This is a genomic window from Streptococcus caballi DSM 19004 (genome assembly GCF_000379985.1).
Lineage (GTDB): Bacteria > Bacillota > Bacilli > Lactobacillales > Streptococcaceae > Streptococcus > Streptococcus caballi.
On the sequence record NZ_KB904069.1, the window covers coordinates 1 to 43,519 of the forward strand.

Sequence of the window (43,519 nt, forward strand, 5' to 3'; positions counted from 1 at the left end):
ACCCAGGTAATGGTCTCATTGACAGTTGCCACACCTACACCAAAATCAAATGCCAACAAGCGTTGAGTGGGGTAATAGCGCAAGTAACGCAAGGTCATGATGANCTGGTCTTCCATACTTAGACGGCGTGGGCGTCCACCTTTTTGGTGTTGCTCTTGATAAGCGTCAGTGAGACAATCAAGCATCAGTTGAAACGTTGCTTTTTTAACACCCATCAACAATTTGAAATTCTCTGAGTTTAATTTAAGGCTTTTTCGTATGCTGTTTCCATAGCTTTAGTATACCACCTCTGAGTTATCGAACAAGTCTAGTGTTAAAGAATATGAAGATCCATTTTCAGATGGCAGTTTTAGAACAAGATAAAAGCCCGTTTTTACGGGCATTAGTCACGTAATCATAGCACTAACCTGAACGAAGTTCAGCGAACGTCTTTAGACGTCGCTGGAGAGAAACGGCTTATAGCCGGTGTACAAGCCACCCGTTTTCACGGGTAGTTATGACTTTTTGTTGAGGTGCCTATCGGAAACAATGTGATAATTTTCAACCAAATGTTGATATGATATTTTAGTGACCTGATGGAAAATCAAATACCAGACTTCGTGGCGGCGCCAAATGCTGGTATGTCTTTCTCCGTTTAATTCGTAGGTTAGGAGCTTGGTTTTCTGGCTGATAGAGTGAATTTTGAAATATTTAAAATTGCAAGGAGAATAGCTTGCTTTTTTGAGGAATTCAGTAGCATTTTGGAAATGACCATCCTTATCAATCATGAGAAAGGATTTTGAAATGTAGTCCTCGTAATCAGGAATTTTAGAAAGAATGATTTTCTCGTTTTTATAAAGTTTTTTTGAAACATTGTCTAGCACTTCGTCCTCGGGGATGCTGGCAGGTTCAACATGAATATCAATGTCATAGACAGAGAATTTTTTACTAAGTAGCTTTTCAACTTCTTCGGTAATAGCGTGACTTTCATAGACAGACAGGTCTGGGTTCATTTCTAGGACAATGTCTAGATAGACGTTACTACCATAAGTCCTACCGCGTTGAGACTTGACTGCTGAAATTTTAGGAATCTGGAGAATGGCTGCTTCGTACTCCTTGAGTTGCTTCTGGTCAAAACCATCAGACAAGCTAAAGGCGCTCTGCATAAAAATATCGTAAGCGGTCTTAAGGATAAAGTAAGTGATGACAATGGCTGCTAGGTGGTCGATAATAGGAAGATGCAGTGAAGCCGCGATGATGGCTACAGACGTTCCTAGTGACGTCAGAGCATCTGACAGATTATCCTTAGAAGCAGCAACCAGGGCACTGGATTTGACCTTCTGTGAGAGAGTCTTATTAAAGAGGTAGACACCAAACATAACCAGAGCTGAAATAATGCCAACGATAGCCCCTAGAGGATCAATTTCAGCCATGTGAGGGGATAAGATTTTCTTGATAGTTTGAATCAGCACTTGGAAACCAACGATAAACATGATAAAGGAAGTAATTAAGCTAGATAGATCTTCTATTTTCCAGTGACCAAAACGATGATCTTCATCGGCGGGGCGGCTGGCCAAATGTAGACCGATGAGAAGGGCGAGGTTGCCTAGAATATCAGATAGGTTATTAAATCCATCGGCTACAAGTGAGGATGAATTTAAAATGTAACCTGTGACGAGCTTGGCTAAGGTAAGGGAAATATAAGCTGTAATGCTCACAATAGGTCCTCGTTTAGCTAATTTTAGATTGTCAGCTGGTGTAGCCATAGAATCCTCCAATACTTCAACTTCATTTCAATTCTTATATTATACCACAAAAGAACCCATCAAACTTTGAAGTTGATGGGTTTTCCTTTATTTAGAAAAATAACGGCGTGTTTCTTTGATAATAACTGGGGATAAAGCCAGCAGGGCAACAAGGTTTGGAATGGCCATGAGTCCGTTTACGATATCGGCAATGACCCAAATGACTTCCAACTTGAGAAAGCCACCTAAGGCAACCATAGCTACGAAGATAAGGCGGTAAATCGTGATAGCTGGTGTTCCAAAGAGAAATTCAAAGCAACGTTCACCATAATAGCCCCAACCAAGGATAGTTGTGAAGGCAAAGAGGATAAGACTGACTGTGAGTGCATAAGTGCCAAACTGTCCAAAGACTGTAGCAAATGCAGATTGGGTCAGTGTTGCTCCGTTAAGGTTGCTTGACCAACTACCTGTCACGATGATGGTCAGTCCTGTTAAGCTACAGATGATAATGGTGTCAATAAAGGTTCCTGTCATAGATACCAAACCTTGTTCGACAGGCTCTTCTGTTTTAGCAGCGGCAGCAGCAATTGGTGCAGAACCCAGTCCAGATTCATTCGAGAAGACACCGCGGGCAATACCAGCCTGAATGGCCACCATGGTAGTTGCTCCCAGAAATCCTCCTGTAGCAGCTTGCCCACTGAAGGCTGATTTAATAATCAAAAGAATACTTGGAATGATAAACTTCCAATTGAAGGCAAGGATGATCAAGGCAGCTAGAATGTAAATAGTAGCCATAAAAGGAACAATCTTTTCAGACACTTTCGAAATGGATTGAATCCCACCAAAAATAATGATGGCAACAATAATGGCTAAAATAGGGCTGATGACTTTGGGTGATAATCCTACGGCGTTATTCAACGATTCAGTGATAGAATTGACCTGTGTGAAGGTACCAGAACCAAAAAGAGCAACCATGACACCAAAGATTGAGAAGGCAACAGCTAGTGGTCTCCAACGTTTGCCCATACCATTAAGGATATAATACATGGGTCCACCAGCGATTTCGCCATTGGCATCCTTAGTACGATATTTAATAGCTAAGACACCTTCGGCATATTTGGTAGCCATTCCAAAGAAGGCTGCCACCCACATCCAAAAAAGAGCTCCTGGTCCACCTAGCTTAATAGCAGTGGCTACTCCAACGATATTACCTGTGCCGACTGTTGCGGCTAGAGCAGTTGCCAAGGCCGCAAAGCTAGAAATGTCACCTTGCCCTTTGTTATCAGCCTTAAAGATGAGTTTGATGGCTTTAGGCAATTTTAAAATTTGCAGCAGTCCCAAACGCACGGACAAATAGATTCCCGTTCCAACTAATAAGACAAGGAGGGGCGGTCCCCAGACGAAACTATCTAACTGAGATAAGATTTTATACATAAAAGTCTCCTATTGAAAATGACGTTACAATGAAAAATTAACTTTAACTTTATTATTATAGATACTGTCGCTAGGTTTGTCAATTCAGCCTTTTTAATAAGAATGGTTGAAAGAGTTTGCTAGCCCATTTTTCACTTGTCAAAGAGGGGCTGGAGATATTTTCTAGATGAAAAATGTCAAACTAAATAGAATCGTCTAAGCGCACAAGTGAAATGATCTCAAATCGAGTTTATTGACTCCATTTCATCGATGCAATAAGCTCCTGTCAAATATTTTATGTAACCTGATTATAAGGACGTTTCTGAATTTAATTAAACCGCTCTCAAGCGTGTTTTGACAGTGATTAACCCCTGTTGTTCGTCGTTCACGTTCTGAAGTGTTGTGCTGCTCAAACTAATTACCTGTGTTACTAAAAATATCAAAATGATGTCTTTTCTGATACGTTTACATTTCTAACCCTCTAGAGTTTTGAACTTGTCTGTGCTAGAATGGTAGATAAGTTCTCGCAAGTGTCTGAGAGCAAAAAATGAGGAGGAAAAGATGGACGCTTTAAAGTATATTAAACCAAAATTTTTCACGACCCTAAAGGGTTACACGAGGGCACAGTTCATAAAGGACTTGGTAGCGGGTATCATCGTTGCCATTATCGCTCTACCATTGTCAATAGCTTTGGCTATCGCTTCTGGAGTCAATCCAGAACAAGGACTTTATACCGCTGTTGTAGCTGGTTTTTTTATTTCCTTTTTAGGAGGTAGTCGCGTTCAAATTGGTGGTCCGACTGCAGCCTTCGTTGTTATCATCTATGGCATCATTGCCCAATACGGTATGTCTGGCCTGACCGTTGCCACATTTATGGCTGGAATTATGATGATTATCATGGGGTTTTTACGCTTCGGTGATTTGATTAAATTCATTCCCAAAACTATTACGGTTGGTTTCACGCTAGGGATTGCTGTTGGAATTGTCGCTGGACAAATCAAGGATTTCTTTGGTTTGAGTATGGGTTCAGTCCCCGCTGAATTTGTCGAAAAGATTGCTGCTTACGCTAAGAATATGCACACTCTCAACTGGCCAACGCTTTTGATTGGTCTTTTAGCCCTACTGATTCAGATTTTCTGGCCAATGGTTTCTCAGAAAATTCCTGGCTCACTGGTTGCGATTTTGGTCACAACAGCTATTGTGGGTCTAGGTCATGAGACATCTGTTAAGACCATTGGTGATCTCTACACTATTAAAGCTGGTTTGCCAACTTTCACTGTGCCACATTTGTCATTTTCCTTGGTTCGTCAATTGATGTCTCCGGCCTTCACTATCGCTATCTTGGCCTCTATTGAGTCACTCTTGTCAGCTGTTGTTTCTGATGGGATGATTGGTGGCAATCACCGCTCTAACGCGGAGTTGGTCGGTCAAGGTGTTGGAAATCTGATGTCAGCTCTCTTTGGTGGGATTCCTGCCACGGGTGCCATTGCGCGTACCGCAGCTAACGTCAAAAATGGCGGTCGTACACCGGTAGCGGGTATGGTTCACGCTCTCACCCTTCTTTTGATCCTGCTATTTTTGATGCCTTACGCCTCATTGATTCCTATGAGTTGTTTGGCAGCTATCCTCATCATGGTCGGTTATAATATGAGTGGATGGCGGACTTTTGGGCGTATGCTACGTACAGCACCTAAGAGTGATATTGCTGTCTTGGTCATTACCTTTGTTCTCACAGTCTTCTTTGACCTTGTTGTTGCCATTGAATTTGGTATGGTTCTGGCAGCCTTCCTTTTCTTGAAACGAATGTCAGATATTGCTGAAGTACGTCAATGGGTGGACAAGGAAAGCCTTGATGATCCAATGCTTTCAGAAGAAGCAGATCTCAAAGACGTGCCTAAAAACGCAGTTGTCTATGAAGTCTTTGGTGCTCTTTTCTTCGGTGCTGCTAATGATTTCCTCAATGTTGACCAAGAAACAGGCAAAAATGTCCTCATCATCCGCATGCGTAACGTACCTGCTATGGATATTTCAGGTATGGAAGCCTTGGAAGAAACACTTGAGATTGCTCAGAAACGTGGCATGACTCTTATTCTGTCTCATGTCAACGACCAGCCTTACTATGTTATGGAAAAAGCAGGTTTCATTGATAAAGTTGGTGCAGAAAATATTTGCGAAAACATTGATGCAGCCCTAGTTCGTGCTGCTAGTTTGGCACCTACTAAGTAAGATTGTGCTATAAATAAAATTCGGTAGCTAAATAGCTATTGAATTTTTTCTATCCTAAGACAGCTTACTGGGATTTTGAAAAGTAGGAGTGCTTGGCTGATAGGTAGAAGCTCACTTAGATTCTGCTGCTAAAAAAGTGCTATAATAATTGAGCAATAGTTTTTGGAGGAAGATGATGGAAAACGAATATTTGCACGAGATACGTGTTTTTGAGAATTTTGATATGATATCTTTTGAAGAAGGGCATGTGGTGGTGACAACTGAGGTTGTGCATAAGTCACTCAATTATTATGGCTTTGCACATGGCGGCTACCTTTTTACTCTTTGTGACCAGATTTCTGGCTTGGTCGCTATCTCGACAGGTTTTGAGGCGGTAACCTTACAATCCAGTATCAATTATCTCAAGCCTGGGAAGTTAAGTGACCAACTGATGATTGAGGGTAAATGCATTCATAATGGGAGTACAACTAAGGTAGTGGACGTCAGCATCACCAACCAAGCTAAAGAAGATGTGGCCAAGGCCACCTTCACTATGTTTGTGACGGGGCCAGTTGATAAGTAAAAAATTAAAAGGGGTTGGAAAGTTTTTTCAGCTTTTTTTGATAAATTGCAAAGCTCCAATAAATGATTTTTGGGTTTTTGTTTGGCGAACTAGAGCCTATAAACTTATATTTTAGGTATCACTTGGTGAACAGTAGCTCAATAAATCATTTGTTGGGCCATTACAAAAAGTAGAACTTTAACCATAAGCTTTTTAGGCTCGTGTTTGTGAAATAGAGCCTAAATCAGAAATTTTTTTGAGCTTTTACAGAAAATATTGAGCTTGATAGCTTTGCTTTGGATAAAGAGAAGGGGGCAAGCTTAGGAAAGTAGAGTTGGCACTGGTGTTACTAAACGTCTTGCTCCTTTTTGTGCTATAATGGCAGTGGAATATACAAAGAGTATCAGTCAATAAACAAAGGAGCTTTACTATGTCTGGACATAATAAATGGAGTAAGATTAAGAATAAGAAGGGTGATGCGGATGCTAAGCGTGGAGCCATTTTCAATAAGCTGTCTCGGGAGATTTTTGTGGCAGCTAAGAATGGTGGCGCTGATCCTAGCATGAATGCAGCCCTTCGTTTGGTTTTGGACAAGGCACGTGCAGCTAATATGCCCAAGGACAACATCAATCGTGCCATTAAGAAGGCGACAGACGTTGGAGATACGACCAACTATAATGAGATTAGTTATGAGGGCTATGGTCCTGGTGGTGTTGCCATTCTGGTGCATACGCTTACGGATAATAAAAACCGTACAGATGCTCATATTCATACTATTTTTAGTCGAAACGGTGGCAATATGGGGTCTTCTGGTTCGGTGGCTTACCTTTTTGACCGCAAAGGGTATATCGTGATTGAGCGTGAGGGGCTTGATTTGGATGAAGATGCCATGTTTGAGTTGGTTTTGGAGGCTGGAGCAGAAGACTTGAAGACCTCTGATGATATTTTTGAAATCATCACATTACCCAAGGATTTTCCAGCTGTCAAAGAAGCCTTGGCAGCGCAGCTATTGACCTTCGCTCAGGCCCAGCTAAGCATGATTCCGCAGACCGAAGTCATCCTGACTCCAGAGCAGCTGGAAAAATTAGATAATTTGGTTGATAAATTAGAAGAAGATGATGATGTACAGGATGTTTACACCAATGCAGCTAACTGACACACTTTTTTCTTTCAATTTTTCTCATAGTCTTGAAATTTTTTAAAATTCTTATAAAATAGAATGGTCAGGAGATTTTTAAGTGAACAGAAAACGAAAGAGTTTAATTGGTGGCAGTGCAGCAGTAGTGATACTTGCCATTATGATTGTATTAATTTTTGCTATTATGTTTGAACAGGTCAGCAGTCAGCCCAGGCCAGAAGCTAGTTCTAGCAGCCAACTTGAGACTTCTCATCAGTCAACTTCATCATCTATCCCATCTTCTGAACCTCAAGTAACGGTCAAGTCAGAAGAAGCCAAACGTGCGGTTATGGATGCAGATTATGCAGAGATGGTTTCTTATAGCCTTTATTATGATTACGCACACATGAGCTTAGTTGATACGGTCAAAGCCTACATGAGCGAAGCTAGTATTGCTCCCGATGCGGTAGCTTTTTCTTATAAAAATACCAAGACGGGGGAGACCTTCTCTATGAATGACACCCAGCCCATGACAGCGGGTTCAACCTATAAGTTGCCACTTAATATGCTGGTGGTGGACAAGGTAGTAGAAGGGAAATACACGCTGGATCAGCGTTTCGACATTACCAATACTAACTATGAGCTTCTATCTGAGCACAATGCCTACGTCGCTCAGTTTGATGGTGCTATGTCTATCCCAGACATGCAAGAGTATTCCTTGGTATATTCGGAAAATACGCCAGCCTATGCTTTAGCTGAACGCTTGGGAGGCATGGATAAGGCCTATACCATGTTTGGTAAATATGGCAAGTCCAAGGCTGATATCAAGACCATCCAGCAAGAAGGTAATAAGACGACGACAGATTACTATATCCAAGTCCTAGATTACCTGTGGAACCATCAAGACAAATACGCTGACATTATTCATTACATGGAAGTTTCGTTCCCAGATGAATATTATAAGCGCTATTGGCCTAATTTACGCATCGTTCAAAAGCCAGGCTACGTCCGAGAAGCGCTCAATGTTGATGCCGTGGTCTTTGAAGATACGCCTTACCTAATTGCCCTCTACACGGCAGGACTAGGTGGTTCAACCGAAGATTCTTCAGAAATCAACGGCTACGGTTATAGTCAGCTTACCCAATTGACCTATGTTATTAATGAATGGCACCGTGTTAATATGAATTAAAAAACTGCAGTGATCAAAGCACTGCAGTTTTGTTTGTACTCTTTAAAAATCAAAACTTTAGATCGTCATCTTCAGATTGAGCTTGCCCTATTTTGGAAATACGAAAGGTCTCTCAGACCTTTTGAGCTCCTTGCACTTTGCTTTCTCGACTATTATTTTTGATTTTCTTTGAGGACAATCCCCAATGCGCTCTGGTAGGAGCGGATGAGTTGTTGGAATTTTTGTGCGGCTTCCTTGGTCAGCTGTTTAGAAGATTTTCCTTTGCGGGCAAAGATCTTGTTGCGTTTGTCTTTTTGTTGTTTTTTGCTGGGTTCGATAAAAAAATGATTGCCATCAGTCATGGCTAAGAGAGCAAAAGCAGGTTCATGACTGCTGATGGGATCGATATCCAGCCTGCGGTGCATGCCGTCATTCTGATTAGCATAATTAAAGCTGGCACTGTTAACAATACTATTGCGGCTGCGCTTTTCAATGTCAATTTCGTTGAGGAAGTGACCTGATTCAGATAAGATAAATTCAGAATGAAAATGCACTAGCACCTTGAAATTACTTTGCTGCACATTGTCACTGTATTTGGGCACCTTTTTCCCTTGAGCATCCACCTCAATCGCCACCTTGTTATGATAGCGTGAAGACTCAGTCAGACTATAGTCCTGCTCGCTTAGTTTTGTCAGATACTTGGCCAGTGCGTCAGCATCGCTATCTTTTGGCGCACGAAAATGCTGGCGCACCCAATTGGCTTGTTGGGCTGAAATCACATAGCGGAGCTGATGAATTTTATTGGCCAGAGGATCAGTCTGGGCAAAGCTGTCATCAGGATAGGCCGTCTGAACTAGCAGCGCCAACTGATTCCAGAAGTCATCTGTCGGAGATAAATTAGGATCGAACTTAGCCAGAAGCCGCTTGGTTTCCTGATTAGTTCCTTTTAGTTCGACAGGCATGTGCAGATAGTTGGTCAAAAAAGTCAACGAGTTTTGAGCCTCCTGTGCAGAACTCAATTTGACTTGCTTTTGCCACATTTTCTTAAAGAGAGGGCTAGCAATATACTGACTGTCTTGAAAATGCTCTTTGTAAGTCCGCAAATCAGGCCTGCCATCTGCAGTTAGAAAGGTTAAAGTTGGTAAATAGGCTTCCTTGATAACTTTATCAGTCCAATTTTCTTTTTGCAGGGTTTTAATCTGCCTAAGCAGCAGTCTTCGCACTTGCAACTTATCTAGAATATTTAAGGAGTGATAATCCTTATTCTGTTTTTCCACCTCTTTAAAGAGAGGCTGGGCAGTGTTGTAGGTTCGCTCAAATTGAGCTACCTTTATTTCGTGTTTATAGCCAGCGTAAGCCAGAAAGAACAAAATGAACAGACACAAGATTCTTTTGATGATTGTCATTTTCAGCCCTTTCATAGATTTCCAATATGATTTTTCTTTATTTTATCATAAAAAACAGCAAATCTGAAACAACGACCATGGACCATAAAGAAAATCAGGTTTGTCTGCTATCTCCTATGATGGAAGTGAATCTTTTTATCTAGTTGAATCTTCTCACAACGTGGGAGAGCCGTTTTTGTTCTATCGAGCAGTGGGAGTAGTTTAATTTGCTTTTGGGGGCATAAAAAATTCCCCCTCACAGGTTTTGTGGTGGAGAGAGGCTTGGAAACGACTTAATAGCATAGTATTGTTTGTATATTCATGGTAAGTGTGGTAAAATAGTAGGGTTGAATTCTAGTTAAGGAAAGATTTGAATGTATGCGCAAAATTATTATTAATGGTGGCAAGCTTTTGAAGGGTGAAGTTGCTGTTTCTGGAGCGAAAAATTCGGTTGTTGCTCTTATTCCAGCTATTATTTTGGCTGATGATGTGGTCACTTTGGATGGTGTTCCAGCTATTTCTGATGTCGATAGTCTAATTGACATCATTGAATTGATGGGCGGTTCGGTCAAACGTGATGGCGAAACTCTAGAAATTGATCCACGTGGCGTCAAAGATATGCCAATGCCATTTGGTAAGATTAATAGCTTACGTGCTTCCTATTATTTTTATGGCAGTCTGCTAGGTCGTTATGGCCGAGCTATCGTTGGTCTTCCAGGTGGTTGTGATTTGGGACCGCGTCCTATTGATCTTCATTTGAAAGCTTTTGAAGCCATGGGTGCAAGTATTTCTTACGAAACAGATGCTATGCGCTTGGCGACTGACGGTCAGCCTTTGCATGGAGCTCACATTTATATGGATACGGTTAGTGTCGGAGCTACTATTAACACCATGATTGCAGCAGCAAAGGCTAAAGGGCGTACGATTATTGAAAATGCTGCGCGTGAACCAGAAATCATTGACGTTGCGACACTCTTAAATAACATGGGTGCCCATATTCGTGGAGCAGGGACTGATATTATCACGATTGATGGTGTAGAAAAGCTTCACGGCACTCGTCATCAGGTTATTCCAGATCGTATTGAAGCAGGAACTTACATTGCTATGGCGGCAGCTATTGGTCAAGGAATTCGTGTCACTAATGTTTTGTATGAACATTTAGAGAGCTTTATTGCTAAGCTTGAAGAAATGGGCGTGCGCATGACAGTTGAAGAAGATGCTATTTTTGTTGAAAAGCAAGACAATCTCAAGGCAGTCACGGTTAGAACCTCACCTTATCCCGGTTTGGCAACTGATTTGCAACAACCTATCACACCGCTTTTGTTAAAAGCTGAGGGTCGCGGTTCAATCATTGATACGATTTACGAAAAACGTGTAAATCATGTACCAGAACTAGCTCGAATGGGTGCTGATATTTCAGTGCTTGGCGGACAAATTGTCTATCAAGGCCCCAATAAGCTAGTAGGTGCTCCTGTTAAGGCAACGGATTTACGAGCTGGGGCAGCGCTGGTCATTGCTGGCTTGATGGCTCAAGGGCAAACTGAAATCACTAGTATTGAATACATCTTGCGGGGTTATTCAAACATCATTGAAAAATTGACGGCCTTAGGAGCAGATATCCAATTACTTGAAGCCTAATGAGAGCCTATGTGCTCTCTTCTTTATTGCCAAAATTATCAAAAAGTTCAGTCTTATGCTATAATGGGAACATGGATATTTGGACAGAATTGGGGCGTTTTTCAATCATAGAGACCGACAGGCTCTTGCTGCGTCCATTTTTATATACGGATGGCGATGATTTCTGGGAAATCAGTTCAAATCCTGACAATCTGAACTTTATTTTTCCTAATCAAGTCAATCGATCAGAGAGCGAATTTTTAATGGTGCATTATTTTATGAAAGAACCCTTGGGTGTCTGGGCCATTGAAGATAAGTATACTAGGAAAATGATTGGTGTCATTCGTTTTGAACATTTTGATTTAGCAGAAGCTTCGGTTGAGATAGGCTATTTCTTGAATAAACAATATTGGGGACAGGGCTTGATGACGGAATGTTTAAAAACCCTAAGCTTTTTGTCATTTGAACATTTCGGACTTAAGACTTTGTCCATTGTTGCCCATCTTGACAATAAAGCCAGCCAGCGTGTGGCGCAAAAATCAGGATTTGTCCTCAAAAGACAATTCAAAGGGAGTGATCGCTACACGCGAAAGGTACGTGATTACGTTGTATACCAGTTAAAAAGAGGGGACTACCGCTATGAGTAAGCATCAAGATATTTTAGATTACCTTGAGAAGCTGCCAGTTGGCAAGCGGGTCAGTGTGCGCAGTATTTCTAATCATTTAAAAGTTAGTGATGGTACTGCTTATCGCGCTATCAAGGAAGCAGAAAATCGTGGTATTGTTGAAACACGACCTCGTAGTGGGACGGTTCGTATTGAAAAAAAAGCTGCGGTCAGAATTGAGAAATTGACTTACTCAGAGATTGCTCGTATCAGTGATTCAGAGGTTCTGGCTGGTAAGGCTGGATTAGGACATGAATTTAGCAAGTTTTCTATTGGTGCCATGACGATTAAGAACATAGGTCGTTATCTGGTTAAGGGAGGACTTCTTATTGTTGGTGACCGTGAAAATATTCAGCTCCTAGCGCTTGAAAATCACAATGCTATCTTAGTGACAGGCGGTTTTTCTGTTTCTGACAAGGTTATTGGGGTAGCGGACAGTCTGGGTATTCCTGTCATGGTGACCCATTACGATACCTTTACTGTGGCAACAATGATTAACCATGCCCTGTCAAATGTTAGAATTAAAACGGATTTGACAACGGTCGGTCAAGTTTATCAATCAAGATTGGACTATGGTTTTTTAAAAAGCAAGGATACAGTTGAAACTTTGAACAAGTTGATTGAGGATACGAGAAATGTTCGCTTTCCTGTCATCAACAGTCAGGATAAAGTTGTTGGTGTTGTCAGCATGCGAGATGTTGTTGGCAAGGATCCGCAGATTTTATTAGACAAGGTGATGACTAGAAATCCTATACTGGCCAAACCGCAAACCAGTTTAGCTAATATCAGTCAAAAAATGATTTTTGAAGATTTAAATATGTTGCCTGTGGTTGCCGATGATGGAGCTTTGCTGGGTGTCATTACTAGACGTCAGGCCATGGAAAATCTGCCAACTCTTCAGCACACCAATCTTTATACTTATAGTGACCAGATATTGTCTAATCTACAGTATGAAGATGGTCAATATCAATTCATTGTTGAACCAGCCATGCTGGATAATGCTGGGAATTTTGCTCAGGGTGTGTTAGCTGAGCTTTTGAAGGATATTAGTGTCCGCGTTTTGACAAAAAAACATCTCAAGAATATTATTATCGATCAAATGATGATATACTTCTTACAGGCAGTACAAATTGATGATTGTCTGGTTATTCGTCCTCGTATCATTACGGAAAAAAGACGAAGCGCCACTTTGGACTTTGAAGTCTATTTAGACCAACAAATCATCGCCAAAGCTATTATGACATTGAAAATAAATTAGATTAGAGGAATAGAGAATGATAACGTTAAAATCAGCACGTGAAATTGAAGCCATGGACCGCGCAGGCGATTTCTTAGCCAGTATCCATATTGGCCTTCGCGACTTGATTAAACCAGGGCTTGACATGTGGGAAATAGAAGAATATGTCCGCCGTCGTTGTAAAGAGGCTAATGTTTTACCTCTGCAAATTGGTGTAGATGGATCAGTGATGGATTATCCATATGCTACTTGCTGTGGACTTAACGATGAAGTAGCTCATGCCTTTCCACGCCACTATATTTTAAAAGATGGGGATTTGCTCAAAGTTGATATGGTTTTGAGTGAGCCCCTTGATAAATCTGTTCTTGATGTGTCTAAATTGAACTTTGACAATGTTGGACAGGTCAAAAAATACACTGAAAGCTATACTGGCGGTTTGGCAGATTCGTGCTGGGCTTATGCAGTTGGGAATGTCTCTCAAGAAGTTAAAGACTTGATGGCTGTGACCAAGGAATGTCTTTACAAAGGGATTGAAAAAGCTGTTATTGGCAACCGTATCGGCGATATCGGTGCAGCTATCCAAGAATATGCTGAAAGTCGTGGTTATGGGGTTGTCCGTGACCTCGTTGGTCATGGTGTTGGTCCGACTATGCATGAAGAACCCATGGTACCTCACTACGGAACAGCTGGTCGCGGTCTTCGTCTGCGCGAAGGCATGGTTTTGACCATTGAGCCAATGATTAATACTGGTACATGGGAAATTGATACGGATGTGAAGACTGGTTGGGCTCATAAAACGCTTGATGGAGGCTTGTCATGCCAATATGAACATCAATTTGTCATTACTAAAGATGGTCCAGTTATCTTGACTAGCCAAGGAGAAGAGAGAACTTACTAAGATGGATCGTAAACATCTGTTAGATAAGCTATGGTCAAAGTTAGACTGGCCTCCCTTGCAGATTTATCTCAAGCATTACCGCTGTGCTGAGATGGATCTATCTGCCATTGCGGTGGCTTACTATTTGCTTCTGACGGCTTTTCCACTTATTGTCATTGCTGCTAATATTTTTCCCTATCTTAACATTGATATCACAGATTTGCTGATTTTCATGAAGAAGAATTTGCCAGATAATATTTACAACTCGGCTTCAACGGTGACCATTGACATCTTTTCAAAGCCATCTGGTAGTGTTTTAGGAATTGCGACCTTGACAGCCTTTTGGACTATGTCAAAAAGTTTGATGTCCTTACAGAAAGCCATTAATAAAGCTTATGGGGTTTCTCAACATCGTGACTTTGTGATTTCTTATCTGGTCGGAGCTTTGACCAGTCTTCTCATTTTCTTCCTGTTAACCTTTGTTTTAATCTTTTCAACATTTTCAAAACCATTCTTACAGGTTTTAGTGCGCCGTTATGATATGGGGGATACGATAGCCAGTTTGATTTTGAATCTGGCTCAGCCAGTGACCATCGTGACTATTCTAGCTGGTATCATGATTTTGTACTTTATCTTGCCTAATGTTCGTATTAGGCGTATTAAATATATTTTACCAGGGACAGTTTTCACGACTTTTGTGATGACCTTTCTCAGTAATTTGGTCAGTAATTATGTTTTACGAACCTTTGAACGCATGGTTGACTTGAAAACGTTTGGGTCGGTAGTGATTTTCATCTTAATGCTCTGGTTTATTTTCTTAGCTCATATCTTGATTTTAGGGGCTGTTTTCAATGCAACTTATCAAGAATTGATGCAGGGGGATTTAGAAGGGCGATATGGGGATGTGATTTCTATCATCCAGCACCGTTTAAATAATAAAGAAGACGAAAAAAAATAAAGATTCCTAATTAAGGATCTTTATTTTTTATCTTTGAAGACTAGCAATTTACTGAAAACGTAGTTGAGCACAATAATAAGAACCTGTGAAATAATGGTTTCAATACCGTTGACAAGGTCTAAGTTATTTCCAACAAATTGTCCAATAATATTTGGAAATTTTTGAACAAATAGAAAGGCTAAAGCAGCATCCAACAATAAAGTTGATAGTCGAGCAAGGAAGAACTTACACAATCTTCCCCACCAGCCTTCTGGAACCTGTCTGAAAACAAAGCGATCATTAGTAAAGAAGGCAAAGATGATAGAGATAAAGCTGGCAATGACTGCAGAGAGGGTCGCTTGATGACAGAAAGTAAAGATAATTGTCCGTGATAGCATGTAAACAAGCGTAGCCAAAACACCAAAGACAAGATACATAAAAATTTCATTTGATAAAAGTGATTTTTTGAGTTTCATGGCTTTATTATATCATAAAATCTATAAAATCAATCCTCTTGGCAAGTATTCTCATTTATGCTATACTAGAAAAGTTGTTTTTTGACAACCCTTGGTGCTTAGTTTTCCTTTCACCAAGCATATTACAAACACTAACAAGATGGCAATTTTGTTAAGCGTCAAAGGAGAAATCTTATGCAGAAATTATCTATTCGTGACTTTGTTCAAGTGGCTCTAGTGGCAGCACTTTATGTTGTTTTAACCATCACGCCACCATTGAATGCCATTTCTTACGGGGCGTATCAATTTCGTGTTTCAGAAATGCTTAACTTTTTAGCTTTTTACAATCGTAAGTATATTATTGGGCTGACGCTTGGCTGCATGATCGCTAATCTTTACAGTTTTGGAATGATTGACGTTCTTGTAGGAGGTGGTTCTACTCTCGTCTTTGTCACGCTTGGTGTCATTCTTTTTGATCGTTACAAGAAGGATTATCTTTTTAATGGCCTTTATAATAAAGCTTTTTTCTACTTTTCATTCTTTTTTGCAGCATCTATGATTACTGTTGCTATTGAGTTGGCAGTAGTAGCTAAAGCACCATTGCTTTTAACATGGTTTACAACTGCTATGGGCGAATTAGCCTCACTTTTGGTAGGTGCCCTTATCATGGACAAGCTAGGCAAGCGCCTTGAGTTGACTAAATAAAGAAATATCTCTACCTACTGGCCACCTGATTTAGGGTCAAGGTAGAGATTTTTTGCTGTTCAAAAATCTTAGTTTGAGCTACTATCATTATAGATTTTAATAGTTCCTTAGTGATTGTTTATCCAAAATGTATTGGGAGGTATAGACAAGTTTGGATAGAGGATGCTTTTTAGATGAGAAGGACTCCTATGCTGTCATATAATACAATTTTCCAACGAAAGTTAGTCATATTAAAAAATCAATAGTTTTCTGTACAATTTGATAAGGTGTTTTTCTTAAGTAATATCTCACGTGCTCAAGGGTGGTTTGTTGAGACTGCTGTTGATTTTGTCGGGTCAACCTGCTCTTGGAATTTATTGCAGGCCATCAAGATTTTTCGCGCCTCTTATAAGAGAGACAGCAACACCTCGGCTGCCCTGCCAATGTTGGAAGTAGGGATTTCGAGTCCTCAGTTACTCTGCCAACAGCTTTAGTGACTCGTCCTAGCTCTCCACTGTTCTGCCAATACTAGAAGTGAGATAAGGTAGGGTTCTGTTACTTATGCAGTGCTTAACACTGCTTTTTTACTGTGAAATAGTTTATTCTTCTGTCTGGATTAGTGTAACCGATTCATTTTAATCTATTACTGGTCTCATTTTCTTTTTAAAACGATTATCAAATAGCCCCATTTATTTCGCTTTATGATAAAATAGTAATATGAAAAAACGGATGAAAGAGTTGGTTGGCTTGCTCAACCGATACGCAAAAGAATATTATACCGAAGATAGCCCTAGTGTCTCTGATAGCGAATACGATCGCTTGTATCGTGAATTGGTTGATTTGGAGAAAGCTTATCCTGATGACATTTTAGCTGACAGTCCTACCCACCGCGTGGGGGGGCTTGTTCTTGATGGTTTTGAAAAATATCAGCATGAGTATCCACTCTATTCTTTGCAGGATGCTTTTTCACGTGCAGAATTGGACGAGTTTGATCATCGTGTTAAGTCAGTCTTTCCTGATGCAACCTATATGGCAGAACTAAAGATTGATGGTCTGTCTATTTCATTAATATATGAAAATGGTCAACTGCAGGTTGGAGCGACGCGTGGTGATGGATTGGTTGGTGAAAATATCACCGAAAATGTTAAACGTGTGCGTGATATTCCCCTGCAGTTGGAACAGCCCTTGACCATTACAGTGAGAGGGGAGTGCTACCTGCCTCGTGCTTCTTTTGATAGAATCAATGAGGAACGCCGTGAGAATGGCGAGCAGGAATTTGCTAATCCAAGAAATGCAGCAGCAGGAACTCTTAGACAATTGGATACAGCTGTTGTTGCCAAGCGTAATCTGGCTACTTTCCTCTATCAAGAAGCCAGTCCTACAGGAAGAGCCACACAAGATGAGGTTCTAAGAGAGTTACAGAACTATGGTTTTTCAGTTAACAATCGCCGTATCACGACCCCATCTATGAATGAAATCTGGGACTTTATCCAAATAATTGGTCAGGAGCGTGACAGCCTTGCCTACGATATTGACGGAGTTGTTATTAAGGTCAATTCGCTGGCTATGCAGGAAGAGTTGGGCTTTACTATCAAAGCCCCCCGTTGGGCTATTGCTTACAAGTTCCCAGCAGAAGAAAAAGAGGCAGAAATCTTGTCTGTTGATTGGACAGTGGGGCGAACAGGCGTTGTGACACCGACAGCTAATTTAACACCAGTTCAATTGGCAGGAACTACGGTTAGTCGTGCTACGCTGCACAATGTAGATTATATTGCGGAGAAAGATATTCGTATTGGTGACACTGTTATCGTTTATAAAGCTGGTGATATCATTCCGGCTGTTTTGAAAGTAGTAGAAGAAAAGCGCCAACAACAGAAAGTCATGCCAATCCCGAGTCATTGTCCATCTTGCGGTAGTGATCTCTTACATTTTGAAGATGAAGTAGCTTTGCGCTGCATTAACCCTGTCTGTCCAGCTCAAATCAAGGAACGCTTAGCTCATTTTGCTAGCCGAGATGCCATGAATATCAGTGGATTTGGTCCAGCAATCGTTGAAAAATTATTTGCGGCTAATTTGGTTCACGATGTGGCAGATATTTACCAGCTGACGGTAGCTGATTTGATGACGCTAGAGGGCGTTAAGGAAAAATCAGCCGACAAACTTTATCAAGCTATTCAGGTTTCTAAAGCTAATTCAGCTGAAAAATTACTGTTTGGCCTAGGAATTCGTCATGTTGGTAGTAAAGCCAGCCGTCTGTTACTTGAAAAGTTTGGTGATCTGGAAAGCCTTGAGCAGGCAGATTTTGAAGCCATTTCAGCTATCGATGGTTTGGGTGAGGTGATTGCTCAATCGTTGCGCAGCTATTTTGCCAAAGAAGAAGCTAGAAAACTTTTAGATGAATTAAAGGGCTATGGCGTTAACCTAGTCTATCATGGTCAAAAGATAGAGGCAGATGCAGAGTTGTCCGGCTTAACTATCGTATTGACTGGAAAATTAGAACGGTTGACTCGTAACGAGGCCAAAGAAAAACTACAAAATTTAGGTGCCAAGGTGACAGGTAGTGTTTCTAAGAAAACTGATATTGTTGTAGCAGGTAGTGACGCAGGAAGTAAACTGGATAAAGCACAAGCGCTAGGAATTCGTGTTGAAAATGAGGATTGGTTGTTAGGACTATAAGCGAGGTGAACCAAATGACAAAACAAAAAAAAGCTCGATTAATTTACAACCCAACTTCTGGGCAAGAAATCATGAAAAAAAATGTAGCAGAAGTCTTGGACATTTTGGAAAGCTATGGCTATGAAACGTCAGCTTTCCAGACGACACCTTGGCCGAATTCTGCTAGAGATGAGGCCAAACGGGCAGCAAAGGCAGGCTTTGACCTCGTCATTGCTGCAGGTGGAGACGGCACTATTAATGAAGTGGTTAATGGTATTGCGCCTCTAGCAAAACGTCCTAAGATGGCCATTATTCCAACAGGAACGACTAATGATTTTGCCCGTGCGCTTAAGATTCCTAGAGGTAATCCTGTGGAAGCTGCTAAGATTATTGGTAAGAATCAAATGATAAAAATGGATATTGGTCAGGCACGTGATGATACCTATTTTATCAATATTGCGGCAGCAGGCAGTTTTACAGAATTGACTTACAGTGTGCCAAGTCAACTGAAAACGACATTTGGCTATCTGGCTTATTTAGCTAAAGGTGTAGAACTATTGCCACAAGTTAGTAAGGTTCCAGTGCGAATTACACATGATGATGGTGTCTTTGAAGGTGATGCTTCTATGATATTTGCAGCTATCACTAATTCAGTGGGCGGTTTTGAGCAGATTGCTCCCGATGCTAAATTAGATGACGGTAAGTTCACTTTGATTATTGTCAAGACAGCTAATTTGATTGAAATCTTACATTTAATTCGTCTGGTTTTGAACGGTGGCAAGCACATCAATGACAGGCGTGTCGAGTATATCAAAACCAGCTACATGAAAATTGAACCTTTGTCAGATAAACGCATGATGATCAACCTTGATGGAGAATATGGCGGCGATGCCCCGATTGAATTGAAAAATCTGAAGAATCATATTACCTTCTTTGCTAATACTGATGAAATTTCTGATGATGCCCTTGTTTTGGATCCAGAAGAATTGGCTTTAGAAGCTATCGCCCATAAATTTACTCATGAAGTTGAAGATTTAGATCAGGAAGCGGAGGAATAAGACCCGATGGACAATACTGTTGTTATCCATTATCACAGTAAACACGGTAAATATTTTGATTTGAGCTTATGGCAGTGGCGTGACGGACAGTTAGGGAAGGACGCTTACTTTTCTCGCTATGATAGCTTTGGTGCTGTAGCAACCTTGACCTATCCTGAACCTTACTTTTTAAGCCATGTCTTTGTCATTGTCAAAAATCACAATTGGTCCCACAAGACTGTTGATTTTCGCATTAATCGCAATAGTGGCATTCCTAAAACAGAGGTTTGGATTGTTGATGGGGATGACACACTTTATTATTCTAGACAAGCAGCGGTCAGTAGCCACGCTTATGGTCATCGTCAGCCGCACGCCTTTGAAATGGCGATTAATAGTAAATCATTTGATAGAAAATGGGGCTTTGATGGCTGGCTAGGTTTTCGGTATACAGAAGACTTTACCGAGTTCCGACTTTGGGCACCAACGGCTGAAAAAGTGGAACTTGTCCTCTATGATTCGACGGGAGAGAGAGCTAGTGTGTCGCGTGTTTTTCCCATGGCACGTGGTAATGAGAAAAACGAGAATGACCATAGTCAAAATACGCATGGTGTTTGGTTTGAAACAATTCAAGGAAATCTGAATTATCAAGCTTATCGCTATCGTATTTATTATCGTAAGAGGACTTTTAGAGATACAAGGGATCCCTACTCTATTGCCACAACAGCTAATGGCAAGCGTTCTATTGTTATTGCACCAGAACATCTTAAACCTGTGGGTTTTGAGGTTAAGCATGGCAGAGATGCTTCTTGGCGTTTGGATAATCCAAATCAAGCTGTTATCTATGAAATGCATGTGCGTGACTTTTCTAAGTCCGCGACGTCCGGTGTAAGCGAAGCCAATCGAGGTCGCTTTAAAGGAGTTTTTGAAGAAGGAACTACCAACCAGTTTGGAGATAAGACGGGCTTTGACTATGTTAAGGAGTTAGGAATCACCCACATCCAGTTACAGCCTGTTTTTGACCACCATCAAATTATTGAAGCTAATGGCGAGTATAAGTACAACTGGGGTTACGATCCAGAAAATTTTAATGTTCCTGAAGCTAGTTTCACCAGCAATCCAGATGAGCCAGCGACACGCATTTTAGAATTAAAATCACTCATTCAGGCTTATCACGATGCAGGTATCGCTGTTATCATGGATGTAGTTTATAATCACACCTTCTCATCGCAGAATTCAGCCTTCCAATTGACAGTGCCAGATTACTATTATCGTATGAATGCAGATGGTTCTTTTCAGGATGGTTCAGGTTGTGGTAACGAAACAGCCAGCGAGAAGGAAATGTACCGCAAGTACATGTTAGATTCTATTCTCTATTGGACTAAGGAATACAATATTGATGGTTTCCGTTTTGATTTGATGGGATTACACGATATAGATACCATGAATCTCATTCGAGCGGAGTTGGACAAGATTGACAAAAATATTCTCATGTACGGCGAAGGTTGGGATATGGGAACCGGCTTGTCACCTGATCAAAAGGCCAAGAAAGAAAATGCCTATCAGATGCCACGTATTGGTTTCTTCAATGATGATCAGCGTAATGCCATCAAAGGAGCAGAAGTTTATGGTTCTTTTGAAAAAGGCTTTGTGTCTGGCGCAGCCACCGAAGATATTGTTGCCAAATCTATTTTAGGTAGTGATGAAATTGTTGGTTACTTAAAACCTTGCCAGGTACTTAATTATGTTGAAGCCCATGATAACTATAATTTGAATGATTTACTCTTGGAATTGCATCCTAAGGATGATAAGGAAACTCACATCAAACGCGTAGAGCTAGCCACAGCCATGAGTCTACTCATGCAAGGAATGTCTTTCATGCAAATTGGTCAAGAATTCTTGCGTTCCAAACTCTATCCGACTGGCGATAGTGGCGAGTTGACCTATGCAGATAAAGAGCGAGCTATGAATTCTTATAATGCGCCAGATAATGTCAATCAAGTCAATTGGCGAAATGTCACTTACTATCGTTCAACTATTGATTTTGTTAAAAAAATCATCGCTTTAAAAACAAAAACGGATTATTTTTCATATCCAAGCTTTGAGGAGGTTAGAGAGCATGTCTTTGTGGAAACTGCTATCAACGGTACGGGTTATGTCAGCTTTATTGTTGATGACGAAAGAAAATACAAAGTATTTTTCAATGCATCAGGAAAACGGTTGCAAAATCTCTTTTCAAATGATATAATAGTGACAAATGGAAGTCAGGTCGAAAATAAGGACTCCACTGAGTCTTATATTGATAATCTGACTGTAACGGTCTTTGACATCAGTAAATAATCTGAGAAGTTTTCTCAGGTTATTTTTCTTTATTCAAAAAAATTAATTTGTTAGATAGATTAATTTTATACTCAAAGAGTATAAAATCGTTTTATGGATAGAAAGGGTGGTGCTATGGATAAAAAGGGTGAACTCTATACATTTGGTATAGGGGAAAATTTTCACATTCAGAACTATTTTGGTGTTCATCGCGAACAAAACGGGAACGAAGAGGGATTTGTCTTTCGTGTGTGGGCGCCAAACGCGGAAGATCTTCATCTTATCGGTGATTTCAGTAATTGGTCTGAGAAACCAATTCAGATGACAAAAAATGAAGCTGGCGTGTGGGAAGTCTTTACAACACTTCCTCAAGAAGGACAACTGTACAAGTACTTGGTTAAACGCAAGGGGGGGCAAGTTGTTGAAAAGATGGATCCTGTGGCTGTTTATCTAGAAAAACGTCCAGGGACTGGAGCAGTTGTTAAAGTCCTCCGAGCTAAAAAATGGAAAGATAGCCTTTGGATGGGGCGCCGTAAGCGTTTTGGTTTCAAAAGACGCCCAGTTAATATCTATGAAGTCCATGCTGGTTCTTGGAAAACAGATGAAAATGGTAAACCGTACAGCTTTGCCCAATTAAAGGAAGAATTGATTCCTTATTTGATTAAAATGAATTACACCCATGTTGAGTTTATGCCGCTAATGGCACACCCCTTAGGCATGAGTTGGGGTTATCAGTTGATGGGTTACTTTGCTTTTGAACATTCTTACGGAACACCTGAAGAATTTCAAGATTTTGTCGAATCTTGTCATCAAAATAATATCGGTGTTATTGTTGACTGGGTGCCTGGTCACTTTACACAAAATGATGATGCCCTTGCTTATTTTGATGGGACACCGACTTATGAGTATCAAGACCATCACCGGGCTCACAATTATCGTTGGGGAGCGCTCAACTTTGACCTAGGTAAGAACCAAGTTCAATCCTTTATGTTATCAAGTGCTTTGTTCTGGATTGAATACTATCATATTGATGGTATTCGTGTTGATGCCGTAAGTAATATGCTATATTTGGATTATGATGAAGGTCCATGGTCCCCAAATCAATTTGGTGGAAACCGTAACATTGAGGGCTATAACTTCCTTCGTCGCTTGAATGGCATTATTAAACATTATCATCCAGATGTTATGATGATTGCAGAAGAATCAACAGCCTCTACACCAATCACAAAACCAATCTCAGAAGACGGTTTGGGCTTTGATTATAAGTGGAATATGGGTTGGATGAATGATATTCTCAAGTTTTATGAAGAAGACCCGATTTATCGTAAGTATGATTTTAACTTAGTCACTTTTAGTTTTATGTATCTTTTTAATGAAAACTTTATCCTGCCGTTTTCACATGATGAAGTCGTTCATGGAAAGAAGAGTATGATGCATAAGATGTGGGGCGATCGCTATAATCAGTTTGCCGGCCTTCGTAATCTCTATACTTATCAGATTTGTCATCCGGGTAAGAAGCTTCTGTTCATGGGTTCTGAATTTGGTCAATTCCTAGAATGGAAGTTTGACCATGAGCTAGAGTGGGGCAATCTTGATGATAGGATGAATTTGCAAATGCAAGGTTTCACTAGTCATCTCAATGCTTTCTATAAAGACCATAAGGCTCTCTGGCAAATTGATGATTCTTACAGTGGATTAGAGATTATTGACGCTGACAACACTGCTCAGAGTGTTCTGTCCTTTATTCGTAAGAGTGGAAAAGGTGACATGTTAATTTGTGTCTTCAATATGACGCCTGTTGAAAGAAAAGACTTCACAATTGGAGTACCATTCGCAGGTGTTTATGAAGAGGTGCTAAACACAGAACTAGAAGAATATGGAGGTGTTTGGAAAGAAAATAATCCTGTTACCAGAACCAAACCTGGCTTGTGGAAAGATTATCAACATACTCTCTCTTTTACATTGCCAGCACTTGGAGCAAGTATTTGGAAAATCAAACGTCGCTTAAAAAAATGACCCTTTAGGAAGGAAAACTACATGAAGAATGAAATGTTAGCTCTTATCCTCGCAGGAGGACAAGGGACTCGTCTTGGAAAATTGACTCAAAGCATTGCAAAACCAGCTGTTCAATTTGGTGGTCGTTATCGTATTATTGACTTTGCGCTATCAAACTGTGCAAACTCTGGTATTAACAATGTCGGCGTCATCACGCAATACCAACCACTAGCACTCAACAGCCATATCGGAAATGGTTCGTCTTGGGGACTTGATGGTATCAATTCTGGAGCTACAATTCTTCAGCCGTATTCAGCGACTGAAGGGAACCGTTGGTTCCAAGGTACCAGTCATGCTATCTACCAAAATATTGATTATATTGACAGCATCAATCCAGAATATGTTCTCATCTTGTCAGGAGACCATATCTATAAGATGGACTATGATGATATGCTCCAAACACACAAAGATAATATGGCAAGCTTGACAGTTGCTGTTATTGATGTGCCGCTTAAAGAAGCAAGTCGTTTCGGTATCATGAATACAGACTCAAATGACCGTATCGTTGAGTTTGAAGAAAAACCAGAACATCCAAAATCAACTAAGGCTTCAATGGGGATTTATATCTTTGATTGGCAACGCCTGCGCACCATGCTTGTTGATGCTGAAAAGAATAATATTGATATGTCTGACTTTGGTAACAATGTTATTCCAGCTTATCTTGAATCTGGTGAACGTGTTTACACCTACAATTTCAAAGGCTACTGGAAAGACGTTGGTACCATCCAATCACTCTGGGAAGCAAACATGGAGTACATTGGCGAAGACAATGAACTTCACAGCCGTGATCGTTCATGGAAGATCTACTCTAAAAACTTGATTGCTCCACCAAACTTTATTACTGAAAAGGCAGACGTTAAGGATTCACTTGTTGTTGACGGATGCTTTGTTTCTGGTAAAGTAAGTCACTCTATCCTTTCTACTAATGTTCAAGTTAAAGAAGGAGCAGAAATTAAAGATTCCTTTATCATGAGTGGAGCTGTCATCGGTGAGGGTGCCAAGATTACACGTGCTATTGTTGGTGAAGGTGCAAAAATTGGTGAAGGTGTTGTCATCGATGGTACAGAAGAAGTGCAAGTTGTTGGTTATAATGAAGTAGTGGGGGTACCAAATGAAGATTGATAAATATTCTGCAATCCTAGGGAGCACAATTGGCTTTCATGAAATGGAAGGATTAACAGACACACGTCCTTTGGCGAGCTTACCTTTTGATGGTAAATATCGTCTTATTGACTTCCAATTGTCAAACCTTGCCAATGCTGGCGTGCGTAGTGTTTATGGTATATTCCGTGGACAAAATGTCCGTTCTATCTTTGACCATATTCGATCAGGACGTGAATGGGGACTAAATACCTTGCTCAGCCACTATTTCCTCGGATTTTATAATGCAAGTATTGACAGCTCAACGGCGGATAAAGATTACTACGATCAAATTTTGACTTATCTTAAACGCTCAGGGTCTGACCAGACTATTTATATGTCTTGTGATATCCTTTGCAATATCGATTTGGCACAAGTTATTCATCTACATAATGCTAATAAGCGTAATCTGACAGTGGTTTATAAGAAGATGCCTAAAGAAGCTGTATCTTCTGTCAATGATATTCTTGAAATTGATGATTCTGATACAGTTGTTGGTCATAAGGTAGAAGCCAATGCTGAAGAGACTGAAAAAATGTCAGCTGGTATCTATATTGTCAATACCCCTTGGTTGATTGAACAAATGGAAGCAGAAGCTGAAAAAGAGGCGCCACGTAAACTTCGCTATCTTCTTCAAGATTTGACAGTGTCTGCGCAAGCTCTTGCCTTTGAATATACTGGTTATCTTGCAAATATTTCATCTATCAAATCATACTATGATGCCAACATGGATATGCTTGACCCACAAAAATTCTATTCATTACTTTATTCAAACCAAAAAGTTTACACTAAAGTTAAGAATGAAGAATCAACTTATTTCGCTAATGAATCAACTGTTAAGAATGCGCAATTCGCATCCGGTAGCATTATCAAAGGAACTGTTGAGCACTCAATCGTTTCACGTAACTGTCGCGTTAAAGAAAATTCAAAAGTTGTTAACAGTGTCATTTTCCCTAAAGTAGTTGTTGGTGAAGGTGCTGTCGTTGAAAATGCTATTGTTGATAAATTGGTAAAAATTGCTCCTGGCGTTACCATTCGTGGGACCCAAGAAAATCCAATCGTTATTGCTAAAGATACCGAAGTTGTTGAGGATGTGATTCGATGAAAATTATGTTTGTTGCGGCAGAAGGTGCACCTTTTGCCAAAACAGGCGGTTTAGGCGATGTCATAGGGGCATTGCCTAAATCCCTTGTTAAGAACGGTAACGAAGTCGCTGTTGTGCTTCCATATTATGATGTCGTTGATGCGAAATTCAGTGATCAAGTTGAAGACGTTATGTATTTCTACACTGATCTCGGTTGGCGTCATGCTTACGTTGGTGTTAAACGTATTGTTCGTGATGGTGTGATTTTCTACTTCATTGACAATCACGATTATTTCTTCCGTGGTCATGTTTACGGGGACTGGGATGATGGTGAACGCTTTGCCTTCTTCCAACTGGCTGCGCTTGAGTTGATGGAAAAAGTTGATTTTGTTCCAGATGTGCTTCATGTGCATGACTATCATACCGGAATGATTCCTTTCTTGCTCAAAGAAAAATATCATTGGATTAATGCCTACAAGAACATTAAAACCGTCTTTACTATTCATAATATTGAATTTCAGGGTCAATTCGATCCAGGAATGCTTTGGGATTTATTTGGTGTAGGATTTGAACGCTATGCTGATGGAACTTTGCGTTGGAATGATTGCCTCAACTGGATGAAAGCTGCGGTACTTTATGCCGACCGCGTAACGACTGTTTCGCCATCTTATGCAGAAGAAATCAAAACTCCCGAATTTGGTAAGGGACTTGATCAAATTATGCGCATGGAATCAGGCAAGTTATCAGGTATCGTCAATGGTATTGATACTGATTTGCTCAATCCAGAGACAGATCCGCACTTAGTTGCGCATTTCTCAGCTGACGATTTGACAGGTAAGGCTAAAGATAAGGCTGCGCTTCAAGAACGTGTTGGTTTACCAGTCCGTGATGATGTGCCATTGATTGGTATCGTATCACGCTTGACAGACCAGAAGGGATTTGACTTGGTTGTCAATGAATTGAACAATATTTTGCAAAACGACTTGCAAATCGTTGTTCTGGGAACAGGGTATGCTGACTATGAAAATGCCTTTGCTTGGTTTGGACGTAATTATCCTGAAAAATTATCTGCTAATATCACTTTTGATTTGGAACTGGCTCAACAAATTTATGCTGCTTGTGACCTCTTCCTCATGCCATCAGCCTTTGAACCATGCGGGCTTTCACAAATGATGGCGATGCGTTATGGAACGCTTCCATTGGTTCATGAAGTCGGTGGCCTTCGTGACACGGTAATTCCTTACAATCGCTATGACAAAACAGGTACAGGCTTTACTTTCAATAATTTTTCTGGTTATTGGTTGAATAACACCCTTGGCTTCGCACTTGATGTGTACTATAATCACAAAGAAGACTGGCGTGCGTTACAACACAATGCCATGACGACTGACTTCTCTTGGGATACAGCCAGTCTAGCTTACGAGCGCCTCTACAAAGAACTTTAAAACTTACTAAACTCAATGATGCTTATTGACTCGGTAAGGAATTGATTTAATTAGCCTTTCCTTTAGGGTGGGAAACTTTGAAAGTGTCCTATGGGTGCTTTACTGAGTTTCCCCTTTTTCGAATAATGGCTATTTAAGTAGTTTCAGTTGAAAGGAAAATCATGCAACTCACAAAAGAACAATTTATCCGCGATTTCAAAGACACACTTCATGAAGAACAATTGATCAAAGTTCCAAAAGCAACAGCTTCTGAACTTTTTACTACTTTGGCTAAGCTGGTTCGTAAATACTACACCAGTACATGGATTGATCGTAATAATAGACTTTCTGAGAATCAAGAAAAAATCGCCTATTATTTCTCAATTGAATTTTTGCCAGGTCGGATGCTTGAAACCAACCTCCTTAACTTAGGTATTCTTGAAACAGTAAAAGAAGGTTTTGCAGAACTTGGTATTGATTTCAATGACGTTAAGGTTGCTGAGCATGACATGGCTCTAGGTAATGGCGGTCTGGGCCGTTTAGCAGCTGCCTTTATGGACTCACTTGCGACTACTGGTTACCCAGGTTTTGGTAATGGGCTTCGCTACAAATACGGTCTCTTCAAACAACGCATCGTTGATGGATATCAAGTTGAATTACCAGATTCATGGTTTGGGTCAATGGGGAATGTCTGGGAAGTACGTAAGGACCATGATGTCGTTGATGTCAAATTATTTGGTAATGTTTACCTGCAAGCTAATGAAGAAGGTAAACTTGTACCTGTTTATGATGGTGCACAAGTTCTTCGCGCTGTGCCTTACGACGTTCCGCAAATTGGTTTTGAAAATGACATCATTAACAACTTACGTCTTTGGGATGTTGAAATTCCAGAAGAGTATGAATTGAACTATCCAGCACTCGAAGATCGTCGTCGCGTTCAAGACATTACCGCTATTCTTTACCCAGATGATACTAGCTATGAAGGTAAGCAATTACGTCTTGTTCAAGAATACTTCATGACAAGTGCAGGTCTTCAAACCATTATCAAGTCATACCTCAAACAAGGTTTACCACTTGAAAATATCCATGAAAAAGTATCTGTTCACATCAATGATACTCACCCTGCGGTTGCACCAGCAGAATTTATGCGTCTCCTGGTTGATGAATACGGTCTTGAATGGGATATTGCTTGGCAAGCTACTGTCAAGACTATGTCTTATACCAATCACACCATCTTGTCTGAGGCCCTTGAAAAATGGGATGCTAACCTCTTCAAACAAGTGCTTCCACGTGTTTACCAAATCGTACTTGAAATTGACAACCGTTTTGTCGTAGAAATGGCACAAAAAGGGGTAGATACACAAGTCATTGAAAATACACGTATCGTTAAAAATGGGCAGATTCACATGGCTAATTTGTCTATTATCGGTGGACACTCTGTCAATGGTGTTGCCAAACTTCATACAGAACTTCTTAAGGAAGATACTCTGCATGACTTCTATACACTGTACCCTGAAAAATTCAATAACAAGACAAATGGTATTGTGCAACGTCGCTGGACACAAATTGCTGCACCGGAATTATCAGCTGCCTTGGATAGGACTATTGGTAATGGCTGGCGCAAAGATATCCATGAATTGAGAAAACTCAATGATTTTGTGGACGATGCAGCCGTGCAAGATACTTTCTATCAAGTCAAGCAAGATGCCAAAGCCAAGTTGGCAGCCTATATCAAAGACACAACTGGTGTTGAAGTGTCAACTGAAGCTATCTTTGATGTACAAGTCAAACGTCTCCATGCTTACAAACGCCAATTGCTTAATGTTCTCCACATCATCAAACTATACTGGGATCTTAAAGATGATCCAGACAAAGACATGGTGCCACGCGTCTTTATCTTTGGGGCAAAAGCTGCGCCAGGTTATCGCTTTGCTAAGTCGGTTATCAAGGTTATCAATGAATTGGCTAGTCTAATTAACAATGATGACAGTCTTCAAGGTAAACTCAAAGTAATCTTCCTTGAAAACTACAATGTCAGTCTTGCTGAATTAATTATCCCAGCTGCCAACGTTTCTGAACAAATTTCATTGGCTTCAAAAGAGGCATCAGGAACATCAAACATGAAATTCATGATGACGGGTGCCATCACATTGGCAACTCTTGATGGAGCTAATATCGAAATCAAGGATGAGGTTGGTGACGACAATGTGGTTATCTTTGGTATGAATAAAGACGAAGTTTACGATCATTATGCACGCCATGATTACTATTCACGCGGTGTTTACGAAAACAATCCAGTTATTCATCGTGTTATTGATACCTTTGTTAATGGGACTATTCCAAATTGTCAAGGTGAAGGGATGGAAATCTATGAAGCTCTTATCACTCATAATGATGAATACTTCTTGCTTGAAGATTTCACATCTTACGTTGAAGCTCAAGAACGTATTGATGCCCTCTACCGTGGTAAAGCTAAATGGTCGCGCATGAGCTTGATGAATATTGCTAATTCAGATAAATTTACGTCTGATGATACCATCACACAATATGCCGAAGAAATCTGGAACTTGAAAAAATAAGACTAAATTAGTTTAATTAATTTTCTGAAAAAGTCTTGAAAACGAAGAGTAATTCGTGTTTCGAGGCTTTTTCTTTTAGCAAAAAGCGAACGTTACAAGTAAGCTAGAAAGCTTATTAAATCAAAACTAAACAAAGGTTAAGAATGGTTTAAGAAAAGGTTGCCAAAGTCATGAAATTTATTGACAATCTTTGAAAATAGGACTAAAATAACAAAGTAAATTTTTTTAAAAGGAGAATTCTATCATGAATTTAGCTATTTTAGCACTCGGTATTGCTGTTTTAGGTGTAAGCCTTGCAGAAGGTTATCTTGTTTCAAACATTGCCAAATCAGCTGCACGTCAGCCTGAAATGTACAGCAAACTTCAAACACTTATGATTATGGGTGTTGCCTTTATTGAAGGTACTTTCTTCGTTCTTCTTGCTTCAACATTCTTTGTTAAATAAGGAAGAGTTCTAGTTTTATCTAGTTTAAGAAGGAGGGATAAAGTTGGAAACATCTGTAAATCCAACAACGCATTTCTTAGGAATCGAATTTGATTTGACTATTCTTGCCATGTCTCTCTTGACTGTACTGTTGACCTTTTTGATTATCTTTTGGGCTAGTCGTAATATGACATTGAAACCAAAGGGTAAGCAAAATGTTTTGGAGTGGATTTTTGAATTTGTTCAAGGGATTATCAGACCAAATCTTGGCAAATACACAAGTAATTACAGTCTTCTATCATTCAGTCTATTCTTCTTCTTGCTAATTGCAAACAATATCGGTTTGGTAACCAAGCTTGAGTTTGGTGGCTATAATTTTTGGACTTCACCGACATCTAATGCCGCATATAATTTTGGTTTAGCGATGATTATTGCTGTCATCGTTCATTTTGAAGGTATTCGTAAGAGTGGTCTTAAAGAGTATTTGAAAGAATACGTTTCACCAACGTCAGTTATGTTACCTATGAATATTTTGGAAGAATTTACAAACGTTATTTCTTTAACTTTGCGTTTGTACGGGAATATTTATGCCGGTGAAATCGTACTAGGTCTACTAGTACAGTTTGCGCATTACAGTGTTTTTACTGCACCGATTGCCTTCGCATTGAATATGTTATGGACGGCTTTCTCAGCATTCATTTCAGCCATTCAAGCCTATGTCTTTGTTATGTTGTCATCAACATACATCGGTAAAAAAGTAAACAACGAAGAAGAATAAGAAAGGAGAACTGATGGAAACTTTAATTAATAGTACAAGTCTTGGTAATATTATTATCGTGACAGGCTCATTTCTTCTCTTGCTTGTTCTTGTGAAAATTTTTGCTTGGGAGCAAATTACAGGAATTTTTAAGGCACGTGAAGAAAAGATTGCCAATGACATTGACGGTGCAGAAGCTGCACGTCAAAAAGCTGAAAGTTTAGCTCAAAAACGTGAAGTCGAATTATCACAGGCTAAAGATGAAGCTGGCCAAATCATTGACGATGCCAAAGAAATCGGAACAGCTAAACGTGAGCAAATTCTTGCTGATGCTAAAAACGAAGTAAGCCGTCTCAAAGCTAAAGCTAACCAAGATATTGCCCAAAATAAGGCTGAGGCACTATCAAGTGTGAAAGGTGAAGTCGCTGATTTAACAGTTCTTTTGGCTGAAAAAATCATGACAGCTAATCTTGATAAAGAGGCTCAAAGCACTCTCATTGATCGTTATCTTGATGAATTAGGAGATGCTTAATGGATAAAAAGACACAGGCTCTTGTTGAGCAATATTCAAAAAGTTTGGTAGAAGTTGCTGTCGAAAATGACAAGGTTACTCAAATTCAATCTGAAGTAGCTTCCTTACTTAGTATTTTTGAAACAACCGAGCTTGATAATAGCTTATCAAGTCTTGCCATTTCACATGAAGAAAAAGTGAAGCTTGTTAGGTTACTTCAAGAGTCTAGTTCAGCCTATCTGAACAATTTTCTTGAGGTAATTTTACAAAACGAACGAGAAGCTTACTTGTTGGCTATTTTGAAATCAGTACAGTCTGGTTTTGTAGCGGCAACCAATCAACACGATATTTATGTCAGAACAGCTGTTGCTTTATCTGACGCGCAAAAGAATCGTATTTTGACCCTTGTAGCTGAAAAGTTTGCTGTTAAGGCAGGCCATCTCGTTGAAACGATTGATGATTCTCTTATTGGAGGATTTGTTATCAGCGTTAATAATAAAGTAATTGACACAAGTATTAGCAGTCAATTACGTCAATTAAAAATGAATTTTAAATAGAAAGTGGTGTGACTTTTGGCAATTAATGCACAAGAAATTAGCGCTTTAATTAAAAAGCAAATTGAAAACTTCCAGCCAAATTTTGACGTCACAGAAACTGGTGTTGTCACTTATATCGGTGATGGTATCGCGCGTGCCCGTGGACTTGATAATGCCATGAGTGGTGAACTTCTTGAATTTTCAAATGGTGCCTACGGTATGGCGCAAAACTTGGAATCAAATGATGTTGGTATCATTATTCTTGGAGATTTCTCCGAAATTCGTGAGGGTGATGAAGTTAAGCGTACTGGTAAAATCATGGAAGTGCCAGTCGGTGAAGCTCTTATCGGACGTGTTGTAAATCCGCTTGGACAACCTGTTGATGGTCTTGGTGACATTGTTACAACAGCGACTCGTCCTGTTGAGACTCCTGCACCAGGTGTCATGCAACGTAAGTCAGTTTCTGAACCACTTCAAACTGGAATTAAGGCTATTGATGCCTTGGTTCCAATTGGACGTGGTCAACGTGAATTGATTATCGGTGACCGTCAAACTGGTAAAACATCGGTTGCTATCGATGCAATCCTTAACCAAAAAGGCCAAGATATGATTTGTATCTACGTAGCAATTGGTCAAAAAGAATCAACTGTTCGTACACAAGTTGAAACTCTTCGTAAGTACGGAGCTCTTGATTACACAATCGTTGTGACAGCCTCAGCTTCACAACCTTCTCCATTGCTCTATATTGCACCTTATGCTGGTGTGGCTATGGCCGAAGAATTTATGTATAATGGCAAACACGTTTTGATTGTTTATGATGATTTATCAAAACAAGCGGTAGCTTACCGTGAATTGTCATTGCTTCTTCGTCGTCCACCAGGTCGTGAAGCCTACCCAGGTGACGTTTTCTACCTTCACTCACGTTTGCTTGAACGTTCAGCTAAAGTTTCTGATGCGCTTGGTGGTGGTTCTATCACAGCCCTTCCATTTATTGAAACACAAGCTGGTGATATTTCAGCTTACATCGCAACAAACGTGATTTCTATCACTGACGGACAAATCTTCTTGCAAGAAAATCTTTTCAACTCAGGTATTCGCCCTGCGATTGATGCTGGTTCTTCAGTATCACGGGTTGGTGGTTCTGCACAAATTAAAGCAATGAAGAAAGTTGCTGGTACCCTTCGTCTTGACTTGGCTTCTTACCGTGAACTTGAAGCCTTTACCCAATTCGGTTCTGATTTGGATGCCGCAACACAAGCTAAACTTAATCGTGGACGTCGTACGGTCGAAGTGTTGAAACAACCACTTCATAAACCATTGCCAGTTGAAAAACAAGTTGTCATTCTTTACGCTTTGACGCATGGTTTCTTGGACAGTGTTCCTGTTAATGATATCTTGGCATTTGAAGAAGCACTTTATGATTACTTCGATGCTCATTACGAAGATATTTTTGAAACAATTCGTACGACTAAAGATCTTCCAGAAGCATCTGTTTTAGACGCAGCCATTCAAGCCTTCAAAGATCAATCACAATTTGAATAAAGGAGGATTGACTTATGGCAGGCTCACTTAGTGAAATTAAAAGTAAAATTGTTTCAACTCAGAAAACAAGTCACATCACTGGTGCCATGCAAATGGTGTCAGCGTCAAAGTTGACAAAGTCTGAGCAAGCCGCAAGGGATTTCCAAGTTTATGCGTCTAAGATTCGTCAAATCACAACAGATCTTTTGAAATCAGAGTTGACTACAGGTTCAAGCAATCCAATGTTGGCAGCACGTCCAGTTAAGAAGACTGGTTACATCGTGATTACGTCAGATAAAGGATTAGTTGGCGGTTACAATTCAAAGATTTTGAAAGCCATGATGGACACCATCCATGATTATCATGTAGAAGGACAAACAGGCTATGCAATCATTTCTATTGGTAGTGTGGGATCTGATTTTTTCAAGGCGCGTGGAATGAACGTTGCTTTTGAATTGCGTGGTTTGGAAGATCAGCCATCATTTGAGCAAGTTGGTCGTATCATTTCACAATCGGTTGAAATGTACAAAAACGAACTTTTTGATGAACTTTATGTGTGTTACAATCATCATGTCAATAGCTTGACTAGTCAAGTACGTATGCAGCAAATGCTTCCTATCTCTGATTTGGATGCAGGTGAGGCAGCAAAAGAAGGTGTTAAGGACTTTGAATTAGAACCAAATCGTGATTTGATTTTGGATCAATTATTGCCTCAATACACTGAAAGCTTGATTTACGGCGCTATTATTGACGCTAAGACAGCTGAACATGCTGCCGGTATGACAGCAATGCAGACAGCTACTGACAATGCTAAAAATGTTATCAGTGATTTAACTATCCAGTATAACCGTGCGCGTCAGGCAGCTATCACACAAGAAATTACGGAAATCGTTGCAGGTGCAAATGCGCTTGAATAATTCTAGTAAAAACTAGATAAAGAAAAAATGAATTTGACCTGGAAGAAGTGTTCAATCTAATAATGCTGCCTTCCTCAAGGTCTTATATCTTAAAAAGGAGAAATACATGAGCTCAGGCAAAATTGCTCAGGTAGTCGGACCAGTCGTTGACGTTGCTTTTGCAGCAGGCGACAAACTTCCTGAGATTAATAATGCATTGATTGTTTATAAAAACGGCGATAAAGCGCAAAAGATCGTTCTCGAAGTTGCTCTTGAACTCGGTGACGGACTTGTGCGTACCATCGCTATGGAATCAACAGATGGGCTTACACGTGGATTGGAAGTTTTCGATACTGGTAGAGCTATTAGTGTGCCAGTTGGTAAGGAAACTCTAGGTCGTGTTTTCAACGTTCTTGGTGACACTATCGACCTTGACCAACCTTTTGCAGAAGATGCAGAGCGTCAGCCCATTCACAAAAAAGCACCAGCTTTTGATGAATTATCAACATCATCAGAAATCCTTGAAACAGGTATCAAAGTTATTGACCTTCTTGCCCCTTACCTCAAAGGTGGTAAAGTTGGACTTTTCGGTGGTGCCGGTGTTGGAAAAACCGTTCTTATCCAAGAATTGATTCACAATATTGCCCAAGAACACGGTGGTATCTCAGTATTTACCGGTGTTGGGGAACGTACACGTGAAGGTAATGACCTTTACTGGGAAATGAAAGAATCTGGCGTTATTGAAAAAACAGCTATGGTCTTTGGTCAAATGAATGAACCACCTGGAGCACGTATGCGTGTTGCCCTTACTGGTTTGACCATTGCCGAATACTTCCGTGATGTTGAAGGGCAAGACGTGCTTCTCTTCATCGATAACATCTTCCGTTTCACACAAGCAGGTTCTGAAGTATCGGCGCTACTTGGTCGTATGCCATCTGCTGTTGGTTACCAACCAACCCTTGCCACTGAAATGGGACAATTGCAAGAACGTATCACGTCAACCAAGAAAGGTTCTGTTACATCTATTCAAGCTATCTATGTGCCAGCCGATGACTATACTGACCCAGCGCCAGCTACAGCCTTTGCTCACTTGGATTCAACAACTAACTTGGAACGTAAATTGACACAAATGGGTATCTATCCAGCTGTTGATCCTCTTGCTTCAAGCTCACGTGCCCTTGCTCCTGAAATTGTCGGGGAAGAGCATTATGCCGTTGCTACAGAAGTTCAACATGTGCTTCAACGTTACCGTGAATTGCAGGATATCATTGCTATTCTGGGTATGGATGAATTGTCAGATGAAGAAAAGACCTTGGTTGGACGTGCGCGTCGTATCCAATTCTTCTTGTCACAAAACTTCAACGTTGCTGAAACCTTTACAGGTCAACCTGGTTCATACGTTTCAGTTGAAGAAACAGTCCGTGGCTTCAAGGAAATCTTGGAAGGTAAACACGATGATCTTCCAGAAGATGCCTTCCGTATGGTCGGCGGTATTGATGACGTTATTGAAAAAGCAAAATCAATGAACTACTAATGAGGTGGTACTATGACATATATGACCGTTCAGGTAGTCACACCAGATGGTGTTCGTTATGATCACCATGCTAATTTCATTTCAGTCAAGACTCCAGATGGTGAAATGGGAATTTTACCAGATCACATCAACATCATTGCCCCTTTAACTGTTCACGAGATGAAGATTCGTCGTATTGATGATGATAGTCATGTGGATTGGGTTGCTATTAATGGTGGTATTCTTGAAATGAAAGACAATTTTATCACTATCGTTGCTGATTCAGCTGAGCGCGAACGCGATATTGATGTCAGTCGTGCTGAACGTGCCAAGTTGCGTGCTGAACGCGAACTTGAACATGGTCAAACAACGCACGATATCGATGAAGTCCGTCGAGCACAAGTTGCGCTCCGACGTGCCCTCAACCGTATCAGTGTAGGTAATAAGTAAAACGGCTAGAAAAAAGCTGGCTGATCATTAAAAAATACAGACAGATTCAAGCTGATCTTGATTAATTGCCTCTTTGTCAACTGTAGTCGGTGATGAAAAGATGTCTTATGGAGAGAACCATTTGGTTCTCTTTTTGTTATGGGTTTGATTGACGTTCAAGATGAAGAAAATTCGTTTCTTGAAGTTAGAAAAATTGCGGTAGCCAAAGCTTGACTTTTGATATATTTGATGAGCTTGTTGTAGCCTCAAGCTTGGTATTTGAAGAGTCTAATGCTAAGGCATCTGTAATGTATCATTTATATTTGTCAAGGGTCTTAAAAACATTGAAAATAATATGTTGACAGTATTTTTGAGGTCATGAATCAGTTTGAGGAAAAGCTGGTTACTTTCCTCTTGAAAGTGGTAGAGCAGGGGCTGATAAAAATCGTAAAAGTCGGCTAATTCTGGTGATAAAATCTTGATTAGTTTGACAACCTTCTTTATAGAGATAAGTACGCAAGGTTGGGTTGTAAAGCAGGGTATCACTGAGTGTTCGGCTACCTTGAAGAAACTGTTTCCAATGAAGGCAGGCTGCCCTTTTTGAAAGCTGGACTCATCCCAAGTCATGACTTCAGGAGCTTTTCATAGCTTTCTTTGAAGCTGAATAGGTCAAGTTTTCGGTAGACAGTGGATGTGGAAATGCGTAGTTTCTGAGTAATCTCTGTCAGAGCGATCTTGTCAGTCAAGAGGTCAGCAACCTTTTGGCGGACGAAGTCGGAAATCTGGCAGTTTTTATTGCCAAGATCCGTCTCATAAACAATCATTTTCTTACATGCTTTGGACTGAAAGCGCTGCTTATTGATCCTTAGAAAACTAGGGAAGTCTAGGATGCTAAGGAATGGAATAGGTGATGCCTTCTGGCAGTTATACTTAATCATTTAACTGCTGATAGGAATTTTACCCACTATAGAATTATAGAGTTGCTATTTAACCAGTGTAAGACGAGTCTTAAAGTCTTGTCATTTTTTATCTTACAAAACTGTAAGGTTGTGAGACTATTTATTCAGTATAATGAAATTGAAAAGTACATAAAACTTTTGACAAGCTATTAAAAATATTTTATACTTGTCTTATATAAATAATACAAAATAGGAGATATTCTATGGCTAGAGGAAAAAAAGCAAAGTGGTCAAAGAAAAGCAAAGGAATCGTAGTTGGTGTAGCTACTGCTGGAGTTGTTTTAATTGCTGCAGTTTTATGGTTGCAACAAAAAAATAGCAGTCAAGTCAAGGTTAGTGAGGAGCCTTATCAGTCTGTTAATGTTAGCGAAGGAACCATAGCTTCTTCAACACTTTTATCAGGCTCAGTCAAGGCCTTGTCTGAACAATATGTTTATTTTGATAGCAGCAAGGGGACGAGTGCTAGGGTAACGGTTTCAGTTGGAGATCAGGTGACTGCTGGTCAACAATTAGTACAGTATGATACAACGACTGCGCAAGCAGCTTATGATACAGCTGTCAGAAATCTTAATAAGGTTGGACGTCAAATCACCTATCTCAAAACTTATGGTAACCTTCCGACAACCACTTCTTCGACAGATGAGGAGACAGGTGAAACTAGTACAACGACGGTTGCACCATCGGCTCAGCAAAATGCTAGTTATAACCAACAGTTGCAGGATTTAAATGATTCTTATTCCGATGCTCAAGCAGAGGTTGACAAGGCTCAAGCAGCTCTCAATCAAACCGTTGTTGTCAGTGATGTGTCTGGAACGGTGGTTGAAACCAATAATAATGTTGACCCCTCTTCAAAAACAAGTCAAACTTTGGTTCATGTGGCGAGTGAAGGACAACTTCAAGTTCATGGCAGTTTAACAGAATACGATTTAGCTAATGTTAAGGTTGGTCAAGCTGTCAAAATTAAATCAAAAGTTTATCCTGACAGGGAATGGACAGGGACAATTTCTTATATTTCTAATTATCCTAAGGATGCCCAGTCAGCAGCTGAGCAAAGTTCATCTAGTTCATCCTCGTCTTCAGCCAACTATGATTATAAGGTTGACATTACTAGTCCGATTGATAATTTGAAACAAGGATTTTCAGTTTCAGTTGAGGTAGTTAATGATGTTAAGCATGCTTTAGTGCCAACCTCTGCGGTTGTTAAAGAAGATAAGAAATATTATGTTTGGCTTTATGATGATAGCACAGGTAAAATCAAGAAAAACGAAGTGACTGTTGGTAGTGCTGATGCTAAATCACAAGAAATCTTAACAGGATTGACCGTAGGGCAAATTGTCATCAAGAATCCAGATAAAAATTTCAAAAATGGTCAAAAACTTGAAGATATCCAATCAGCAGATACGACTTCAACGAAGAAGACTAAGGAGAATAAGTAGTGGCTCATGAAGAAAAAGTTTTAATTCAATTAAATGATATTGTCAAAACTTACCAAAATGGGGATCAGGAATTACGAGTTCTCAAGGGAATTGATTTGACAGTACGTGAAGGGGAATTTCTAGCTATTATGGGACCGTCTGGTTCGGGTAAATCAACTCTCATGAATATCATTGGCCTGCTAGATAGGCCAACATCAGGAGATTATCGTCTCAACGGTACTCAAGTTGAAGAATTAAGTGGTAAAAAGCTAGCTCAGGTGCGTAATGAAGAGATTGGTTTTGTCTTTCAGCAGTTTTTTCTGCTATCTAAACTTAATGCTTTACAAAATGTTGAACTACCATTGATTTATGCGGGAGTTGGTGTTTCCAAACGTCGTCAGCTTGCTAAGCAGTACTTGGAAAAAGTTGAACTTGGCGAGCGCATCAAACATTTACCATCTGAATTGTCTGGTGGACAAAAGCAGCGTGTGGCAATCGCGCGAGCCTTGGTTAATAATCCTTCTATCATTTTAGCAGATGAGCCAACCGGTGCCCTTGACACCAAAACTGGTCAGCAGATCATGACTTTGCTAACAGAACTCAACAAGGAAGGTAAGACCATTATTATGGTTACACACGAGCCAGAGATCGCTAACTATGCTACACGGAAAATTGTTATTCGTGATGGTGAAGTCACGGCTGATACAACTGACAGTGTCCGAATTGATTAAGGAGAAAAGCGATGGAAAATTGGAAATTTGCCCTTAATTCCATTATGGGACATAAAATGCGTTCCTTCTTGACAATGCTAGGAATCATTATCGGTGTAGCATCGGTGGTTCTCATCATGGCTCTTGGTCAAGGGTTGAAAAATGGAATTTCGGATCAGATCAATAAAGAGCAGAAAAATTTAAACGTCTATTTTAAAACGGCAGCTGACAAGAAAGCTGAGGAGAATCCCAACTATTATTATGAGGAAGATAGTAGTAGCAAAGCCCCAATACTTCAAGAAGCCTGGGTTGAAAAGGCGGCCAAGGATACTGAGGGTGTCTCAGGTTACTACATTACTAATAGCACAACATCAGAAGTTTCTTATGGTAAGAAAAAAGTTAAAGGTGTTAATATAACAGGAATTAATAGAACTTATCTTGCTATCAAAAAATTCAAAATTATAGCTGGGCGTTCGTTTGAGGCATCTGATTACAGTCAGTTTTCACGAATTATCATGTTGGAAAGTGATCTAGCTAAGAAACTTTTTGGCAGGAGTCAAGCAGCTTTAAATAAGGTAGTTGCGCTATCTGGTAAAAGTTATTTGGTTGTGGGTGTATATAAAGATCCCAATGCTGGGAGCTCTGCCTACGGCATGGTTTCTGGTGGCAATGCCATCATGACTAATTCTCAAGTGGCTAGTGAATTTGGTGCTAAGGAAGTTGACCAAATCTATTTCCACATTAACGATGTTAGTCAAGCTAATAAAATTGGTAAGGCTGTTGGGCAAGAACTAACTCGCCTGTCTGGTACCAAAGACGGTTTCTATGAAAATTACAACATGGATGCGATTATTGAACAGGCTAACCAAATAGCCTCCATGTATACGTTAGCATTTGGTGTCATTGCAGCTATTTCTTTGCTGGTTGGTGGTATCGGTGTTATGAATATCATGCTGGTTTCGGTAACAGAACGAACGAGAGAAATTGGCCTTCGCAAAGCACTTGGGGCAACTCGCGGAAAAATTCTCAGTCAATTTTTGATAGAATCGGTTGTGTTGACTATTCTGGGTGGATTAATTGGTTTAGGTTTGGCTTATTTGGCTGTCAGTGCACTGACACCGATTCTTAAAGAACAACAAATTATTCCGGAAGTATCAGTCCAAGTTGTATTAATCAGTCTGGTCTTCTCAGCCTTTGTCGGTATTGTTTTTGGACTTTTACCAGCTAATAAGGCTAGCAAGCTAGATCCAATTGAAGCTCTACGTTATGAATAAAAGAAGGGGTGGTGATGAGCATGTATCGTGCTTGGCAACAGTTTTTTAAATACTTGAGCATTTTTTCTGTCCTCATCACATTATCTCTTCTCATTTACCTAGTCAAAGGTCTTGGGATTCTACAAAATCCAGATGCCCTGGCTCAGGCTTTGGAAAAGCAAATGCTACTAGGAAGTCTGCTTTTCTTTGCCCTTCAGGTTATTCAAGTTGTTATCCCCATCATTCCTGGTGGAGTAACGACGATTGTTGGTTTTATGGCTTTCGGACCTTTCTGGGGATTTGTTCTAAATTATCTGGGGATTTTGCTAGGAAGTGTTATTTTATTTTTGCTGAGCAGGCATTTTGGTAAAATGTTCATCCTTCTTTTCATCAATGAACAGGCCTTTGATCGCTACGAAAGAAAATTACTGACGCCTACCTATGAAAAATTTTTTATCCTAAATATGATTTCTCCCGTTTCACCAGCTGATGTTCTGGTTATGATTACAGGGCTAGGTCGGATGAGTTTTCGAAAATTTTTTATTATCATTTTGCTTTGCAAGCCGCTTTCCATCATTGTTTACAGTTATTTCTGGATTTATGGTGGTAAATTATTATTTAAATAAGTTGAGACCGCCCTTGGTGCGGTTTTTTGTTATAATAGACTTATGACTTACATGATTACGACGAGTTTGGGACAATCTGCGCAGCTAGTTCAGCGAGCAAAAGACTTTGCAGAAAAGCTAAATGTTCCTTACAGAGAACGGCAGAAGCGTTCGCTCGGCTATTTTTTGAAAATTTATGACGGGGTGCTCTTGGTCTACGATAAGAACTTGATATTTCATCATCGTGATGGCAGTCAGTTAGCTTTTCATCCCGACACGGCTATGTTACGTATCAAGAGTAAGCATGATCCACTTGTAGAACTGATTGGAAGGGAATCTCTGACCATTTTGGATACAACGCTTGGTCTAGCTAGTGATAGTCTTGTTATGAGCTACGCTGAACACCAAGTGACTGGTCTGGAGAGTCAACAGTTGATTCATTTGATCGTGTCACAGGGCTTGCAGACTTTTGAGTCTGGCAATGCTGCGCTGGATGCGGCCATGAAAAGGATTAGGACACTTTGTATAGATAGTTTGACTTATCTAAAAAACCAGAGCGATCAAGCTTATGATATTATTTATTGTGATCCTATGTTTTCTGAGCAAATAAATGAATCTAATAATCTCTCTGGATTAAGACCAGTGGCAAATTATAGCCCTGTTTCTAATCAATGGTTGAGGGAAGCTAAGCGCGTGGCCAGAAAGAAAATCATTATTAAAGCGCATTTTCGAGACACTGTCTTTGAAGATTTTGGTTTTAGACGCATCATCAGACCCAATCAAAAATTTCATTACGGTGTCATAGATTTAGAAAACTAATTGAACTTATGTCAAGTTTTTTTCTTGACAGCATAAAAAAGTATGTTATAATAGTTAGAGTAGTTTGGTAGCTCTGCTATTGAACACAAAGAATATTAAAATAGAAATGAGATATTTTAAAAATGGCAGTAAAAATCCGTTTAACTCGTATGGGTTCTAAGAAAAAACCTTTTTATCGTATTAACGTAGCAGATTCACGTGCACCACGTGATGGACGTTTCATCGAAACTGTTGGAACATACAACCCACTTGTTGCTGAAAACCAAGTGACACTTAAAGAAGACCGCGTTCTTGATTGGTTGTCTAAGGGTGCACAACCTTCAGACACAGTTCGTAACATCCTTTCAAAAGAAGGTGTTATGAAAAAATTCCACGAATCAAAATTCTCAAAATAATAGAGTAGAAGAAGCCTATGGACACCATTGAAAATCTGATTATCGCTATTGTGAAACCCTTGATTTCACAACCAGATAAGATTACCATCAAAATTGAAGACACACCTGAGTTTTTAGAATATCATCTTGACTTGGATGCTCAAGACATCGGTCGTGTTATCGGCAAAAAAGGTCGTACCATCACAGCGATAAGATCGATTGTCTATTCGGTTCCAACCCAAGGTAAAAAAGTTAGACTCGTTATTGACGAAAAGTAAAAGAGAACCGTGAGGTTCTCTTTCAGAATGAAGACAAACATCTCGATTGATGTTTGTCTTTTTCTGTTTATAGAATTTAAATCGCCTCTGTTTACTAAAATAGAGGGTATTTGTCCAAAATAAAAAAGCTTGCCTGCCCTTATTTTTACCAATTTTTTGAGATTTAAACACGCCAAAGTCAGT

General features: G+C 40.0%; 38 protein-coding genes, 1 pseudogene and 1 riboswitch. Of the genes and pseudogenes, 33 read left to right on the plus strand and 6 right to left on the minus strand.

What is annotated here, in order from left to right; genetic code table 11:
* The 3 genes and pseudogenes from A3GS_RS11430 to A3GS_RS0103325 all read right to left on the minus strand — a co-directional run.
* Positions 1–271: pseudogene (locus A3GS_RS11430) on the minus strand (helix-turn-helix domain-containing protein); the annotation flags it as partial.
* A 223-nt stretch (positions 272–494) separates the two neighbouring features.
* Positions 495–1,745: a cation diffusion facilitator family transporter gene (locus tag A3GS_RS0103320; RefSeq protein ID WP_018364001.1), complete on the minus strand. Its 1,251-nt coding sequence runs from the start codon at positions 1,743–1,745 to the stop codon at positions 495–497.
* An 87-nt stretch (positions 1,746–1,832) separates the two neighbouring features.
* A complete protein-coding gene (locus tag A3GS_RS0103325) occupies positions 1,833–3,158 on the minus strand; it encodes an alanine/glycine:cation symporter family protein (RefSeq protein WP_018364002.1) in 1,326 nt (441 codons plus the stop codon).
* A gap of 540 nt (positions 3,159–3,698) precedes the next feature.
* Here A3GS_RS0103325 and A3GS_RS0103330 point away from each other — a divergent pair.
* From A3GS_RS0103330 to A3GS_RS0103345, 4 genes are all read left to right on the plus strand, one after another.
* The gene (locus A3GS_RS0103330) at positions 3,699–5,363 is read left to right on the plus strand and encodes a SulP family inorganic anion transporter (protein WP_018364003.1); all 1,665 of its coding nucleotides are present in this window, start codon (positions 3,699–3,701) and stop codon (positions 5,361–5,363) included.
* 175 nt (positions 5,364–5,538) lie between these two features.
* On the plus strand, positions 5,539–5,925 hold the full coding sequence (locus A3GS_RS0103335) for a PaaI family thioesterase (protein ID WP_018364004.1): 387 nt from the start codon (positions 5,539–5,541) through the stop codon (positions 5,923–5,925).
* Positions 5,926–6,334: 409 nt separating this feature from the next.
* Entirely contained in the window at positions 6,335–7,060 is a 726-nt protein-coding gene (locus A3GS_RS0103340) for a YebC/PmpR family DNA-binding transcriptional regulator (protein ID WP_018364005.1), read from the plus strand.
* 82 nt (positions 7,061–7,142) lie between these two features.
* Positions 7,143–8,210, plus strand: a complete 1,068-nt coding sequence (locus A3GS_RS0103345) for a serine hydrolase (RefSeq protein ID WP_018364006.1) — start codon at positions 7,143–7,145, stop codon at positions 8,208–8,210.
* A 152-nt stretch (positions 8,211–8,362) separates the two neighbouring features.
* Here the strand turns inward: A3GS_RS0103345 and A3GS_RS0103350 are convergent, their stop codons facing one another.
* On the minus strand, positions 8,363–9,595 hold the full coding sequence (locus A3GS_RS0103350; RefSeq protein WP_040807358.1) for a DUF3114 domain-containing protein: 1,233 nt from the start codon (positions 9,593–9,595) through the stop codon (positions 8,363–8,365).
* 357 nt (positions 9,596–9,952) lie between these two features.
* Between A3GS_RS0103350 and A3GS_RS0103355 the strand changes: the two genes are divergently transcribed.
* The 5 genes from A3GS_RS0103355 (at position 9,953) to A3GS_RS0103375 (ending at position 14,928) form a co-directional block, all read left to right on the plus strand.
* Positions 9,953–11,212, plus strand: a complete 1,260-nt coding sequence (locus A3GS_RS0103355; RefSeq protein WP_018364008.1) for a UDP-N-acetylglucosamine 1-carboxyvinyltransferase — start codon at positions 9,953–9,955, stop codon at positions 11,210–11,212.
* A 71-nt stretch (positions 11,213–11,283) separates the two neighbouring features.
* Positions 11,284–11,838, plus strand: a complete 555-nt coding sequence (locus A3GS_RS0103360; RefSeq protein ID WP_026216251.1) for a GNAT family N-acetyltransferase — start codon at positions 11,284–11,286, stop codon at positions 11,836–11,838.
* The gene (gene spxR, locus A3GS_RS0103365; protein WP_018364010.1) at positions 11,831–13,114 is read left to right on the plus strand and encodes a CBS-HotDog domain-containing transcription factor SpxR; all 1,284 of its coding nucleotides are present in this window, start codon (positions 11,831–11,833) and stop codon (positions 13,112–13,114) included. Before A3GS_RS0103360 ends, spxR begins: the two co-directional genes overlap by 8 nt.
* Before the next feature lie 16 nt (positions 13,115–13,130).
* Positions 13,131–13,991: a methionyl aminopeptidase gene (locus tag A3GS_RS0103370; RefSeq protein WP_018364011.1), complete on the plus strand. Its 861-nt coding sequence runs from the start codon at positions 13,131–13,133 to the stop codon at positions 13,989–13,991.
* A 1-nt stretch (position 13,992) separates the two neighbouring features.
* Positions 13,993–14,928, plus strand: a complete 936-nt coding sequence (locus A3GS_RS0103375; protein ID WP_018364012.1) for a YihY/virulence factor BrkB family protein — start codon at positions 13,993–13,995, stop codon at positions 14,926–14,928.
* Between the two features lie 20 nt (positions 14,929–14,948).
* Here the strand turns inward: A3GS_RS0103375 and A3GS_RS0103380 are convergent, their stop codons facing one another.
* A complete protein-coding gene (locus A3GS_RS0103380) occupies positions 14,949–15,383 on the minus strand; it encodes a GtrA family protein (RefSeq protein WP_018364013.1) in 435 nt (144 codons plus the stop codon).
* 56 nt (positions 15,384–15,439) lie between these two features.
* A riboswitch (PreQ1 riboswitch) is annotated at positions 15,440–15,560 on the plus strand.
* Between A3GS_RS0103380 and A3GS_RS0103385 the strand changes: the two genes are divergently transcribed.
* From A3GS_RS0103385 to A3GS_RS0103465, 17 genes are all read left to right on the plus strand, one after another.
* Positions 15,558–16,067: a QueT transporter family protein gene (locus tag A3GS_RS0103385; RefSeq protein WP_018364014.1), complete on the plus strand. Its 510-nt coding sequence runs from the start codon at positions 15,558–15,560 to the stop codon at positions 16,065–16,067. It overlaps the preceding riboswitch by 3 nt.
* Before the next feature lie 696 nt (positions 16,068–16,763).
* Complete coding sequence (gene ligA / locus A3GS_RS0103390; protein WP_026216252.1) at positions 16,764–18,722, plus strand: NAD-dependent DNA ligase LigA; 1,959 nt, start codon at positions 16,764–16,766, stop codon at positions 18,720–18,722.
* Between the two features lie 14 nt (positions 18,723–18,736).
* Complete coding sequence (locus A3GS_RS0103395) at positions 18,737–19,759, plus strand: diacylglycerol kinase (RefSeq protein ID WP_018364016.1); 1,023 nt, start codon at positions 18,737–18,739, stop codon at positions 19,757–19,759.
* Positions 19,760–19,765: 6 nt separating this feature from the next.
* Positions 19,766–22,075 (plus strand): type I pullulanase, encoded by a 2,310-nt coding sequence (gene pulA / locus A3GS_RS0103400; protein WP_018364017.1) that lies wholly within the window; start codon positions 19,766–19,768, stop codon positions 22,073–22,075.
* Between the two features lie 114 nt (positions 22,076–22,189).
* Entirely contained in the window at positions 22,190–24,070 is a 1,881-nt protein-coding gene (gene glgB / locus A3GS_RS0103405; RefSeq protein ID WP_026216253.1) for a 1,4-alpha-glucan branching protein GlgB, read from the plus strand.
* 21 nt (positions 24,071–24,091) lie between these two features.
* Positions 24,092–25,231, plus strand: coding sequence for a glucose-1-phosphate adenylyltransferase (locus A3GS_RS0103410; protein WP_018364019.1), 1,140 nt, complete (start codon positions 24,092–24,094; stop codon positions 25,229–25,231).
* The gene (gene glgD, locus A3GS_RS0103415) at positions 25,221–26,354 is read left to right on the plus strand and encodes a glucose-1-phosphate adenylyltransferase subunit GlgD (protein WP_018364020.1); all 1,134 of its coding nucleotides are present in this window, start codon (positions 25,221–25,223) and stop codon (positions 26,352–26,354) included. The genes A3GS_RS0103410 and glgD overlap by 11 nt, the downstream gene beginning before the upstream one ends.
* A complete protein-coding gene (gene glgA / locus A3GS_RS0103420) occupies positions 26,351–27,778 on the plus strand; it encodes a glycogen synthase GlgA (RefSeq protein ID WP_018364021.1) in 1,428 nt (475 codons plus the stop codon). The genes glgD and glgA overlap by 4 nt, the downstream gene beginning before the upstream one ends.
* A gap of 161 nt (positions 27,779–27,939) precedes the next feature.
* Positions 27,940–30,336: a glycogen/starch/alpha-glucan phosphorylase gene (locus A3GS_RS0103425; protein ID WP_018364022.1), complete on the plus strand. Its 2,397-nt coding sequence runs from the start codon at positions 27,940–27,942 to the stop codon at positions 30,334–30,336.
* 241 nt (positions 30,337–30,577) lie between these two features.
* The gene (locus A3GS_RS0103430; RefSeq protein WP_205617698.1) at positions 30,578–30,781 is read left to right on the plus strand and encodes a F0F1 ATP synthase subunit C; all 204 of its coding nucleotides are present in this window, start codon (positions 30,578–30,580) and stop codon (positions 30,779–30,781) included.
* 43 nt (positions 30,782–30,824) lie between these two features.
* On the plus strand, positions 30,825–31,538 hold the full coding sequence (gene atpB, locus A3GS_RS0103435; RefSeq protein ID WP_018364024.1) for a F0F1 ATP synthase subunit A: 714 nt from the start codon (positions 30,825–30,827) through the stop codon (positions 31,536–31,538).
* A gap of 13 nt (positions 31,539–31,551) precedes the next feature.
* Positions 31,552–32,049 (plus strand): F0F1 ATP synthase subunit B, encoded by a 498-nt coding sequence (gene atpF / locus A3GS_RS0103440; RefSeq protein WP_018364025.1) that lies wholly within the window; start codon positions 31,552–31,554, stop codon positions 32,047–32,049.
* Entirely contained in the window at positions 32,049–32,585 is a 537-nt protein-coding gene (locus tag A3GS_RS0103445) for a F0F1 ATP synthase subunit delta (protein ID WP_018364026.1), read from the plus strand. Before atpF ends, A3GS_RS0103445 begins: the two co-directional genes overlap by 1 nt.
* Positions 32,586–32,600: 15 nt before the next feature.
* Complete coding sequence (gene atpA / locus A3GS_RS0103450) at positions 32,601–34,106, plus strand: F0F1 ATP synthase subunit alpha (protein ID WP_018364027.1); 1,506 nt, start codon at positions 32,601–32,603, stop codon at positions 34,104–34,106.
* Positions 34,107–34,120: 14 nt separating this feature from the next.
* Positions 34,121–35,002, plus strand: coding sequence for a F0F1 ATP synthase subunit gamma (locus A3GS_RS0103455; RefSeq protein WP_018364028.1), 882 nt, complete (start codon positions 34,121–34,123; stop codon positions 35,000–35,002).
* Positions 35,003–35,108: 106 nt separating this feature from the next.
* Positions 35,109–36,515, plus strand: coding sequence for a F0F1 ATP synthase subunit beta (atpD, locus tag A3GS_RS0103460; protein WP_018364029.1), 1,407 nt, complete (start codon positions 35,109–35,111; stop codon positions 36,513–36,515).
* Between the two features lie 12 nt (positions 36,516–36,527).
* Entirely contained in the window at positions 36,528–36,944 is a 417-nt protein-coding gene (locus tag A3GS_RS0103465) for a F0F1 ATP synthase subunit epsilon (protein ID WP_018364030.1), read from the plus strand.
* A gap of 602 nt (positions 36,945–37,546) precedes the next feature.
* On the opposite strand, the gene A3GS_RS12870 is transcribed toward A3GS_RS0103465, so the two are convergent.
* Positions 37,547–37,747, minus strand: coding sequence for a transposase (locus A3GS_RS12870; RefSeq protein ID WP_018364031.1), 201 nt, complete (start codon positions 37,745–37,747; stop codon positions 37,547–37,549).
* Positions 37,748–38,085: 338 nt separating this feature from the next.
* Here A3GS_RS12870 and A3GS_RS0103475 point away from each other — a divergent pair, with 338 nt between their 5' ends.
* The 7 genes from A3GS_RS0103475 (at position 38,086) to A3GS_RS0103505 (ending at position 43,336) form a co-directional block, all read left to right on the plus strand.
* Complete coding sequence (locus A3GS_RS0103475) at positions 38,086–39,318, plus strand: efflux RND transporter periplasmic adaptor subunit (protein ID WP_018364032.1); 1,233 nt, start codon at positions 38,086–38,088, stop codon at positions 39,316–39,318.
* The gene (locus tag A3GS_RS0103480; RefSeq protein WP_018364033.1) at positions 39,318–40,028 is read left to right on the plus strand and encodes an ABC transporter ATP-binding protein; all 711 of its coding nucleotides are present in this window, start codon (positions 39,318–39,320) and stop codon (positions 40,026–40,028) included. The genes A3GS_RS0103475 and A3GS_RS0103480 overlap by 1 nt, the downstream gene beginning before the upstream one ends.
* A gap of 11 nt (positions 40,029–40,039) precedes the next feature.
* Positions 40,040–41,281 (plus strand): ABC transporter permease, encoded by a 1,242-nt coding sequence (locus A3GS_RS0103485; protein WP_018364034.1) that lies wholly within the window; start codon positions 40,040–40,042, stop codon positions 41,279–41,281.
* A 14-nt stretch (positions 41,282–41,295) separates the two neighbouring features.
* A complete protein-coding gene (locus A3GS_RS0103490; RefSeq protein ID WP_018364035.1) occupies positions 41,296–41,886 on the plus strand; it encodes a TVP38/TMEM64 family protein in 591 nt (196 codons plus the stop codon).
* Between the two features lie 42 nt (positions 41,887–41,928).
* Positions 41,929–42,684, plus strand: a complete 756-nt coding sequence (locus A3GS_RS0103495) for a class I SAM-dependent methyltransferase (protein ID WP_026216254.1) — start codon at positions 41,929–41,931, stop codon at positions 42,682–42,684.
* 122 nt (positions 42,685–42,806) lie between these two features.
* Positions 42,807–43,079, plus strand: a complete 273-nt coding sequence (gene rpsP, locus A3GS_RS0103500) for a 30S ribosomal protein S16 (RefSeq protein ID WP_018364037.1) — start codon at positions 42,807–42,809, stop codon at positions 43,077–43,079.
* Positions 43,080–43,096: 17 nt separating this feature from the next.
* Positions 43,097–43,336, plus strand: coding sequence for a KH domain-containing protein (locus A3GS_RS0103505; RefSeq protein ID WP_018364038.1), 240 nt, complete (start codon positions 43,097–43,099; stop codon positions 43,334–43,336).
* Positions 43,337–43,519 lie beyond the last annotated feature (183 nt).

What these genes read in the sequence shown, in the direction of transcription:
- A3GS_RS0103320 (WP_018364001.1), bottom strand. Translation starts at nt 1,745, where the DNA reads ATGGCTACACCAGCTGACAATCTAAAATTAGCTAAACGAGGACCTATT.
- A3GS_RS0103325 (WP_018364002.1), bottom strand. Translation starts at nt 3,158, where the DNA reads ATGTATAAAATCTTATCTCAGTTAGATAGTTTCGTCTGGGGACCGCCC.
- A3GS_RS0103330 (WP_018364003.1), top strand. Translation starts at nt 3,699, where the DNA reads ATGGACGCTTTAAAGTATATTAAACCAAAATTTTTCACGACCCTAAAG.
- A3GS_RS0103335 (WP_018364004.1), top strand. Translation starts at nt 5,539, where the DNA reads ATGGAAAACGAATATTTGCACGAGATACGTGTTTTTGAGAATTTTGAT.
- A3GS_RS0103340 (WP_018364005.1), top strand. Translation starts at nt 6,335, where the DNA reads ATGTCTGGACATAATAAATGGAGTAAGATTAAGAATAAGAAGGGTGAT.
- A3GS_RS0103350 (WP_040807358.1), bottom strand. Translation starts at nt 9,595, where the DNA reads ATGACAATCATCAAAAGAATCTTGTGTCTGTTCATTTTGTTCTTTCTG.
- A3GS_RS0103355 (WP_018364008.1), top strand. Translation starts at nt 9,953, where the DNA reads ATGCGCAAAATTATTATTAATGGTGGCAAGCTTTTGAAGGGTGAAGTT.
- A3GS_RS0103360 (WP_026216251.1), top strand. Translation starts at nt 11,284, where the DNA reads ATGGATATTTGGACAGAATTGGGGCGTTTTTCAATCATAGAGACCGAC.
- spxR (WP_018364010.1), top strand. Translation starts at nt 11,831, where the DNA reads ATGAGTAAGCATCAAGATATTTTAGATTACCTTGAGAAGCTGCCAGTT.
- A3GS_RS0103370 (WP_018364011.1), top strand. Translation starts at nt 13,131, where the DNA reads ATGATAACGTTAAAATCAGCACGTGAAATTGAAGCCATGGACCGCGCA.
- A3GS_RS0103375 (WP_018364012.1), top strand. Translation starts at nt 13,993, where the DNA reads ATGGATCGTAAACATCTGTTAGATAAGCTATGGTCAAAGTTAGACTGG.
- A3GS_RS0103380 (WP_018364013.1), bottom strand. Translation starts at nt 15,383, where the DNA reads ATGAAACTCAAAAAATCACTTTTATCAAATGAAATTTTTATGTATCTT.
- A3GS_RS0103385 (WP_018364014.1), top strand. Translation starts at nt 15,558, where the DNA reads ATGCAGAAATTATCTATTCGTGACTTTGTTCAAGTGGCTCTAGTGGCA.
- ligA (WP_026216252.1), top strand. Translation starts at nt 16,764, where the DNA reads ATGAAAAAACGGATGAAAGAGTTGGTTGGCTTGCTCAACCGATACGCA.
- A3GS_RS0103395 (WP_018364016.1), top strand. Translation starts at nt 18,737, where the DNA reads ATGACAAAACAAAAAAAAGCTCGATTAATTTACAACCCAACTTCTGGG.
- pulA (WP_018364017.1), top strand. Translation starts at nt 19,766, where the DNA reads ATGGACAATACTGTTGTTATCCATTATCACAGTAAACACGGTAAATAT.
- glgB (WP_026216253.1), top strand. Translation starts at nt 22,190, where the DNA reads ATGGATAAAAAGGGTGAACTCTATACATTTGGTATAGGGGAAAATTTT.
- A3GS_RS0103410 (WP_018364019.1), top strand. Translation starts at nt 24,092, where the DNA reads ATGAAGAATGAAATGTTAGCTCTTATCCTCGCAGGAGGACAAGGGACT.
- glgD (WP_018364020.1), top strand. Translation starts at nt 25,221, where the DNA reads ATGAAGATTGATAAATATTCTGCAATCCTAGGGAGCACAATTGGCTTT.
- glgA (WP_018364021.1), top strand. Translation starts at nt 26,351, where the DNA reads ATGAAAATTATGTTTGTTGCGGCAGAAGGTGCACCTTTTGCCAAAACA.
- A3GS_RS0103425 (WP_018364022.1), top strand. Translation starts at nt 27,940, where the DNA reads ATGCAACTCACAAAAGAACAATTTATCCGCGATTTCAAAGACACACTT.
- atpF (WP_018364025.1), top strand. Translation starts at nt 31,552, where the DNA reads ATGGAAACTTTAATTAATAGTACAAGTCTTGGTAATATTATTATCGTG.
- A3GS_RS0103445 (WP_018364026.1), top strand. Translation starts at nt 32,049, where the DNA reads ATGGATAAAAAGACACAGGCTCTTGTTGAGCAATATTCAAAAAGTTTG.
- A3GS_RS0103455 (WP_018364028.1), top strand. Translation starts at nt 34,121, where the DNA reads ATGGCAGGCTCACTTAGTGAAATTAAAAGTAAAATTGTTTCAACTCAG.
- atpD (WP_018364029.1), top strand. Translation starts at nt 35,109, where the DNA reads ATGAGCTCAGGCAAAATTGCTCAGGTAGTCGGACCAGTCGTTGACGTT.
- A3GS_RS0103465 (WP_018364030.1), top strand. Translation starts at nt 36,528, where the DNA reads ATGACATATATGACCGTTCAGGTAGTCACACCAGATGGTGTTCGTTAT.
- A3GS_RS12870 (WP_018364031.1), bottom strand. Translation starts at nt 37,747, where the DNA reads ATGATTGTTTATGAGACGGATCTTGGCAATAAAAACTGCCAGATTTCC.
- A3GS_RS0103475 (WP_018364032.1), top strand. Translation starts at nt 38,086, where the DNA reads ATGGCTAGAGGAAAAAAAGCAAAGTGGTCAAAGAAAAGCAAAGGAATC.
- A3GS_RS0103485 (WP_018364034.1), top strand. Translation starts at nt 40,040, where the DNA reads ATGGAAAATTGGAAATTTGCCCTTAATTCCATTATGGGACATAAAATG.
- A3GS_RS0103490 (WP_018364035.1), top strand. Translation starts at nt 41,296, where the DNA reads ATGAGCATGTATCGTGCTTGGCAACAGTTTTTTAAATACTTGAGCATT.
- A3GS_RS0103495 (WP_026216254.1), top strand. Translation starts at nt 41,929, where the DNA reads ATGACTTACATGATTACGACGAGTTTGGGACAATCTGCGCAGCTAGTT.
- rpsP (WP_018364037.1), top strand. Translation starts at nt 42,807, where the DNA reads ATGGCAGTAAAAATCCGTTTAACTCGTATGGGTTCTAAGAAAAAACCT.
- A3GS_RS0103505 (WP_018364038.1), top strand. Translation starts at nt 43,097, where the DNA reads ATGGACACCATTGAAAATCTGATTATCGCTATTGTGAAACCCTTGATT.